Annotated in this window: 50 protein-coding genes and 1 tRNA gene (1 of these 51 cut by a window edge); 25 read left to right on the top strand and 26 right to left on the bottom strand. The window is 70.6% G+C overall.

Going from position 1 to position 55,810, the window contains the following annotated elements; genetic code table 11:
- The 5 genes from lon to MFF58_RS16730 all read right to left on the bottom strand — a co-directional run.
- Window positions 1-638: the 5' portion of an endopeptidase La gene (gene lon / locus MFF58_RS16750; RefSeq protein WP_238289883.1), read on the bottom strand. The gene continues 1,789 nt to the left of window position 1, outside the view; 638 of the gene's 2,427 nt are visible here — the first part of the coding sequence; it begins with the start codon at window positions 636-638; its stop codon lies beyond the left edge, outside the window.
- A 248-nt stretch (window positions 639-886) separates the two neighbouring features.
- Window positions 887-2,158: an ATP-dependent Clp protease ATP-binding subunit ClpX gene (gene clpX, locus MFF58_RS16745; RefSeq protein ID WP_091712519.1), complete on the bottom strand. Its 1,272-nt coding sequence runs from the start codon at window positions 2,156-2,158 to the stop codon at window positions 887-889.
- Window positions 2,159-2,342: 184 nt separating this feature from the next.
- Entirely contained in the window at window positions 2,343-2,969 is a 627-nt protein-coding gene (locus tag MFF58_RS16740) for an ATP-dependent Clp protease proteolytic subunit (RefSeq protein WP_012322036.1), read from the bottom strand.
- 124 nt (window positions 2,970-3,093) lie between these two features.
- Complete coding sequence (gene tig, locus MFF58_RS16735) at window positions 3,094-4,503, bottom strand: trigger factor (protein ID WP_238289882.1); 1,410 nt, start codon at window positions 4,501-4,503, stop codon at window positions 3,094-3,096.
- Between the two features lie 130 nt (window positions 4,504-4,633).
- Window positions 4,634-4,718: transfer RNA gene (locus MFF58_RS16730), tRNA-Leu, on the bottom strand.
- Window positions 4,719-4,866: 148 nt separating this feature from the next.
- Between MFF58_RS16730 and MFF58_RS16725 the strand changes: the two genes are divergently transcribed.
- Complete coding sequence (locus tag MFF58_RS16725) at window positions 4,867-6,381, top strand: multicopper oxidase family protein (protein WP_238289881.1); 1,515 nt, start codon at window positions 4,867-4,869, stop codon at window positions 6,379-6,381.
- Here MFF58_RS16725 and MFF58_RS16720 read toward each other — a convergent pair.
- A complete protein-coding gene (locus MFF58_RS16720) occupies window positions 6,374-7,876 on the bottom strand; it encodes an NAD(P)H-hydrate dehydratase (RefSeq protein WP_238289939.1) in 1,503 nt (500 codons plus the stop codon). The genes MFF58_RS16725 and MFF58_RS16720 overlap by 8 nt on opposite strands.
- A gap of 195 nt (window positions 7,877-8,071) precedes the next feature.
- On the opposite strand from MFF58_RS16720, the gene MFF58_RS16715 reads away from it, so the two are divergent.
- Both MFF58_RS16715 and MFF58_RS16710 read left to right on the top strand, forming a co-directional pair.
- A complete protein-coding gene (locus tag MFF58_RS16715) occupies window positions 8,072-8,410 on the top strand; it encodes a P-II family nitrogen regulator (protein WP_238289880.1) in 339 nt (112 codons plus the stop codon).
- 163 nt (window positions 8,411-8,573) lie between these two features.
- Window positions 8,574-8,753, top strand: coding sequence for a DUF2735 domain-containing protein (locus MFF58_RS16710; RefSeq protein ID WP_238289879.1), 180 nt, complete (start codon window positions 8,574-8,576; stop codon window positions 8,751-8,753).
- A gap of 314 nt (window positions 8,754-9,067) precedes the next feature.
- Here the strand turns inward: MFF58_RS16710 and MFF58_RS16705 are convergent, their stop codons facing one another.
- Window positions 9,068-10,102, bottom strand: a complete 1,035-nt coding sequence (locus tag MFF58_RS16705) for a glutamine synthetase beta-grasp domain-containing protein (protein WP_238289878.1) — start codon at window positions 10,100-10,102, stop codon at window positions 9,068-9,070.
- A 335-nt stretch (window positions 10,103-10,437) separates the two neighbouring features.
- On the opposite strand from MFF58_RS16705, the gene glnA reads away from it, so the two are divergent.
- Both glnA and MFF58_RS16695 read left to right on the top strand, forming a co-directional pair.
- Window positions 10,438-11,847: a type I glutamate--ammonia ligase gene (glnA, locus tag MFF58_RS16700; RefSeq protein ID WP_238289876.1), complete on the top strand. Its 1,410-nt coding sequence runs from the start codon at window positions 10,438-10,440 to the stop codon at window positions 11,845-11,847.
- An 88-nt stretch (window positions 11,848-11,935) separates the two neighbouring features.
- Window positions 11,936-12,574, top strand: a complete 639-nt coding sequence (locus tag MFF58_RS16695; RefSeq protein WP_238289875.1) for a VOC family protein — start codon at window positions 11,936-11,938, stop codon at window positions 12,572-12,574.
- A gap of 156 nt (window positions 12,575-12,730) precedes the next feature.
- Here the strand turns inward: MFF58_RS16695 and MFF58_RS16690 are convergent, their stop codons facing one another.
- Entirely contained in the window at window positions 12,731-13,354 is a 624-nt protein-coding gene (locus MFF58_RS16690; RefSeq protein WP_238289874.1) for a ribonuclease D, read from the bottom strand.
- 98 nt (window positions 13,355-13,452) lie between these two features.
- Here MFF58_RS16690 and MFF58_RS16685 point away from each other — a divergent pair, with 98 nt between their 5' ends.
- Entirely contained in the window at window positions 13,453-13,881 is a 429-nt protein-coding gene (locus MFF58_RS16685; RefSeq protein ID WP_238289873.1) for a cupin domain-containing protein, read from the top strand.
- On the opposite strand, the gene yddG is transcribed toward MFF58_RS16685, so the two are convergent.
- Window positions 13,878-14,789, bottom strand: coding sequence for an aromatic amino acid exporter YddG (gene yddG / locus MFF58_RS16680; RefSeq protein ID WP_238289872.1), 912 nt, complete (start codon window positions 14,787-14,789; stop codon window positions 13,878-13,880). The genes MFF58_RS16685 and yddG overlap by 4 nt on opposite strands.
- Before the next feature lie 96 nt (window positions 14,790-14,885).
- Between yddG and MFF58_RS16675 the strand changes: the two genes are divergently transcribed.
- Window positions 14,886-16,112, top strand: a complete 1,227-nt coding sequence (locus tag MFF58_RS16675) for a glycerophosphodiester phosphodiesterase family protein (RefSeq protein ID WP_238289871.1) — start codon at window positions 14,886-14,888, stop codon at window positions 16,110-16,112.
- Window positions 16,113-16,282: 170 nt separating this feature from the next.
- Here the strand turns inward: MFF58_RS16675 and MFF58_RS16670 are convergent, their stop codons facing one another.
- The 4 genes from MFF58_RS16670 to MFF58_RS16655 form a co-directional block, all read right to left on the bottom strand.
- On the bottom strand, window positions 16,283-16,522 hold the full coding sequence (locus tag MFF58_RS16670) for a hypothetical protein (protein WP_238289870.1): 240 nt from the start codon (window positions 16,520-16,522) through the stop codon (window positions 16,283-16,285).
- A gap of 21 nt (window positions 16,523-16,543) precedes the next feature.
- A complete protein-coding gene (locus MFF58_RS16665) occupies window positions 16,544-17,005 on the bottom strand; it encodes a hypothetical protein (protein WP_238289869.1) in 462 nt (153 codons plus the stop codon).
- 477 nt (window positions 17,006-17,482) lie between these two features.
- On the bottom strand, window positions 17,483-18,211 hold the full coding sequence (phbB, locus tag MFF58_RS16660; RefSeq protein WP_238289867.1) for an acetoacetyl-CoA reductase: 729 nt from the start codon (window positions 18,209-18,211) through the stop codon (window positions 17,483-17,485).
- A 113-nt stretch (window positions 18,212-18,324) separates the two neighbouring features.
- On the bottom strand, window positions 18,325-19,509 hold the full coding sequence (locus MFF58_RS16655; RefSeq protein ID WP_238289866.1) for an acetyl-CoA C-acetyltransferase: 1,185 nt from the start codon (window positions 19,507-19,509) through the stop codon (window positions 18,325-18,327).
- Window positions 19,510-19,836: 327 nt separating this feature from the next.
- On the opposite strand from MFF58_RS16655, the gene phaR reads away from it, so the two are divergent.
- Both phaR and MFF58_RS16645 read left to right on the top strand, forming a co-directional pair.
- Window positions 19,837-20,427 (top strand): polyhydroxyalkanoate synthesis repressor PhaR, encoded by a 591-nt coding sequence (gene phaR, locus MFF58_RS16650; RefSeq protein WP_238289865.1) that lies wholly within the window; start codon window positions 19,837-19,839, stop codon window positions 20,425-20,427.
- A gap of 95 nt (window positions 20,428-20,522) precedes the next feature.
- Entirely contained in the window at window positions 20,523-20,846 is a 324-nt protein-coding gene (locus MFF58_RS16645; protein ID WP_238289864.1) for a hypothetical protein, read from the top strand.
- A 154-nt stretch (window positions 20,847-21,000) separates the two neighbouring features.
- Here the strand turns inward: MFF58_RS16645 and rpmF are convergent, their stop codons facing one another.
- Complete coding sequence (gene rpmF / locus MFF58_RS16640) at window positions 21,001-21,189, bottom strand: 50S ribosomal protein L32 (protein ID WP_003601373.1); 189 nt, start codon at window positions 21,187-21,189, stop codon at window positions 21,001-21,003.
- A gap of 240 nt (window positions 21,190-21,429) precedes the next feature.
- Between rpmF and MFF58_RS16635 the strand changes: the two genes are divergently transcribed.
- Window positions 21,430-21,795: a ComEA family DNA-binding protein gene (locus tag MFF58_RS16635; RefSeq protein WP_238289863.1), complete on the top strand. Its 366-nt coding sequence runs from the start codon at window positions 21,430-21,432 to the stop codon at window positions 21,793-21,795.
- Window positions 21,796-21,799: 4 nt separating this feature from the next.
- Here MFF58_RS16635 and MFF58_RS16630 read toward each other — a convergent pair whose 3' ends face one another.
- The gene (locus MFF58_RS16630) at window positions 21,800-22,459 is read right to left on the bottom strand and encodes a hypothetical protein (protein ID WP_238289941.1); all 660 of its coding nucleotides are present in this window, start codon (window positions 22,457-22,459) and stop codon (window positions 21,800-21,802) included.
- Window positions 22,456-22,758 carry a hypothetical protein gene (locus tag MFF58_RS16625; RefSeq protein WP_238289862.1) on the bottom strand — a complete coding sequence of 101 codons (303 nt, stop codon included), beginning with the start codon at window positions 22,756-22,758 and terminating at the stop codon, window positions 22,456-22,458. The genes MFF58_RS16630 and MFF58_RS16625 overlap by 4 nt, the downstream gene beginning before the upstream one ends.
- Before the next feature lie 127 nt (window positions 22,759-22,885).
- Between MFF58_RS16625 and MFF58_RS16620 the strand changes: the two genes are divergently transcribed.
- The 3 genes from MFF58_RS16620 to MFF58_RS16610 all read left to right on the top strand — a co-directional run bounded on the left by MFF58_RS16620 (window position 22,886) and on the right by MFF58_RS16610 (window position 27,593).
- Entirely contained in the window at window positions 22,886-25,774 is a 2,889-nt protein-coding gene (locus tag MFF58_RS16620; protein WP_238289861.1) for a phosphoenolpyruvate carboxylase, read from the top strand.
- Window positions 25,775-25,912: 138 nt separating this feature from the next.
- Entirely contained in the window at window positions 25,913-27,067 is a 1,155-nt protein-coding gene (locus MFF58_RS16615) for a zinc-dependent alcohol dehydrogenase (protein WP_238289860.1), read from the top strand.
- Between the two features lie 10 nt (window positions 27,068-27,077).
- Window positions 27,078-27,593 carry a hypothetical protein gene (locus MFF58_RS16610; protein ID WP_238289858.1) on the top strand — a complete coding sequence of 172 codons (516 nt, stop codon included), beginning with the start codon at window positions 27,078-27,080 and terminating at the stop codon, window positions 27,591-27,593.
- Between the two features lie 39 nt (window positions 27,594-27,632).
- On the opposite strand, the gene MFF58_RS16605 is transcribed toward MFF58_RS16610, so the two are convergent.
- Window positions 27,633-28,091 carry an NfeD family protein gene (locus MFF58_RS16605; RefSeq protein WP_238289857.1) on the bottom strand — a complete coding sequence of 153 codons (459 nt, stop codon included), beginning with the start codon at window positions 28,089-28,091 and terminating at the stop codon, window positions 27,633-27,635.
- Between the two features lie 5 nt (window positions 28,092-28,096).
- On the bottom strand, window positions 28,097-29,077 hold the full coding sequence (locus tag MFF58_RS16600; RefSeq protein ID WP_238289856.1) for an SPFH domain-containing protein: 981 nt from the start codon (window positions 29,075-29,077) through the stop codon (window positions 28,097-28,099).
- A gap of 313 nt (window positions 29,078-29,390) precedes the next feature.
- Here MFF58_RS16600 and MFF58_RS16595 point away from each other — a divergent pair, with 313 nt between their 5' ends.
- The 3 genes from MFF58_RS16595 to MFF58_RS16585 all read left to right on the top strand — a co-directional run bounded on the left by MFF58_RS16595 (window position 29,391) and on the right by MFF58_RS16585 (window position 32,699).
- On the top strand, window positions 29,391-30,485 hold the full coding sequence (locus MFF58_RS16595; RefSeq protein WP_238289855.1) for a glycosyltransferase family 4 protein: 1,095 nt from the start codon (window positions 29,391-29,393) through the stop codon (window positions 30,483-30,485).
- Window positions 30,486-30,561: 76 nt separating this feature from the next.
- Window positions 30,562-31,656, top strand: coding sequence for a glycosyltransferase family 2 protein (locus MFF58_RS16590; RefSeq protein WP_238289854.1), 1,095 nt, complete (start codon window positions 30,562-30,564; stop codon window positions 31,654-31,656).
- The gene (locus MFF58_RS16585; RefSeq protein WP_238289853.1) at window positions 31,653-32,699 is read left to right on the top strand and encodes a glycosyltransferase; all 1,047 of its coding nucleotides are present in this window, start codon (window positions 31,653-31,655) and stop codon (window positions 32,697-32,699) included. Before MFF58_RS16590 ends, MFF58_RS16585 begins: the two co-directional genes overlap by 4 nt.
- A gap of 61 nt (window positions 32,700-32,760) precedes the next feature.
- On the opposite strand, the gene MFF58_RS16580 is transcribed toward MFF58_RS16585, so the two are convergent.
- A complete protein-coding gene (locus tag MFF58_RS16580; protein WP_238289852.1) occupies window positions 32,761-32,943 on the bottom strand; it encodes a hypothetical protein in 183 nt (60 codons plus the stop codon).
- Window positions 32,944-33,244: 301 nt separating this feature from the next.
- Here MFF58_RS16580 and MFF58_RS16575 point away from each other — a divergent pair, with 301 nt between their 5' ends.
- From MFF58_RS16575 to MFF58_RS16560, 4 genes are all read left to right on the top strand, one after another.
- Complete coding sequence (locus tag MFF58_RS16575; RefSeq protein WP_238289938.1) at window positions 33,245-34,414, top strand: efflux RND transporter periplasmic adaptor subunit; 1,170 nt, start codon at window positions 33,245-33,247, stop codon at window positions 34,412-34,414.
- 9 nt (window positions 34,415-34,423) lie between these two features.
- Window positions 34,424-37,561, top strand: coding sequence for an efflux RND transporter permease subunit (locus MFF58_RS16570; protein WP_238289851.1), 3,138 nt, complete (start codon window positions 34,424-34,426; stop codon window positions 37,559-37,561).
- Between the two features lie 85 nt (window positions 37,562-37,646).
- Entirely contained in the window at window positions 37,647-38,204 is a 558-nt protein-coding gene (locus MFF58_RS16565) for a DUF4337 domain-containing protein (RefSeq protein ID WP_238289850.1), read from the top strand.
- Between the two features lie 123 nt (window positions 38,205-38,327).
- Window positions 38,328-38,855 carry a phosphate-starvation-inducible PsiE family protein gene (locus MFF58_RS16560; RefSeq protein WP_238289849.1) on the top strand — a complete coding sequence of 176 codons (528 nt, stop codon included), beginning with the start codon at window positions 38,328-38,330 and terminating at the stop codon, window positions 38,853-38,855.
- Window positions 38,856-38,881: 26 nt separating this feature from the next.
- Here the strand turns inward: MFF58_RS16560 and MFF58_RS16555 are convergent, their stop codons facing one another.
- The gene (locus MFF58_RS16555) at window positions 38,882-39,400 is read right to left on the bottom strand and encodes a TspO/MBR family protein (protein WP_238289847.1); all 519 of its coding nucleotides are present in this window, start codon (window positions 39,398-39,400) and stop codon (window positions 38,882-38,884) included.
- A gap of 110 nt (window positions 39,401-39,510) precedes the next feature.
- Here MFF58_RS16555 and MFF58_RS16550 point away from each other — a divergent pair, with 110 nt between their 5' ends.
- The 4 genes from MFF58_RS16550 (at window position 39,511) to MFF58_RS16535 (ending at window position 43,650) form a co-directional block, all read left to right on the top strand.
- Window positions 39,511-40,713: a trans-sulfuration enzyme family protein gene (locus MFF58_RS16550; RefSeq protein ID WP_238289846.1), complete on the top strand. Its 1,203-nt coding sequence runs from the start codon at window positions 39,511-39,513 to the stop codon at window positions 40,711-40,713.
- 93 nt (window positions 40,714-40,806) lie between these two features.
- A complete protein-coding gene (locus MFF58_RS16545) occupies window positions 40,807-41,277 on the top strand; it encodes a hypothetical protein (RefSeq protein ID WP_238289845.1) in 471 nt (156 codons plus the stop codon).
- 100 nt (window positions 41,278-41,377) lie between these two features.
- Window positions 41,378-42,307 (top strand): AEC family transporter, encoded by a 930-nt coding sequence (locus MFF58_RS16540; RefSeq protein WP_238289937.1) that lies wholly within the window; start codon window positions 41,378-41,380, stop codon window positions 42,305-42,307.
- A 113-nt stretch (window positions 42,308-42,420) separates the two neighbouring features.
- Window positions 42,421-43,650, top strand: coding sequence for an acyl-CoA dehydrogenase (locus MFF58_RS16535; protein ID WP_238289844.1), 1,230 nt, complete (start codon window positions 42,421-42,423; stop codon window positions 43,648-43,650).
- Between the two features lie 171 nt (window positions 43,651-43,821).
- On the opposite strand, the gene addB is transcribed toward MFF58_RS16535, so the two are convergent.
- Window positions 43,822-46,986 (bottom strand): double-strand break repair protein AddB, encoded by a 3,165-nt coding sequence (gene addB, locus MFF58_RS16530; protein WP_238289843.1) that lies wholly within the window; start codon window positions 46,984-46,986, stop codon window positions 43,822-43,824.
- 127 nt (window positions 46,987-47,113) lie between these two features.
- Window positions 47,114-48,610 (bottom strand): FAD-dependent tricarballylate dehydrogenase TcuA, encoded by a 1,497-nt coding sequence (gene tcuA, locus MFF58_RS16525; protein WP_238289842.1) that lies wholly within the window; start codon window positions 48,608-48,610, stop codon window positions 47,114-47,116.
- Between the two features lie 116 nt (window positions 48,611-48,726).
- Between tcuA and MFF58_RS16520 the strand changes: the two genes are divergently transcribed.
- Window positions 48,727-49,380 (top strand): GntR family transcriptional regulator, encoded by a 654-nt coding sequence (locus MFF58_RS16520; RefSeq protein ID WP_238289841.1) that lies wholly within the window; start codon window positions 48,727-48,729, stop codon window positions 49,378-49,380.
- Between the two features lie 7 nt (window positions 49,381-49,387).
- Here the strand turns inward: MFF58_RS16520 and MFF58_RS16515 are convergent, their stop codons facing one another.
- From MFF58_RS16515 to MFF58_RS16500, 4 genes are all read right to left on the bottom strand, one after another.
- The gene (locus tag MFF58_RS16515; RefSeq protein ID WP_238289839.1) at window positions 49,388-50,695 is read right to left on the bottom strand and encodes an MFS transporter; all 1,308 of its coding nucleotides are present in this window, start codon (window positions 50,693-50,695) and stop codon (window positions 49,388-49,390) included.
- 24 nt (window positions 50,696-50,719) lie between these two features.
- Window positions 50,720-52,102: a 2-hydroxycarboxylate transporter family protein gene (locus MFF58_RS16510; RefSeq protein ID WP_238289838.1), complete on the bottom strand. Its 1,383-nt coding sequence runs from the start codon at window positions 52,100-52,102 to the stop codon at window positions 50,720-50,722.
- A gap of 467 nt (window positions 52,103-52,569) precedes the next feature.
- The gene (locus tag MFF58_RS16505) at window positions 52,570-54,216 is read right to left on the bottom strand and encodes a porin (protein ID WP_238289837.1); all 1,647 of its coding nucleotides are present in this window, start codon (window positions 54,214-54,216) and stop codon (window positions 52,570-52,572) included.
- Between the two features lie 733 nt (window positions 54,217-54,949).
- A partial coding sequence (locus MFF58_RS16500; RefSeq protein ID WP_238289836.1) for a porin occupies window positions 54,950-55,810 on the bottom strand: 861 nt, incomplete at its 5' end.

Genomic DNA, 55,810 nt, shown 5'->3' with positions numbered 1-55,810 from the left:
ACGGAGATCTCGCTCTCCATCAGCGACAGCACGCGCTCCAGGCGCTGCGCCACCGTGGGGGTCTCCAAGATGCCCTGCTTGTCGGAGATTTTGACGAGCAGGTGCGAGCCGATCGTGTCGGCGAGCTTGGACGGCTCGTCGATCTGGGTCACGGCGGAGACGACCTCGGGCGAGATCTTCTTGTTCAACTTGACGTAGTTCTCGAACTCCGAGAGCACCGAGCGCGCGAGCGCCTCGGCCTCGACGCGGTCGCCGAGCTCGTCGTGCAGGGCTTCGGCGGTCGCCTCGTAATACTCGTCCGAGCGGGTGAAGCCCGTGACCTTCGCGCGACCGACGCCCTCCACCAGCACCTTCACGGTGCCGTCGGGAAGCTTCAGAAGTTGAAGCACGGAGGCAAGGGTGCCGATCTTGTAGATCGCGTCGGTCGCCGGATCGTCGTCGCCCGCGTTGATCTGCGTGGCGAGCAGGATATGGCGGTCCGTGCGAACCGCCTCCTCGAGGGCGCGGATCGACTTCTCACGCCCCACGAACAGGGGCACGATCATGTGCGGGAAGACGACGATGTCGCGCAGGGGCAGGACGGCGTAAGTGCCCGTCGAACCCGGGACCACCGGCTGGCGCGATTTCGACTGTGACATGGTGACTTCCTCTCAGGGACGCCCGGGTTCGGCGCCCCATGCATGGAGCGCGCCTACAGCCAGGGGCCGACCGGGCCGCGAGGGTCGGAACTGTAATGGACTTTGCGGCTGGTAACGCGGACCGAACCTCGAAGGAGCGTGCGGCCGCCGCGCTGAGCCTGAGGTGGCTGCGGGGTGCAGCGTTTTCAAGATGTTCCCCGCAGCGCGCCCGGCCGGAGCCGGGCGCCCGACGCAACCCTACCGAGCGCTTACGCGCTGACGCTGGCGGGTGCGTCCTTGTTGCGGTCGCCGTGGATGTAGAGCGGGCGCGACTTGCCCTCGACCACCTCCGGACCGATGACCACCTGTTCCACGGACTCCAGGCCCGGCAGGTCGTACATCGTGTCGAGCAGGATCGTCTCCAGGATGGAGCGCAGGCCGCGGGCACCGGTCTTCCGCTCGATCGCCTTGCGGGCGACGAGGGACAGCGCATCGTCCTGGAAGGTCAGGTCGACGTTCTCCATCTCGAACAGCCGCTGGTACTGCTTGACCAGGGCGTTCTTCGGCTCCTGCAGGATCTTCTTGAGCGCGGCCTCGTCGAGGTCCTCCAGCGTCGCCAGGACCGGCAGACGGCCGACGAACTCGGGGATGAGGCCGAACTTCAGCAGATCCTCGGGCTCGACCGAGCGGAAGATCTCGCCGGTGCGGCGGTCGTCCGGGGCCTGCACGGTCGCGCCGAAGCCGATCGAGGTGCCCTTGCCGCGTTGGGAGATGATCCGCTCCAGCCCCGCGAAGGCGCCGCCGCAGATGAACAGGATGTTGGTGGTGTCGACCTGCAGGAATTCCTGCTGCGGGTGCTTCCGGCCGCCCTGCGGCGGGACGGAGGCGACCGTGCCCTCCATGATCTTCAACAGCGCCTGCTGCACGCCCTCGCCCGACACGTCGCGGGTGATCGACGGGTTGTCGGACTTGCGGGAGATCTTGTCGATCTCGTCGATGTAGACGATGCCGCGCTGGGCCCGCTCGACGTTGTAGTCCGAGGCCTGGAGCAGCTTGAGGATGATGTTCTCGACGTCCTCACCGACGTAGCCGGCCTCGGTGAGCGTCGTGGCGTCCGCCATGGTGAACGGCACGTCGAGGATGCGGGCCAGCGTCTGGGCGAGCAGCGTCTTGCCCGAGCCGGTCGGCCCGATCAGCATGATGTTGGACTTGGCCAGCTCGACGTCGTTGTGCTTCGTCGCGTGCGCGAGCCGCTTGTAGTGGTTGTGCACCGCGACAGACAGGACCTTCTTGGCGAAGTCCTGACCGATGACGTAGTCGTCGAGGACCCGACGGATCTCCTTCGGGGTCGGCACGCCGTCGCGGCTCTTCACCAGCGAGGATTTCGACTCCTCGCGGATGATGTCCATGCACAGCTCGACGCACTCGTCGCAGATGAACACCGTCGGGCCGGCGATCAGCTTGCGGACCTCGTGCTGGCTCTTGCCGCAGAACGAGCAATACAGCGTGCTCTTCGAGTCGTTGCCGCCAGTCTTGCTCATATCGGTCTCCGATTCCTCGCGTCCGCAGCCGGCAAGGGGCGAACGCGCATCGCGTGAATGTAGGGGGCCCGTTTAAAGAAACAGTGTGCTGCGCGCCTTTGCCCGAAGGACCCGATCCCGGATGCAAACACGCTGCCGCGGCGGGATCAAGGCCACGCCGCGGCGGTCAGGCGACGCGTTCCGCTCAGGCTGCGGCCGGCTCGGGACGCTTCTCGATCACCTCGTCGATGAGGCCGAACTCCTTGGCCGCGTCGGCGGTCATGAAGTTGTCGCGCTCCAGCGCCGTGTGGATCGTGTCGTAGTCGCGGCCGGTGTGCTTCACGTAGATCTCGTTCAGGCGCCGCTTCAGCGCCTCGATCTCGCGGGCATGGATCAGGATGTCGGTCGCCTGTCCCTGGAACCCGCCCGACGGCTGGTGGACCATGATCCGCGCGTTCGGCAGGGCGAAGCGGTGGCCGGGCTCGCCGGCGGTCAGTAGCAGGGAGCCCATCGAGGCGGCTTGGCCGACGCAGAGCGTCGTCACGGGGCAGCGGATGAACTGCATCGTGTCGTAGATCGAGAGGCCCGAGGTGACCACGCCGCCGGGGGAGTTGATGTAGAAGGAGATTTCCTTCTTCGGATTCTCCGCCTCGAGGAACAGCAGCTGCGCCACGATCAGCGACGCGCCGTAATCCTCCACGGGACCGGTGAGGAAGATGATGCGCTCGCGCAGCAGGCGGGAGTAGATGTCGAAGGCGCGCTCGCCGCGGCTCGACTGCTCGACGACCATCGGCACGAGCGCGTTGTTGTAGACGTCGATCGGATCTCTCATCTCGTCCTGCCCAAGTGAGGCCCGGAGCTGCCGCGAATCAGAGCAGCTCCGGACATGTCAGCGAACACCGGCGATGCTTAACCATCGCCTAACCCTTGCCCGCCGTCCTGGGACAGAGCGGGACTCAGTCGGCCTTTGCCTCGGTCTCGGCTTCGGCCTTGCCGGCCGGCTTTCCGCCGGTCGTGTCGTCGTCTTCGTCGTCGGCGAAAAGCGCCTCCTTCGAGACGGGTTCCTCGACGAGTTTGACCTGGCCGAGGACGTGGTCAACCACCTTTTCCTCGAACAGCGGCGCCCGCAGTTCGGCGAGCGCCTGGGCATTCTTCCGGTAGAAGTCCCAGACCTGCTGCTCCTGGCCCGGGAACTGCCGGACCCGAGCGATGAGGGCCTGGTTCACCTCGTCGTCCGAGACCTTGATATCGGCGCTCTCGCCGACCTGCGCAAGCACGAGACCGAGACGGACGCGCCGTTCCGCGATCTTCCGGTACTCGCCCTGGGCCTCCTCCTCGGTGGTGTCCTCGTCCGCGAAGGTCTTGCCGCGGGTCTTGAGGTCTTGCTCGACCTGCGCCCAGACGGCCGCGAATTCCTGCGCCACCAGGGAGGGCGGCAGCTCGAAGGCATACTTGCCATCGAGGGCGTCGAGGAGGTCCTTCTTGAGGCGGCGTCGCGTCGCGGCCTCGAAGTCGCGCCCGATCGCCTCCGACACGGCCTCGCGGAGCTTCTCCAGCGACTCCATGCCCATGGACTTGGCGAGCTCGTCGTCCACCTTGGCCTCGCCCGGCGCCTGGATCTTCGCGACCATCACGTCGAACTCGGCATCCTTGCCGGCGAGCTGCTCGGCCCCGTAAGCCTCCGGGAAGGTCACCTTCACGAGCCGCTTGTCGCCGACCTTGGCGCCCACGAGCTGCTCCTCGAAGCCGGGGATGAATGAGCCGGAGCCGAGCTCCAGATCGACGCCCTCGCCCTTGCCGCCCTGGAACTCCTCGCCGTCGATGCGCCCGACGAAGTCGATGGTGACGCGGTCGCCCGTCTGGGCCTCGGCGCCCTCGTCGCGCTCGGCGAACGGACGGCCCTGGCCGGCCATACGCTCCAGCGCCTCGGTCACTTCCTCGTCGGAGGGCTTGGCGACGCGCTTGGTCAGGCTGACGTCCGAGAGGTCGGCGAGCTCGAAGCTCGGCATCACCTCGAGGGCGACCTTGAAGGCCAGGTCGCCCTTGGCGTCGAGGGCCTTCTCCACCTCGGCCTGATCGCTCGGGAACTCGACCTGCGGCTCCAGGGCGAGCTTGAGGCCGTTATCGGTGACGATCTGGCGGTTGGCCTCGTTGACGGCATTCTGCACCACCTCGGCCATCACCGAGCGGCCGTAGACCTTGCGCAGGTGCGCGACCGGCACCTTGCCGGGGCGGAAGCCCTTGAGCTGCACCTTGTCCTTCATGCCGGACAGCTCGTTGGTCAGGCGCTCCTCGAGTTCCTGGGCGGCCAGCAGAACCTGAAACTCGCGCTTCAGCCCCTGGGCGTTGATCTCGGTCACCTGCATCGTCGTCGTCGCTCTTCAAAGAAACCTGGGGTCGCCGGCCGGGCCGGCATCGTGCTCGCGCGGACCGGGTTGCCGAGATGTCGGGTACGGGACGGAGGGTCCGAAGGGACCGCAACCTCAGCGGACGTCCTGGTGCGGGCGGAGGGGCTCGAACCCCCACGTCTTGCGACACTGGAACCTAAATCCAGCGCGTCTACCAGTTCCGCCACGCCCGCGCGCGCCGACATCCGGCGCATCGCCGGCCGCCAGAAGCGGGCCCTATAGCATGGGCCGACGGGCTCGCAGCAAAAAACTTGTCCCTGTGGCGCGAGAGCCCGCGCGCCGCTAAGGAGCGAACCCGTCGCGAGCCGCAGCCGAGATCCCATGCCGCCATCCCGCCCCGTGCCGCCGACCGATTCGCGCGACGGCTCGCCGTCGCGCCGGACCCTGCTCGCCGCGGCCGCCGCCTTCGGCCTCGTGCCGGAGGCCGCGCGGGCTCAGGCTCCGGGCGCCCCGTCGGCCGCGCCCTCCCCCGGTCCGGCCCCCGCGCAAGCGGAGCCCGCCGTGCTCCCGGCGGCGCCCGGCACGGCGCGGCTCAGGACGGAGCCCGCACCCGAGACGCCGGTCTGGTGCTTCGACGGCAAGGCCCTGCCGCCCGTGATCCGGGTGAAGCTCGGGCAGCCGGTGCGGCTGAAGCTCGAGAACCGGACCGACAAGCCCCTGTCGCTGCACTGGCACGGGGTGCGCAACGTCAACGCCATGGACGGCGTCGGCGGGGTCACCCAGGCACCGATCGCACCGGGCGGCGACTTCCTCTACGCCTTCACGCCGCCGGATGCCGGCTCCTACCTGATCCGGCCCCTCGTCGTCGGCGGGGCGAGCGAGCCCTCGGGCCGGGGGCTCGCCGGCATGCTGGTCGTCGAGGAGACGAATCCGCCCGCGGTCGACGCCGATGTCAGCGTCGTCCTGCAGGACTGGCGGCTCCAGGACGACGGCACCCTGATGCCGTTCGGGCAGACGGCGCTCTCCGCCGCGCATGGCCGACTCGGCAACCTCGTCACGGTCAACGGCAAGCCGGTACCGGGCCCATTCGAGGCCCGTCCGGGCGCCCGCGTCCGCCTGCGCCTCGGCAACGCCTGCAATGCCCGGGCGACGCGGCTCCGGTTCGAGGGCGTGAAGGTCTACGTGGCGGCGGTCGACGGTCAGCCCACCGACACGTTCGAGCCCCTGCGGGCGACCCTGCCGTTCCCCCCCGGCACCCGCTACGACCTGATGGTCGACCTGCCGGAGGAGGAAGGCGCCCGGTGCACGATCGAGGCGCTGGTCGGGAAGGGCCTGACGCTGGCGAGCGTCACCACCAAGGGCGCCAGGATCACCGAGAAGCGGCCGCCGATCGGGCCGATCGGCGAGAACAAGCGCCTGCCGGCCGAGATCAAGCTCCAGAACGCCCTGCGCCGCGACGTCGTGATCACCGGCGGCGCCGTCGTGCCGAAGACCAAGGACGGAACCAAGGACGGAACCAAGGACGGGCCGAAGGACGGCCCCGCACCCGATCCGGTCTACACGGGCGACCCGCGGAAGATCTGGTCGGTGAACGGGGCCAGCGGCACCGCCGGCCTCCAGCCGATCTTCACGGTGAAGCGCGGGCAGGTCGTGGTCCTGGCCCTGCGCAACGAGACCGCCTTCCCGCAGGCCCTGCACCTGCACGGCCACTGCTTCCGCCTGCTTCATCCCCTGGACGACGGCTGGGAGCCCTACTGGCTCGACACGTTCCAACTTCTGGAGGGCCGGACCGCGCGGATCGGCTTCCTGGCCGACAATCCGGGGCGCTGGCTGATCAGCGCCACGGTGCTGGAGCGCTTCGATACCGGCCTCTGGACCCTGTTCGAGGTCACCTGAGGTCGGCCGCCACGAGAGCCCGCAGCACCGCGGGCATCAGTTCGGGAATGTCCTCGGCGATCAGGCCGGGACCGTGCCGCAAGCCGGCATCGCCGTGCAGCCAGACGCCGGCGGAGGCCGCCTCGAAGGGCGGCATGCCCTGTGCCATCAGGCCGGCGATCAGGCCGCCCAGCACGTCGCCCGAGCCCGCGGTGCCGAGATAGGGCGTGCCGTGATCGTTGATCGCCGCGCGCCCGTCCGGGCTGGCGATGACCGTATCGGCCCCCTTGAAGACCACCACCGCGCCCGTGAGCGCGGCGGCCGCCCGGGCCCGGGCGACCTTGTCGGCGCCCTCCGCCGTCGCATCCGCCGTCCCGAACAGCCGGGCGAACTCGCCGGCATGCGGCGTCAGCACGGCGGACGCGGCGCCGTCCGCGATGTGCGCGGCGAGGAGCGGTGCTTGCCCGGCAAAGCTCGTCAGCGCGTCGGCATCGAGGACGAGGCCGCGGCCGGCCGCCGCCGCCACGGCGACGCGTTCGCGGGACGGCTCGCCGGTGCCGAGGCCCGGCCCGGCCAGCACGACGTTCAGGCGTTCGTCGGTGAGGAGGTCGTCGAGGTCGTCGGCGCTCTCGCAGGGCCGCAGCATGATCGCCGTGAGGTGCGCGGCGTTCTCGGCCAGCGCGCCGGCCGGCGAGGCGACGGTCACGAGGCCGGCCCCGACCCGCAGGGCACCCAGGGCCGCGAGGCGGGCGGCGCCGGTCTTGGTGGCCGGCCCCGACAGGACCAGAGCGTGCCCGCGGGTGTATTTGTGGCTGGTCCCGGTCAGCCGGGGGAAGGCTTGAGCCCACAGGTCCGGACCGTTCCGGTAGGCCGGCGCGCACGTGGCGAGGCCAGCCTCCAGCGCAGCCGGACCGGTGCCGATATCCGCCACGCTCAACTGCCCGCAGAGGCTCCGGCCGGGCTGGAGCAGATGGCCGGGCTTGAGCGCCACGAAGGTCACGGTCTCGACGGCGCGGATCGCGGTGCCGCGCGCCGCGCCGGTGTCGCCGTCGACCCCGCTGGGCACGTCGACGGCGAGGACCGGTCGGCCGCTGGCATTCACCGCTTCCACGAGCGCGCGGGCGACACCGTCGAGGTCGCGCGCCAGGCCCGCCCCGAACAGGGCGTCGATCACGAGGTCGCAGGCGGGGATCGCGCCCGCATCGGCCGACCGGACCGGCCCGGTCCAGGCCTCTGCGGCCTGGGCCGCATCGCCCTTCAGCGCCCCGCGATCGCCGAGCAGGGACAGGCCGACGGCATAGCCGTCCGCAGCCAGCAGCCGCGCGGCCACGAATCCGTCGCCGCCGTTGTTGCCCGGTCCGCACAGGACCTCGACCCGCCCCGCCGCGGGCAGCCGGGCGCGGGCGCGGGCCGCGACCGCGGCGCCCGCGGCCTCCATGAGGGCCAGGCCCGGCACTCCACCGCCGATCGCCGCGGCATCGACCCGCCTCATCGCCGCGACCGTCAGCAACCGCATGTCCATTCCCGCTCCTGCCCGTGCGCCGATCAAGCCCTGACTAAAAACAAGTCAGAAATCCGCGAAAAGCCCGAAGGATGTGCGTGCATCGCACATCAAACGGGCACTATGGTCCGGCAGGCCGAGAAAACGGCATGGCGAACGCGTCACGAGGATGTTAGAAATGCCAGGCACCGAAGCGCAGGCCCGAGCGGCATGAAGAAGATCGAAGCGATCATCAAGCCTTTCAAGCTCGACGAGGTGAAGGAGGCGCTCCAGGAGGTCGGCCTTCAGGGGATCACCGTCATCGAAGCGAAGGGCTTCGGCCGCCAGAAGGGCCATACGGAGCTCTACCGGGGCGCCGAGTACGTGGTCGACTTTCTGCCGAAGGTGAAGCTGGAGATCGTTCTCTCCGACGCGCTGGTGGAAGGCGCGGTCGACGCGATCCGCAAATCAGCCCAGACCGGCCGCATCGGTGACGGCAAGATTTTCGTCTCGACCATCGAGGAAGCGATCCGCATCCGGACCGGCGAGACCGGAACTGACGCGATCTGACAGGCGGTTCTGGCGCCTCGGCTTGGGTTCTGCCTAAGTTTTCGCTCTGCACGAATGTCCGGCATCGGCGCTTTCCACTATGGAGTGCCGACTTCCGCACCCCACATCATCGGGAACGGCCGGCGCGACCGGCCGCTGAGACCCCGATGCAGGAGGATGTGCGATGGCCGTCACGGACCCGCGCGAGACTGCCAAGATCTACGATCTGTCCGCGTTCCGGCGCGCCCAGTCCACGCCCCGCGTCATCGCGGAGGCGAAACCGGCGCCGGCCGCCAGCATCGGGGGCGGCGCGTGGTATCATGAGGCTGCCATCCGCGAGGATGAGCGTCCGCGCCGGCCCTGAAATCGTCACGGGCGGCGAGGCTCCGCACCTGTAGCGCGTTGTCGGGGTCGGTCCGGCGGGTTCCGCCCCATCCCCCTCCGCGTCGTCGGACGCCCGCACCGGCGTCCCTCGAAGGAGGGCTGCGGCCACCCGCGATCCCGAGGGAGCGTGCCGCGCGGCCTGCGCTGAATGCCGGTGCCGCACGTCGCGGCGGGCCAATCCGCACCCACCGTACGAGCCCGGATCGTCCGTCCGCCCGTCCGGAAAACGGCGAAGCCGGACCCGAGGGCCCGGCTCCGTCGATCCTGCCGGAACGCCGAGGCGTCCCTCGCGTCTTACGCGGCTGCAGCGGCCTCGGTCGGTACGGACGCGATCGTCTTCAGCACCTGCGAGGCGATCTGGTAGGGGTCGCCCTTCGAGTTCGGACGGCGATCCTCAAGGTAGCCCTTGTAGCCGCTGTTGACGAACGAGTGGGGCACGCGGATCGAGGCGCCGCGGTCGGCCACACCGTACGAGAACTCGTGGATCGAGGCGGTCTCGTGCTTGCCGGTCAGCCGCATGTGGTTGTCCGGGCCGTAGACGGCGATGTGCTCCTCGCGGGCGTTCTTGAACGCCTCCATGAGCTTCTCGAAATAGGCCTTGCCGCCATGCTCCCGCATGAACGCGGTCGAGAAGTTGCAGTGCATGCCCGAGCCGTTCCAGTCGGTGTCGCCGAGCGGCTTGCAGTGGTACTCGACGTCGATGCCGTAGCTCTCGCAGAGGCGCTGCAGGAGGTAGCGGGCCATCCACATCTCGTCGGCGGCCTTCTTGGAGCCCTTGCCGAAGATCTGGAACTCCCACTGCCCCTTGGCCACCTCGGCGTTGATGCCCTCGTGGTTGATGCCGGCATCCAGGCAAAGGTCGAGGTGCTCCTCCACGATCTTGCGGGCGACGTCGCCGACGTTCGAGTAGCCGACGCCGGTGTAGTACGGGCCCTGCGGCGCCGGGTAGCCGGAGGTCGGGAAGCCGAGCGGGCGGCCGTCCTTGTACAGGAAGTATTCCTGCTCGAAGCCGAACCAGGCGCCGGCATCGTCCAGGATGGTGGCGCGCTTGTTGGACTCGTGCGGGGTCGTACCGTCCGGCATCATCACTTCGCACATCACCAGGACGCCGTTCTTGCGGGCCGGGTCGGGGAAGTGGCGCACGGGCTTCAGCATGCAGTCGGAGCTGCCGCCCTCGGCCTGCTTGGTGGACGAGCCGTCGAAGCCCCACATCGGGAGCTGCTCGAGGGTCGGGAAGCTGTCGAATTCCTTGATCTGCGTCTTACCGCGGAGATTCGGGGTCGGCGTGTACCCGTCGAGCCATATGTACTCGAGCTTGTATTTGGTCATTCCGGTTCTCTCGTCCGTATCGATGCGCGACCTGGGCAACCCGGGAACACGCGAACGGCTTGCCGCCTCCACGACGGCCGGTGCCGCTGTTGCATGGAGCGTGCCAGGATTGCTATTGCTGCGGGAACACAGTGCCCTAGCTGCGCTCTCTGCCGATCACGGAATCGCGAGCAGTCGGTATCGGCGGCCGATCGTTCCACCGGAACGCCGATTCCCACCCGGCGCGGGTGGCAAGGTACGCCCGCGCCGGATATCAAGCGCCGCTTGCTGACGCGGCCGACATCGCTCGGTTGCGCGACGAGAGATCATTCACAGATCCCTGGAGGATGCCCACGATGACCACTGCGGCCGAGGTGCTGAAGACGATCCGGGACAACGACGTGCGCTACGTGGACTTCCGGTTCACCGACCCGCGCGGCAAGTGGCAGCATGTCACGTTCGACGTGTCGCTCATCGACGAGGAGATCTTCGACGAGGGCACCATGTTCGACGGCTCCTCGATCGCCGGCTGGAAGGCGATCAACGAGTCCGACATGCTCCTGATGCCGGATCCGGCGACCGCCACCCTGGACCCGTTCTTCTCGGCCGCGACCCTCTCGATCGTCTGCGACGTGCTGGAGCCGGCCACCGGCGAGCCCTATGCCCGCGACCCCCGCGGCACCGCCAAGCGCGCCGAGGCCTACCTGCAGCAGACCGGGATCGGCGACACGATCTATGTCGGCCCGGAGGCCGAGTTCTTCGTGTTCGACGACGTGAAGTTCGCCGCCGACCCCTATCGCACCGGCTTCGAACTCGACTCCACCGAGCTGCCGACCAACGGCTTCACCGATTACGAGGGCGGCAACCTCGGCCACCGGGTGCAGACCAAGGGCGGCTACTTCCCCGTCCCGCCGCAGGATTCGGCGCAGGACATGCGCGGCGAGATGCTGGCCGCCATGCAGTCGATGGGCGTGAAGGTGGAGAAGCACCACCACGAGGTCGCTTCGGCCCAGCACGAGCTCGGCATGAAGTTCGACACGCTGACCCTGCTCGCCGACCACATGCAGATCTACAAGTACTGCATCCACAACGTCGCGCAGAGCTACGGCAAGTCGGCGACCTTCATGCCCAAGCCCGTCTACGGCGACAACGGCTCGGGCATGCACGTCCACCAGTCGATCTGGAAGGACGGCAAGCCGGTCTTCGCGGGCGACAAGTATGCCGGCCTCAGCCAGGAATGCCTCTGGTACATCGGCGGCATCATCCGCCACGCCAAGGCGCTCAACGCCTTCACCAACCCGTCGACCAACTCGTACAAGCGGCTGGTGCCGGGCTACGAGGCACCGGTGCTGCTCGCCTACTCGGCGCGCAACCGCTCGGCCTCCTGCCGCATCCCGTGGACCAAGAGCCCGAAGGCCAAGCGCGTCGAGGTCCGCTTCCCCGACCCGATGGCGAATCCCTACCTCGCCTTCTCGGCGCTGCTGATGGCCGGCCTCGACGGCATCCGCAACAAGATCGACCCGGGTCCGGCCATGGACAAGGATCTCTACGAGCTGCCCCCGCGGGAGCTGAAGAAGATCCCGACCGTGTGCGGCTCGCTCCGCGAGGCGCTCACCAGCCTCGACAAGGATCGGGCCTTCCTCAAGGAGGGCGGCGTGTTCTCGGACGACCAGATCGACTCGTTCATCGAGCTGAAGATGGCCGAGGTGCTGCGCTACGAGATGACCCCGCACCCGATCGAGTTCGTGCAGTACTATTCCCTGTAAGGCGACGGGGGCCGGGCGCGATGCCCGGCCCCTGCCGGCGGACGGGGGTGGGCAGGTCCCACCCCCGTTCCGTACGGCGGATACCCGGATGCTCACCCTCGACCACCTCGTCGTCGTCGCGCCGGACCTCGCGGCGGGCGTCGCGCATGTCCGCGACTGCCTCGGCCTCGCCATGCCGGAGGGCGGCCGCCACCGGGAGATGGGCACGCGCAATCACCTGCTGCGCCTCGGCGAGGCCCTGTTCCTCGAGGTGATCGCCGTCGATCCCGAGGCGCCCGCGCCGTCCCGCGCCCGCTGGTTCGGCCTCGGCGACACCGCGCAGGTGCGGGCCGACTGGGAGGCGGGCCGGCGGCTGCGCGGCCTCGTCGCCCGCACGGACGACCTCGACGGCGTGCTCGCCGCCCACCGCGACCTGCTCGGTCAGGCCGCCACGATGACCCGCGGCGCTCTCGCGTGGCGCTTCGGCGTGCGCCCGGACGGGGCTTGGCCGGCGGATGGAGCCGCGCCCCACGTGATGGATTGGGGCCCCCGCGGGAACCCCGCCGCGTCGATGCCGGACCTCGGCGCCCGCCTTGAGGCGCTTCTCCTGACCCATCCGGATCCGGGCGGCGCGGGGCAGCTTCACGCCGCGCTGGGACTCGCCGATTCCCCGAGAATCGTGGACGGCCCCGGCCCGCGCTGGAGCGCACGGATCATGACGCCCACGGGTGCCCGGACGCTGACCTGAGCGATCGACGGACCCTCCTCGCCGGCCTGATCGGGAAAGTGACCGGCGAGGAGGGTCTGGCCGGGACTCGGCGGCCCCGACGTTCGCAACCTAGCAGCGATGCATCGCGGCGCGGTGGCAGGAAAGTCTCACTCCACACCGGATCGGCGCGGATCCTCACGTATGCGCGAAGATGTCGGTCTCGGGCCACCCGTCCAGGTCCAGGCGGGCGCGGGTCGGCAGGAAGGCGAAGCAGGCGGCGGCGAGGTCGGTGCGCCCTTCCCGTGCCAGCATCGCGTCGAGCCGGTCGCGGGCCGCGTGGAGGTGGAGCACGTCGGACGCCGCGTAGTCGAGCTGCGCCTGGGACAGGGTCTCGGCGCCCCAGTCGGACGATTGCTGCTGCTTCGACAGGTCGACGCCGACGAGTTCGCGGACCACGTCCTTCAGACCGTGCCGATCGGTGTAGGTCCGGGCGAGCTTCGAGGCGATCTTGGTGCAGTAGACCGGCTGCGGCATCACGCCGAAGGCCTTGTAGAGGACCGCCACGTCGAACCGCGCGAAGTGGAAGATCTTCTGCACGCCGGCATCCGCGAGGACGCGCTTGAGCACCACCGGTTCGGGTCCGCCCTGCGGGATCTGCACCACGTCGGCGGTGCCGTCGCCGGTGGAGATCTGCACCACGCAGAGCCGGTCCCGGTGCGGGTTGAGGCCCAGCGTCTCGGTGTCGATGGCTACCGCCCGGCCCGCGTCGTAGTCGGCGGGCAGGTCGCCGCGGTGGAGGCGTACGGTGGGGCTCGGCATCTTTCTCGGACCTTGAGGCTTTTCGGCCGGTAGCATCGGTGCCAAGTGCCCGCAAGCCGCGGGATCTTCGCGCCGACGCGGCGGACAGGGAGGCGAGGATGAACGCGGCCGAGGTGATCAGGACGCTGGGGCTGACGCCGCATCCGGAGGGCGGCCACTACCGCGAGACGTTCCGCGACCCGCGCACCGTCGACGGCCGCTCGGTGGGCACCGCGATCTACTTCCTCCTGGACCTCGGCGAGGTCTCCGCCTGGCACCGGGTCGATGCCACGGAGATCTGGCACTGGCACGCGGGCGCGCCGCTGGTGATCACCACGAGCCCGAACGGCCACGACGCCGAAGCCCGGCATCTCGGGCCGGATCTCGCCGCCGGACAGCGTCCGCACTGCGTGGTGCCGGCCGGCCATTGGCAGACCGCCACAAGCCTCGGCGCCTGGACCCTGGTGGGCTGCACGGTGTCGCCCGGGTTCGAGTTCTCGGGTTTCGAGATGGCGCCGCCCGACTGGCGGCCGACGCCCCGGGTTTAGGCCCGCGGCACCGCCCACGAGGCCCGCACCGCCGTGAGCGCCCCGGCCACGATCAGCAGGCAGGCGAGCGCCAGGGCCGGGCTCGGATCGGCGTAGCCCGCCGCCACCAGGATCAGCGTCGAGAGCACCGGCGCCGCGTAGGCCGTCACACCGAGCAGCCGCACGTCGCCGCGCTTGCAGCCGATGTCCCAGAGATAGAAGGCGGCCCCGACGGGCCCGAGGCCGAGCAGGAGCACCGCGCCCCATTGCACCGCGTCCGCCGGCCAGACCGTCGCCTCGAAGGCGACATGGCCGACGAGGCTCAGGGCCGCCGTGACGAGGCAGAACCCGGTGACGGCATCGGTCGGCACCTGCCCGATCCGGGCGGAGAGCACCGAGTAGCCCGCCCAGACGAACGCCGCCGCCAGGGACGCCGCGTAGCCCGGCAACGCACCCGCGGCGAAGCCGAGATCCCCCCGGCCGGCGAACAGGGCCGCGACGCCGGCGAGGCCCAGGACCGCTCCGGCGAGGTGGCCCGGCCGCAACCCCCCGGAGCCCGGGAGGCGGGCGGAGAACAGGACGATGAGCAGCGGCCAGAGATAGTTGATCAGCCCGGCCTCGGCCGGCGGCGCGAGTCGCAGGGCGCTGAAATAGAGGGCGTGGTAGCCGAACAGCCCCCCGACCCCGAGGAGCCAGACCGGCCACGGCTGGATCAGCGCCCGGGCGCGGGCCGGCCGGGCGATCCACGTGATGCAGCCGCAGAGGCCGCCCACCAGGAAGGTCAGGGCGGCGAGCTGGAACGGCGGCACGGCCCCCGACGCTGCGGTGAGGAGGGCGAGCAGCGACCACAGCAGGATCGCGCCGAAGCCCGCGAGCGTGGCGGATGCGCTCCGCGCGGGCGCGGCTGAGATTGATGCGGACTCGTCCATGGCCCGCGGCTATCACGGCGGTACCGAGTCGGCGAGGCGAGGTCACGCCTCCGTCACCGTCTCGCTCTACCGGCGGCCCGAAACGGGAGGTTCGCGATGCGCGGGATCATGATCGGGCTGTGGCTGCTTCTGGCAGCGGGCCCCGGGCTCGCCGGTGAGGCCGCCCAGCTCGGCCCCCGGCCCTTCTACCTCGTCGACCAACTCAAGCCCGGCCCCCTCAAGGACACGCTCGCCGCCTGCGGGGTCGACCGGACCTACACGCCGCGGACCTTCTCGATCTCGCACCGGGGCGCCCCGCTCATGTTCCCCGAGCACACCCGCGAGGGCCTGATCGCCGCCGACCGGATGGGTGCCGGGATCATCGAATGCGACGTGGCCTTCACCAAGGACCGGCAGCTCGTCTGCCGCCACAGCCAGTGCGACCTGCACACGACCACCGACATCCTGGCCCGGCCCCCGCTCGCCGCGCAGTGCACGCAGGGCTTCGAGCCGGCCGATCCGGCCACCGGCCGCAAGGCCTCGGCCAAGTGCTGCACCAGCGACCTGACCCTCGACGAGTTCAAGTCGCTCACCGGCAAGATGGATGCGGCCGACCCGGAGGCCACGACGGTCGCTGCCTACATGAACGCGACGCCGCGCTGGCGCACCGACCTCTACGCCGGCACCGGCACGCTGATGTCCCACAAGGAGTACATCGCGATCGTGAAGGGCATGGGGCGGAAGTTCACCCCCGAGCTGAAGGCACCCCAGGTCGCGATGCCGTTCCAGGGGTCCTACACCCAGGACATGTACGCCCAGCAGATGATCGACGAGTACCGGCAGGCGGGCATCCCGGCCTCCGACGTCTTTCCGCAGAGCTTCCAGCTCCGCGATATCCTGTACTGGCTGGACAAGGACCCCGATTTCGGCCGGCAGGCGATCTTCCTCGACAACCGCGACGAGACCACCAAGGGCTTCGATCCGGAGAACCCGGCGACCTGGACGCCCGGCATGGCCGAGCTGGCGCAGAAGGGCGTGCGGATCCTGGCGCCGCCGCTCTGGATGCTGGTCCGGCCCGGCCCGGACGCGACGATCGAGCCCTCGACCTATGCCCGCGCGGCGAAGGCGGCCGGTCTCGGCCTGATCGCATGGTCGCTGGAGCGCTCGGGGCCGCTCAAGGACGGCGGCGGCTATTACTACCAGTCGATCAAGCCGGTGGTGACCGGAGACGGCGACATCCTCCGGCTCCTCGACGTGCTGCACGGGCAGGTCGGCGTCATGGGGGTGTTCTCCGACTGGCCGGCCACCGCGACCTTCTACGCCAACTGCGTCGGCGTGCCGTAGGGCCGCGGCTCAATCGGCCCACAGGGCAGCGAGGGAGAAGAGGCCGGCCATCGCCAGGGTGACGATGAGGATGCCGGCGATGATCAGGGCGAGCGTCATGGGCGCCTCCTCGGCGGGAAGACTGGGGGAGAAAGGGGCGGGCTACCGAAGCGGCACCGCGGATCGGCGTCTCACGGCACGAGCAGCAGCAGCGCGAGATGGCCCAGGTGGCCGAGATCCAGGGGCTTCCATCCGAGCCACCGCTGGATCGGCATGTAGATCGCGCATTGCAGGACGGCGCTGCCCAGCATCGCCAGGAAGAAAAAGCCCCAATCCTGCGTGATCATCCCGATGGTGGCCGCGAACATCGCCGTCGTGGCGAAGATCAACCTGCTCGCATCGCCCGGGACACGGGCTTCGGTGTCCGACATCGACCTTCTCCGGAAGCGCGGTCAGCGGGCGCGGCAGTTGGCGCCGTACCAAGTCATGGTCCGGCGATCCATGCCGCCGTCGGACGAGGGTCCGCAGACCGGGAAGCGCGGGTCGCCGCTGCGCTGCAGGCTCGCGATCCTGTAGAGGTCCTGCTGCGCCTCGCGGCGGCGGTTGTGCTCGGCGAGCTGGGCCTGCCAGGACAGGCTGCTGGTGGCCTCAGCGATGGCGCGCTGCTGGTGAAGCCCCATCATGCACACGGCGAAGGCGTCGGTCTCGGTCTCGAACCCGAAGGCGTAGCACTGGTTCCGATCCAGCGCGTGCCGCTCCTGCGGGGTCACGCAGGCGGCCAGCCCCGGGACGCAGGCCGCGGCGGGGCCGAGCTTGGCGAGGGCCGGCGGCCGACGACGCGCGGCGGACGAAGAACAAATCCACACTGCGCCGACAGGGTGAACGTCGGATGCACCATCGGACCAGTCTTTCATGATGCCCGCAGCCCCGTTCTTCTGTCCGCGGAAGCATCCGCGACGCGACGGAAGGAGACCTATACGGGATCGCTCGGACTGTTCGTGTTTCAGAGCACGCGGACGGTGGCGCGGAACGCTGCCCGCAATACCCGTTGTCCCGCGTGCCGGGCCAACGCCGGCCCGGGAAGGGAAGTCGTCATGGTTGGCGGAGGCACGGTCCGCGCGTGCCGGTCAGGCCAGGGATGACGCCCGCCGGAGCCTCGTCCTCTCGGGACGCGGGACATGCCGGTCCGGATACGGCGATCCCTTGGCCGGGATCGCGCGACGTGCCGAGATCCGGCACGAACGGTGGCGAGGGCGTGCGAGTTCGCCCGCGGGGCTCCGGAAACGACGGGATGCCGGGCATCCCGCCGGATCGCCGCGCGTCGGGCGCGGCGTCCCTTGCCGCCACGGAGTGGGCGCACCGGGCCCGAGCCCGGCGCGCCCCTTCGGCGATCAGACGAAGTGCTGGCCGCCGTTGATGGTGAGCGTCGAGCCGTTGACGAAGCCCGCCTCGTCGCTGGCGAGATACTCGACCGCGTGCGCGATCTCGTCGGCCTCGCCGAGGCGACCGGTCGGGATCGTCGAGATGATCTTGTTGCGGATATCCTCCGCCACCGCCATCACCATCTCGGTGGCGATGTAGCCGGGCGCGATCACGTTCACCGTGATGCCCTTGGACGCGCTCTCCTGCGCCAGCGCCTTGGCGAAGCCGATCACCCCGGCCTTGGCGGCCGAGTAGTTGGTCTGGCCGGCCTGGCCCTTCTGTCCGTTGATCGACGAGATGATGATGATGCGGCCGAAGTTCCGGTTGCGCATGCCCTCGATCAGCGGACGGGTGCAGGTGAACATCGAGTCGAGGTTGGTCCTGATGACCGCCTGCCACTTCTCGAAATCCATCTTGTGGAAGGCGCCGTCCCGGGTGATCCCGGCGTTGTTGACCAGCACCTCGACCGGTCCGAGCTCGGCCTCGATCGCCTTGATGCCGGCCTCGCAGCTCGCGAGATCGCCCACGTCGAACTTGAAGACGGGGATGCCGGTCTCGGCCTTGAAGGCATTGGCCGCCTCGTCGTTGCCACCGTAATTGGCCGCGACCCGGTAGCCCTTGTCCTTGAGCCGCTTCGAGATTGCAGCCCCGATACCGCGGGTGCCCCCCGTGACGAGGGCGACGCGTCCTTGAGCCATTGTTTCCTCCTGTTCGCATCACGTGATGCCGCGTGCGGATGGCGTCCGCACGCGAATTTTTGTGAACTTGGTCTCAAGTCTAAATTCCCGACCGGGCGGGCGTTACGGAACGATCACGCCCGCTCGATGCACATGGCCACGCCCATGCCGCCGCCGATGCAGAGCGTGGCGAGGCCCTTCTTGGCATCGCGGCGCTTCATCTCGTGGAGCAGCGTGACGAGGACGCGGGCGCCCGAGGCGCCGATCGGGTGGCCGATCGCGATGGCGCCGCCGTTGACGTTCACCTTCGCGTCGTCCCAGCCCATGTCCTTGTTCACCGCGAGCGCCTGGGCCGCGAAGGCCTCGTTGGCCTCGATCAAGTCCAGGTCGGACGGCTTCCAGCCGGCCTTCTCCAAGGCCTTGCGGGAGGCGGGAATGGGACCGGTGCCCATCACCTTCGGATCGACGCCGGCGGTCGCCCAGGACTTGATCTTGGCGAGGGGGGTGAGGCCGCGACGCTCGGCCTCCGAGGCCGACATCAGCACGAGGGCGGCGGCGCCGTCGTTGAGGCCGGAGGCGTTGGCGGCCGTCACCGTGCCCTCCTTGGAGAAGGCGGGCTTCAGCTTGGCCATCGCCTCGATGGTGGCGCCGTCCCGGATGTACTCGTCGGTGTCGACGACGGTGTCACCCTTCTTGCCGGGGATCGTCACCGGGATGATCTCGTCCTTGAACCGGCCCTCCTTGCGGGCGGCCTCGGCCTTGTTCTGCGAGCGGGTCGCGAACTGGTCCTGCTGCTCGCGGGTGAGCTGGAAGGCCTGGGCGACGTTCTCGGCGGTCTGCCCCATGTGGTAGCCGTTGAAGGCGTCCCAGAGCCCGTCCTTGATCATGGTGTCGACGAGCTTGAGGTCGCCCATCTTCTGGCCGCCGCGCAGGTACTGCGCGTGGGGCGAGAGCGACATCGATTCCTGGCCGCCCGCCACGATGACCTTGGCGTCGCCGTTGGCGATCTGCTGCATGCCGATGGCGACCGTGCGCAGGCCCGAGCCGCAGACCTGGTTGAGGCCCCAGGCGGTGGCCTTCTCGGGGATGCCGGCCTTGATCGCCGCCTGACGGGCCGGGTTCTGGCCGGCGCCCGCGGTGAGGACCTGGCCGAAGATCACCTCGTCGACGTCGTCGGGGGAGACCTTGGCGCGCTCCAGCGCGGCCTTGATCGCCGTGGCACCGAGTTCGTGGGCCGGCACCGCGCCGAAGGCGCCGCCGAACGAGCCGACCGGCGTGCGCGCGGCGCCGACGATGACGATCTCTTCGTTGCCTGCCATGTGAACGTTCTCCTCTCACGAGCCGGCGCGCCTTCCACTGTCCGGGCGCGCTCTGATGCCGGACTTCGGATGAAGGGCGCCGCATCGGCGAAGTCAAGGTTGCGCAACAGGACGCGAAAAGGTGGGGATGACGCGATCGCGAGACTGAAATGGCGCAGAGCGGCCGTGATCGCCTGCATTATTCTGCGCTGAACAGTTGCAGTTTGCTGTTTTCTGCGCCCTTGGAAGGCCTTAAGGATCGTGCTGCGGGCGCGAAGACGGCCTCCGCCGTGCCGCATCGCGTGCCCGCAACGCCCCTAGGTCCCGAGTCCAGAAAGGCCGTTCCCGATGGCGGATACCGTCAAGGCCACCCAGACCGTCATCAAGAAGTACGCCAATCGGCGCCTGTACCACACGGGCACGTCGACCTACGTGACGCTGGAGGACCTCGCCACGATGGTCCAGAACGGTGAAGACTTCGTCGTCTACGACGCGCGCACCGGCGACGACATCACCCGGTCGGTGCTCACGCAGATCATCTTCGAGCAGGAGAACAAGGCCGGCGCGGAGAACCTGCTGCCGGTGGCCTTCCTGCGCCAGTTGATCCGCTTCTACGGCGACAGCATGCGCACGATGGTGCCGAGTTTCCTGGAATTCTCCATGGCGAACTTCGCCAAGGATCAGGACGGCCTGCGCGAAAAATTCGCCCACAGCTTCGGCCCGGCCGCGTTCCAGAACGCGATCGAGCAACAGGTGCGCGCCAACATGAACTTCTTCGGCGATGCCATGAAGATGTTCACCGGCTTCACACCGCCGGCTGCGGGGACCAACGCCCCGGTGGTCCCCGCAGCGGCGTCCTACGCCGGCGGGGAGCTGGACGACCTCAAGCGCCAGATGCTGGAGATGCAGCAGCGCCTCGAGGCCCTCGCGAAGAAATAATTTCCGATGGGCACGGCGACATAAAAGGTTGACGATTCGTAAACGCCGGCCCCACCTTTGCACCATCGGCACGGAAACGTGCAGGAGATGCTGCAATGGTGCGGATCGGAACAGGCGGGCGTGTCGGCCCGGCACAGATCAGGCCGGCGCGCGCGGTGCCGGAGGCCACCGAGAGCGCGCCCCAGGCAGGCACGCGCCCGCAGCAGGATGCCGCGCGTGCACTCGTCGTGATCGATGGAGGGCAGTCGGAGGAAGCGGGCGGCACCGCAGCGGCGGAACGCTCGACCGCGGGCAAGCCCCGCGCCGGCTTCGTCGCCCAGTTGCTCACGGCCGGGGACCCGACGCTGCTTCCGTCGCGGCTGGAGCGGACCCGGATGGCCGCCGCCTGCTACACGGAGACCGCGCGGCGCCTCGCGTGATGCGGCGCCTCACCGGCGTCGGGCCGCCCGAGAGCGGGCCACGCCTCGATGGCGAAGCGCCGTCATCCCGGACCGCCTCGGCTATCCCGGAATGACCGGTTGATCGTCGCACCCGTATCGCACGTCCCGGAGGACGGCCGGTGCCGCACCGGGCTCAGGCCTCGGCGGACTTCACCTTGAGGACCTGGCGGCCGCGGTACATGCCGGTCTTCAGGTCGATGTGGTGCGGACGGCGCAGCTCGCCCGAATCCTTGTCCTCCACGTAGGTCGGCGCCTTCAGGGCGTCGGCCGAGCGGCGCATGCCGCGGCGGGAGGGGGAGGTCTTTCGCTTCGGAACGGCCATGGCAGTGATCCTTCGTGACGCCGCGAACAAAGCGGCGCGCGGGCGGCTCCTCGATCGAGGATCGCCACGCACACCGCGGGATACGGATGAGGGCGCGCTTATAGCGCCGGGGTCGGCCCCTGGCTAGAGGCGCCGGAGCACAACCGTCACACGCAGGCGTTAAGCGCGGGTTCAAGCGGGACGGCCCAGTGATGCGGTGCCGGCGCCGCGGCGCGGGCCGTGACCCTCGGGAGTATCACCATGGCTTCCCCCACCAGGACCCTCGCCCTCTTCGCCCTGCTCTCGAGCCTGATCACGGCGCCAGCGCTGGCTCAGGCCCCCGCGCCGCAGGCACCCAGCGCGGCCACGCCGACGGCGCCCGCCAAGCCCACGGCGCCGAGCGCACCGGTGGCCGGGCCGCCGAACGCCGCCAAGGGCGCGCTCATCGATCTCAACAGCGCGAGCCCCCAGGAACTCGACGCCCTGCCGGGCATCGGCGCGGCGCGGGCGGCCGCGATCGTCAAGGGCCGTCCCTATCGCGGCAAGGATGATCTGGTGTCCAAGAAGATCATCCCGGAGAGCGTGTACGACGGCATCAAGGACAAGGTCATCGCCAAGCAGAAGTAGCCACCTACTCGCCGATCACCCCCTGAGGCATGGAGAAGCCGGGGGGCGTCTTCTCGGCCGCCTTCGGCGCGGGAGTTCGCCGGGCGGGGGCCTTCTTGCGGGCCTCCGCCTTCGGCGCCTTCACGGCAGGCGGCGCCTCGCAGGCCTTGAAGGCGAGTTGCGCCAGGGGCGCCCCCTCCTCGGCCACGATGGTGAGTGCGTCGGGCAGCACCGGCAGGGTCGGCTGCCAGCGGATCGGACCGCCCAGCATGGCCTCGATCGCCGCTGCCGCACTGCCGCGCCGCAGCGTGTTGAAGTCCGGCCCGTAGGCGGTTGCGACCTTCCCGGCGATGACGACCTGCAGCACCTCGTTGACCTCGGGTGTCAGCGGCCGGAGCGGGTTGGTGGTCCGGACCTGCCCGGCCCGGGTGATCACCATCTTGAAACCCTTACCGCTCTCGAACCGAGCCGCCTGAGCCCCGCAGGGCTGCTCGATCGCGGGACCGGCCGCCGGAGTCGGCGCGGCCTGCGGTGCCGCCGGCGCGGGGGCCGCAGGCGGCCCGTCGGGCTGGGGCGTGGGCGCCTGGGCTGGCCGAGGCGGTGCTTGCGGGGCGGCCTGCGCGGCCGTCAGGCCGAACGGGGCGGCGAGCATCAGCCCGGCCGCGAGGCGAACCAGCCGCCTCATCGGCCGTCCCCCGGACGACCGCGCCGCGACGCCTCGGCGCGTTCCGCGCAGCCGAGCATTCTGATCGGTTCCAATTCGGTCGCTTCCAGGTCGAGAACGTGCGGATCGATGATTTGCGCCGTGCGGTCGATGGGGCTCCGGCGCGTGCCGACCGAACCGATGACGAGGTGTTCGTCCTCGACGTCGAGTTCGGCGTCCAGACGCAACGGCGCGCGCCGGCCCCTGGCCACCATGGCGACGGCGGCCACCACGGCGACGGCGAAAACCAGTATCGCCAGAAAGATCAGCAGCCGCTCCATGCTGCGCGATGCTCTAACCCGCGCGGAGGGCCGCCGTCACCCCACCGGAGCCCGCCCCGCGCGGAACGCTCCTTGCGTGGCGCGGCGGACCGGGTAGATGCGGGCGGGCCGGAAGCGGGATCGATCGATGCAGCACGAGCCGAGTCGCGAGCCCGACGAGCTGGAGGGCCATCTCCTCGGCCTGATCGAGGCGGCCCGGGATCAGGCCCGGGAGGATCCCTTCCGCAATCCCGTGCTGGCCGTGACCCTGGCCATCACGCGGCGGTTCGACCGGAACGAGATCTCGCTCGGCGACCTCGAGGGCCTGTTCGTCCGGCTGCGCGCCGCCGCCCTGACCGCGCGGGCGGCGCGGCTGCGGGCCTATGTCGGGCTGGAAAACGAGCCGGCCGCATCATCCGATCCGCAGGCGGCCATCCCGGCGCGCCTCGTGGCAGCCGTGCCCGACCGTCCCGAGAGCTTCGAGGCGTTCAGGGGCTTCATCAACCGCATCGCCTTCGCGGTGGTGTTCACGGCACACCCGACCTTCGGCATGCCCCGGGCCGTGGCGACGCTGCTGGCCCAGGCGGCAAGCCTTCCGGACGAGGCCGCCCGGGCCGGCCTGATCGCGCGGGCGGCGGCGCTCTCCACCCGGCCGGACGCGCCGATCACCCTGGACGTCGAGTTCGAGCAGGCCTGCGCGGCCGCCAATAACGGCCGCCTCGCCGTCGACGCCTTCAACGGTGCCCTGCTCGACGCCGCCCGCGCCCGTTGGCCGGAGAGCTGGACCGAGCTGACGCCGCGCCCCTTCGCCATCGCCAGCTGGGTCGGCTGCGACACGGACGGGCGGACCGATATCGGCTGGTGGGACACCCTGCGCTACCGGCTGATCTCGAAGCGGATGCAGTTCGACCGGGTGATGCGCGAGCTGCCCGAGATCGCGGCCTGCCGCGAGGTCCGCGCCCTGGCCGAGGGGGCGCTGGCGGCGGTGAACCGGCAGCTCGCGGTGGCGCCGCGCCTCGGCGAGAAGCCGTCGCTGGAAGCGGTGCATCGGTTCGCCCTGGCGCTGATCATCGAGCGCGAGCGCGCCCAGACCGACGCGAGCGCCCTCATCTCAGGACTGACCAAGGCCCTGGAGGCGGCCGGGGATGCGGCCGACCAGCGCCGGATCGCCGTCCTGCGTTCGGGCGTGGCCACGCACGGCCTGTCGAACGCCCTGCCGCATTTCCGGCTGAACGCCAGCCAGATCCACAATGCGGTCCGCCGGGTGATCGACCTGGAGGGTGAGCCGACCGATGCGGCCCGGCGCCGCTCGCACCTCGCCACGATCCACGCGCTCCTGAACGACGTCCGGCCGGTGGCGGTGGATTTCGGGGCGCTCGCCGCCGAGCGGGCCTCGGCCGCCCGGCTGATGATGACGATCGCCCAGATCCTCAAGCACGTCGACGGCACCCATCCGGTGCGGTTCCTCATCGCCGAGACCGAGACCGGCTACACGCTGCTCGCCGCCCTCTGGCTGGCACGCCACTACGGCATCGCCGACAAGCTGGAGATCACGCCGCTCTTCGAGACGGCGAGCGCCCTGGAGCAGGGCATCCAGGTGCTCGACGATGCCCTGCGCAACCCGCACTGGCGCCAGTACCTGAAGCGCATCGGACGGCTGACCGTGCAGTTCGGCTACTCGGATTCGGGCCGCTACGTCGGCCAGCTCGCCGCCACCTTCTGGATCGAGCGGCTGCGCCTGCGCATCACCGAGATGCTGGTCCAGAACCGCCTGGCCGACATCGAACTCGCCATCTTCGACACACACGGCGAGTCGATCGGGCGCGGCGCCCACCCGACCTCGCTGCGCGACCGCCTCGCCTATCTGGCTCCCGAGGATGCGCGGGACCGCGCCCGCAAGGCCGGGATCAGGGTGCGGCTCGAATCGAGCTTCCAGGGCACCGACGGCTACCTGCTGTACGGCACGGAGGCGCTGGCCCAGGCCAGCGTCGCCCGCATCGCCGAGCACGTCTACGCGCTGGACGTGACGGAGGACGACACCTTCTCGGACTACGCCCTGAATGACCACCCGCGGCGCGCCGAAGCCGGGGAGGATCCGATCTACTCCGAGCCGGACTTCGCCCTGGAATTCTTCACCGCCGCCCGCCAGGACATGGAATCCCTGGTCGACGACCCGGGCTACGCCGCGATGCTCGGCACGTTCGGCCCGAGCCTGATCGACCGCACGGGCTCCCGGCCCGTGGCGCGCCAGAGCGACAGCGGCGGCCCGGCCCGGATCACCCACCCGCGCCAGATGCGGGCGATCCCCAACAACGCGATCCTGCACCAGCTCGGCTTCCTGGCGAACTCGCTGCACGGGATCGGCCGCGCCGCGCAGCGCGGGCCGGACCTGTTCCGCGACATGCGCCGCGACTCGGTGCGCTTCTCCCGCGCCTTCCGCCTGGTGCAGCACGCGGCATCCGTGGGCGACCTCGACGTGCTGCGCGCCTACATCGACACCCTCGACCCGGCCGTGTGGCTGGAGCGGGCGCGGCGCACGCAGAAGGATTTCCGCCGGGACGAACTGGTGGTGATCGCCGGAGCCCTGGAGCGCCTCGACCTCGCCTCCGCGCTCCGGAGCCTGTTCGGCCGGCTGACCCGCGACTGGCTCGCCCTGTCGGCGGCCGCACCCGACCTGCCCGCCATGTCGGCGCGGCTGACGCTGCTGCATGCCCTGCGGCTCGCCCTGATCCATCGGATCTGGTTCCTGGCGGTGCACATCCCGGGTTTCCGGCCGCAGGCCGGCATCTCCCGCGAGCAGCTGCTGGAGCGCTTCCTGCGCCTCGACATCGACGGCTGCCTCAAGCTCCTGGACGAGATCTTCCCGGTCACCCCCGATCCGACGCTGGGCCTCAACTTCGGCGAGCCGGCGGGCCCGCGGGATGTCGGCACCTACGAGGCCGAGCACGCCAACCTGTTCCAGCCGATCCGCCGGATGTTCGACCAGGCGCGCGAGATCTCCGGGATCATCCAGCACGAGGTGGGGGCCTTCGGATGACGCGCGGCCCTGGGCGCCACGCACCGCATCACCGACGCTGAGCCGATCCGGACACGCTCGATCTCCAGCACGCGAGAGGCCCGGGAACTTCGACTCATACGTGCGGTTCCCGCAGTCAAAGGATGTGGGAGCCTCAGCATGCTGGCGATGAACTATCGCGGACCTTACAGGGTCCGGCTCGACCGCAAGCCAGTTCCCGTCTGCGAGCACGTTCAGGATGCCGTAATACGGGTCACGCGGACGTGCATCTGCGGCTCTGATCTTCATCTGTACCATGGCATGGTGCCCGACACGCGTGTCGGCATGACGTTCGGCCACGAATTTATTGGCGTGGTGGAGGAAACAGGGTCCGGGGTGAACAATCTCGCCGTCGGCGACCACGTGATCGTGCCGTTCAACATCGCCTGCGGGAAGTGCCACTTCTGCAAGCAGGGATTGTTCGGGAACTGCCACGAATCGAACGCCCAGGCGACCGCTGTCGGGGCGATCTACGGCTACTCCCACACCGCCGGCGGCTACGACGGCGGCCAGGCCGAGTACGTCCGCGTCCCCTACGCCGATGTGGGTCCGTGCAAGATTCCCCCGACGATGGACCTCGACGACGCGGTGCTCCTCACCGACGTCGTGCCCACCGGCTATCAGGCCGCCGAGATGGGGGGCATCAAGCAGGGCGACACCGTCGTGGTCTTCGGCGCCGGCCCGGTCGGCATCATGGCGGCCCGTTCCGCGTGGCTGTTCGGAGCGGGCCGGGTGATCGTCATCGACCACGTCGAGTACCGGCTCGACTTCGCCAGACGGTACTGCCCCGCCGAGGTGTACAACTTCCGCTCGATCGAAGACCCGGTCGTCTTCCTGAAGAAGACGACCGACTCGCTCGGACCGGATGTCTGCATCGACGCCGTCGGCGGCGACGCGGCGGGCAACGCCCTGCACACGCTCATGGGCACCAAGCTGAAGCTCGAAGGCGGCTCCGCCATCGCGCTCCACTGGGCGATCAACGCGGTCAAGAAGGGCGGCACCGTCTCGATCGTGGGCGTCTACGGCCCCACCGGCAACATGATCCCCATCGGCAACGTCGTGAACAAGGGCATCACCGTGCGGGCCAACCAAGCCTCGGTGAAGCGTCTGCTGCCGAAGCTGATCGACCACATCGAGGCCGGCCGCCTGAACCCGAAGGAACTCATCACCCACAAGGTGCCGCTCGAGGAGATCGCGGACGCCTACCACATCTTCTCGGCAAAGCTCGACGGCTGCATCAAGCCGGTTCTCGTTCCCCCGACAGCGCGCGCGTGAGGAGATGCGGATGAGGAACCTTCCCATCGATCCGTCGACGATCCCCGGCTGGGGCATCGACGCCGACCCGCGCAACGATCCCACCTACCCGATGCGGGATCGGTCGCGCGACGACGACACGGGCATGAGCTGGGAGCGCCCGCCGCTGCAGACGCGGCGTGTCGAGATCCTGGCCTCGATCGAGCACAACAGGCTCCCGGCCGTCCTCGGCACCTCGACGCCGCCGCGCGGGCTCAGCGGCATGATCCGCCGTCAGGCGTTCAAGTACAGCGAGTCCCAGTGGACGCACTGGCTCATGCTGATGGCGGCCGACCGGGTGAACGTCGTCGAGGGCTTGGTCGACGATGTCGGGCGCGGCCGGATCCCCAACGTGCCGGCCGAGATGGGCATCCGCTCCGAACTCGCGCACAACCGGGCGGGCTTCGTCGAGAAGGTCGCCATCGCGGGCGCGGTCGTCGGGCTCGGGATCCTGCTCGCGCGCGTCACCCGCCCGCATCCGCATGGCGGGCGGGGCAGGCGCGTCTGAGGCCGGCGCCGCGCGGGCGCCGGACCGCGCCCGCGCGGCTCAGGCTGCCTCCACCCGCAGGACCGTGCCGCTGATCCCGGTGACCCGCACCCGTCCGCCCGCCGGCAGGTCGGGCCCGGTGACGCGCCACAGGGTGTCGTCGAAGCGGATGTGGCCGGCGCCCTGCACGATCGGTTCGTCGAGCACGCCCTCGCGCCCGATCAGGCCCCGGTCCGCGCGGTTCAGGCTCGCGCCGGCGGCTGCCGCGCCGCGCCGGTGCAGGCGGGTCGCGATCCCCACCAGGGCGACCGCGAGGCCCGAGAACAGCAGGGTCTGACCCTGCCAGGGCATGGGCACCGCCGCGGTCGCGAGCCCCGTGGCGAGGGCGGCGAGGCCGAGCCAGATCAGGAACATCCCGGGCACCAGGATCTCGGCGCCCGCGAGGACGAGGCCGGCGATGACCCAGCTCCAGGCAGCTCCGAGGGCCTCGAAGGTCCCCGCGAGGGTGGCGAGCGTCACCGGCGTCAGGCCCGCGGCGGAGCGACGTTGGGCGGCGTTCCCGTACGCCGGGGCGCCGCCGCCCCGTCGCCGAAGACGCTGCGGGTGAGCTCGCCGATGCCGCCGAGCGTCCCGGCCAGCGCCGCCGCCTCGATCGGCACCACGACGACCCGCTGATTGGGCGCGGTGGCGATGGCCCGGACCGCGTCGACGTACTTCTCCGCCACCAGGAAGTTCGCCGCCGCGATGTCGCCCTCGGCGATCGCCCGGCTGACCATCCCGGTCGCCGCCGCCTCCGCTTCGGCGGAGCGCTCCCGCGCCTCGGCATCGCGGAAGGCGGCCTCGCGCCGGCCCTCCGCCTCCAGGATCGCCGACTGCTTGCGTCCCTCCGCCCGCAGGATCTCGGCGGCACGCTGCCCTTCGGCCTCCAGGATCGAGGCCCGCTTCTCGCGCTCGGCCTTCATCTGGCGCGCCATGGCCCCGGCGAGGTCGGCCGGCAGCACGATGTCCTTGATCTCGATCCGGTTGATCTTGACGCCCCAGGGCGAGGCCGCGGCGTCCATCACCCGGAGCAGCCGCTCGTTGATCTCGTCGCGGTGGGCCAGCAGCTGGTCGAGGTCCATCGCGCCGACCACGGTGCGGATGTTGGTCATCGTCAGCGTCGTGGCCGCGAGATCGAGGTTCGAGACCTCGTAGGAGGCGCGCGCCGCATCGAGCACCTGATAGAACACCACCGCGTCGATGGTGACGCCGGCGTTGTCGCGGGTGAAGGCCTGCTGACTCGGGACGTCGATCACCTGCTCCATGACGTTGACCCGGCGGCCGACGCGCTCGATGAACGGGGTAATCAGGCCGAGGCCGGCCTCGAGGCTGCGGGCGTAGCGACCAAAGCGCTCGACCGTGTAGACGTAGCCCTGCGGAACGATCTTCACGCCCGCGGCCAGGGTGATGATCGCGAGCGCCGCGACGCCGACCGCGAAGACGCTCAAGCCCACCGGAAGACCCATCGACGCCCCCTCCCCTGCCCGCACCGCCTCGGGCGTTCGGCGATGTCTCAGCTTAACAGCTCGCCGCGGGCCCGGCGACCGCGCGGGGCCGGCGCGAGGTGAACGGGCGGCCCCCCATCTCGATCATCTTCGGTTCAGGCCGTCGGGCCTAGAGATCGGGCAAGCGCCACGTTTCCGGTCGCTTCAGGCTCGGGAACGCAACGCTTGTTGAAGAAACAATCGGCATGATATCGGCCGCCCTCGCCGCGGAAAGAAGTCCTTTCGGATCGCAGCGGGCGGCAGAAATCCCCACCCAACCGGATTCGGTGCGCGCGTGAAGATCGCTGTCCTCGCACATCTGAAGTACCCGATCGGCCAGCCCTACGCCGGCGGCCTGGAGATGCACACGCATCTCCTCACCGTCGCGTTGAAGCGGCGCGGGCACGACGTGACGCTGTTCGCCAGCCGCGGCTCGGATCCGGCGCTCGATCCCGTGATGCTGTGCGACCCCACCGGCGATGCGCTGCTGGATCCGGAGCGCGAGGAGGCGATCGACCGCGCGGAGGCGGATGCCTACCGGCGGATGATGGAGATGGTCGCTTCCGGCGGCTTCGATCTCGTCCACAACAACGCCCTGCACGCGCTGCCGCTGCGCGAGAGCGGCCGGCTCGGCCTGCCCTGGATCACGGTGCTGCACACGCCGCCCTTCGAATCCCTCGTCGGCGGCGTCGTGGAGGCCGATCCCGACATGGCCTTCCTGGCCGTGTCCGCGTCCCTGGCCCAGGAATGGGCGGAGATCGTTCCCGGCGCGCAGGTGGTCGATAACGGCGTCGACCTCTCGACCTTCGCGTTCTCCGAGCGGGCCGATGCCCCGGCCTACGCGTTCTGGTCCGGCCGGATCGTGCCCGAGAAGGGACTGCACCTCGCCATCGACGCGGCGCGCGCGGCCGGGCTGCCCCTGACCTTCGCGGGCCCCCGGCTCAATCCAGCCTACTGGGACGCCGAGATCGCCCCGCGGCTCGGGCCGGACCTGACCCATCTCGGCCACCTCTCGCACCGGGACCTGGCGCACCATCTCGGGCGCGCCCGCGTGGCGATCGTCTCGCCGCGCTGGGAGGAACCCTTCGGCCTCGTCGTGGCGGAGGCGCTGGCCTGCGGCACGCCGGTCGCCGCCTTCCGCCGGGGCGCCATGCCCGACATCCTCGACGCCTCCTGCGGCCGGCTCGGTCGTCCGGACGATCCGCAGGACCTGGCGGTGGCTATCCGAGAAGCCGCCGGCCTGTCGCGCCGGGCCTGCCGCGACCGGGCCGAGGCGCTCTACGACGCCACGGCCATGACCGAACGCTACCTGGACGCCTACGATGCCGTGATGGCGCGGTGCGCCGAGCGGGCGCAGCCGACGCTGCGCGTCGCCGGCGGACGGGGCTGAGACCGGACATCCGCGCCCTTCCCGAACGGGCGCCCCTCTCCTTCACCGAACCTGACGGTGCCTCGGGAGACCCGACATGACCACCGATGCCGACATCCCGGCGGCCCGCCCTTGCGTGGTCTGCATCCCCGCCCGGAACGAGGCGGAGCGGCTGCCGCGCCTGCTCGCCTCGCTGGCCGCGCAGGACGGCATCTCGGCCCGGGCGCCGCTGCGCGTCGTGGTGCTCGCCAACAACTGCACGGACGGGACCGTCGCGGCGGTCCGGGACGTGGAGGCTTCGGGCATCCTCGCGGCCCTGGCGCTCCGCCTCATCGACGTGACGCTCGCCGGCCCGGAGGCCCATGTCGGCACCGCGCGGCGCATGGCCCTCGATGCCGGCGCCGACTGGCTCGCCGCCGAGGCGGGACCGGACGGGATCCTGCTCACCACGGACGCCGATGCCCGCCTGCCGGCCGACTGGGTCACCGCCAATCGGCGCGCCCTGCGCTCCGCCGACGTGGTCGGCGGCCGGCTCGTGATCGACGACGAGGGCGCGACGGATCCCGAGCTCGCGGCCCTGCACGGGCGCATCGAGCGCTACTGGTCCGGCGTCCGGCGCCTGGAGGACATCCTCGATCCACCGCCGCACGATCCCGCCCCCCGGCACGGCGACCACACCGGGGCGAGCCTCGCCGTGCCGGCCGCGCTCTACCGGGCGGTGGGCGGCCTGCCGCCGCTGCCCTGCGGGGAGGACAACGCGCTGGTCGGGCTGCTGCGGGCCCAGGGCGCCCGCCTGCGCCATTGCCCGGACGTGCAGGTGATGGTCTCGGCGCGCCATCAGGGCCGGGTCTCCGGCGGCATGGCCACCGAGATGGCCCGCCGCGTCCGCGTCCGCGACGGCGAAGCCTATCTCCTGCCCGAGGCGGCCCATTGGCAGGCCCTGATCCTGCGGCGGGCGGCCCTGCGCCGGGCGTTCCACCTCGCCCCCGCGGCCCGCACCGCCGCCTGCGCGCGACTCGGGCTCGGCGCGGACGATCTCGCCGCCGTCGGTGCCTGCCCCAACGACATCGCCTTCGTGGAGCGGGCCGACCGCATCCTCGAGTCGCGAAGCCCGCCGGCGCCGGAATGCCCCCTCGATCAGGCGCTCGCCGACCTCGACGCACTGGCCTTCGCCCTGCGGGACGCCGCGTGACCCGCGGGATCGGCTGGTACGTCCATCATCAGGGCGCAGGCCACCTCCAGCGCGCCCGCATCGTCGCGTCCGCCCTGCCCCGGCCCTGCACGATCCTCGGCACGCTCACCGGGTTCGACACCGCCGGGCTCGACATCCTCAACCTGCCGGACGACCGCCCGCTGGACGGCTTGGCCGCGTTCGACGGCCTGGACGGCGCGGCCGGGCGGCCGGAAGCCCTGCACTACGCGCCCCTGAACCATCCCGGCGTGCGAACCCGGATGGCGCGCATCGCCGACTGGGTGGCGCGGACGGAACCGGCCCTCATCGTGGTGGATGTCTCGGTGGAGGTGGCGCTGTTCGCGCGCCTCCTGTCGGTGCCGACCGTGGTGGTGCGGCTCGCCGGCACCCGGACCGACCAGCCGCATCTCGAAGCCTTCCGGAGCGCCGCGCGGATCCTCGCCCCCTTCCCGGCAGCCCTCGACGGCGCGGGGGTGCCGGACTGGGTCCGGGCCAAGACGGTCTATGCGGGCTTCCTCGGGGCGGCGGCACAGGCCCCGCCCGAGGCGAGCCGCGACATCGTCGTGGTGTTCGGCCGCGGCGGCGCGGGGGGGCACGTCGCGGACCTCGCGGCGGCGGCCCGGTCCGTGCCGGACCGGCCATGGCACGTCCTGGGGCCGGTCTCGGGTTCCGGCGCGACGCCGGACAACCTGCACCTGCACGGCTGGGTCTCCGACGTCGAGGCGCGGGTCGCCCGGGCGTCGCTGCTGATCGGCGGCGGCGGCGACGGCGTCGTGGCGCTGGCCGCCGGGCAAGCCAAGCGGTTCATCTGCCTGCCGGAGGAGCGGGCCTATGGCGAGCAGACCGAGAAGGCCGAAGCGCTGGCACGGCTTGGCGCCGCGATCGTGCACGAGGGCTGGCCGCCGGCTGCCGCCTGGCCGGCGCTGGTGCGGGCGGGGCTCGCCCTCGACCCCGCCGTGATCGGCGCGCTGCACCGGCCGGACGCCGTGCGGGACTGCGCGGCGACCATCGAGGCGCTCATCGGGCAGCGCGACTGCGGGTGACGGGAACGCCCGTCGCGGACGGAGATCCCGACCGGTTCCGCGCGGCCGGCCGCCGAACCGATCAGGCGTTCAGGTCGAGCTTCGCGGCCTCGATCCCGTCGGCCCGGATGGCGTCCGGCAGCGCCGAGAAGTCGCGGTAGCCGGCCTCGCGCGCCATGGCGTCGAGGGCCGTCTGCTCGTTGTCGGCCGCGCCGGTCCAGAGCACGGCGCCGCTCTTCGTCTGCTTGATCTGAAAGATGCTCATCGATTCTTTCCCGGGCGCGAGAAGACTATCGTCCCGTTAACGTCTCTATTGGAGCGCGGTTGCAGCCTGAAAAAGCTAAACTGCTACGATCCGCGTCGCGCCCTCACCTGCGGCGCGAGGTCCGGCGGACGGCGCGCGCCGACGGCGCTATGCTGGCGGGTGTTCAGGATAACTCGCCATGAAAACGCCGGCCTGCACAGCGAGGGAGAGGCGATACCAGTCACGTACCGCATGTGAGGCTCCCGTCGTGAAGTACGTCCGCTGGCGCGCGCCCCGCCTGGGTCTCCTGTGCGGGCTCGCGATGCTCGCCGCGGCGCCGGTCCGCGCCGTCGAGACCGCCGCCGTCCCCGATGCCGCCGCCATCGCGCCTGCGGTCACCGTGGTCCCGGCGGAGAGCCGCGAGATCGTCGAGCGCGCCGTCGTCACCGGGACGCTGGTGCCCCGCGACGAGATCCTCGTCTCCCCCGAGGTCGAGGGCCTGCGCATCACCGACCTTCTGGTCGAGGAGGGGGATCGCGTCACGAAGGGCCAGGTGCTCGCTAGGCTGTCGCTGGAGATGATCGCCACCCAGGAGGCCTCGAACGCCGCGGCGGTCGCCCGGGCCGAGGCCGCCATCGTCCAGGCGCGGAGTCAGATCGTCCAGGCGGAGGCCGCCAACGTGGAGGCCAAGCAGGCGCTGGAGCGGGCCCAGGCCCTCGCCAAGACCGGCAACGCCACCGCGGCCGTGCTGGAACAGCGCGTCTCTGCGGCGCAGGGGGCCGAGGGGCGCGTCGCCGCCGCCAAGGGCGGGCTGCAATCCGCCCAGGCCGACCTCGCGACCGCGCGGGCCTCGGGATCCGAGATCGCCCTCCGGCGCGCCCGGGCCGACATCCGCGCACCGGAAGCCGGCATCATCAACCGCCGCACCGCCCGGATCGGCGCCACCGCCACCGCCGTGGGCGAGCCGCTGTTCCGCCTGATCGCCCGGGGCGAGATCGAACTGGAGGGTGAGGTGCCCGAGACGTCGCTGGCGCGCCTTCAGGTCGGCAACCCGGCGAGCCTCGATCTCGACGATGGCCGCCGCCTCACCGGCAAGGTGCGCCGCGTCTATCCCGAGGTCGACCGCGCGACGCGGCTGGGCAAGGTCCGGATCCGGCTCGGGGAGGATCCGGCCCTGCGCATCGGCGCCTTCGCCCGCGGCAACGTGGAGGTGGCCCGCCGCACGGGCGTCGCGGTCCCGGTATCCAGCCTGCTCTACGCGGCGGACGGCCGGGCCAGCGTGCTGGTGGCGAAGGACGGGCGCGTCGAGGCGCGGCCGGTCACCACGGGCCTCTCCTCGGAGGGCTACACGGAGATCCGCTCGGGCGTCGCCGCCGGCGAGAGCATCGTGGCCCGCGCCGGCAGCTTCCTGCGCGACGGCGACCGGGTGCGTGCCGTACCGTCGACCGATACGCCGATGGCGGCGCCCATGGCCGACGCGGCCCCGCGGTAGGACAGAAGCATGCGCCTCAACGTCTCCGCCTGGGCGATCCGCAAGCCGCTCCCCTCAGTGGTCCTGTTCCTGGTCCTGATGATCCTGGGGCTGGTGAGCTTCCGCGCCCTGCCGATCACCCGGTTCCCGAACATCGACATCCCGATCGTCTCGGTGACGATCACCCAGTCGGGGGCGGCCCCCTCCGAATTGCAGACCCAGGTCACGAAGTGGGTCGAGGATTCGGTGGCCGGGGTGAAGGGCGTCAAGCACATCCTGTCGACCATCACGGAGGGCACCTCCACCACCACGATCGAGTTCCGCCTGGAGGTGAACCAGGATCGGGCGACCAACGACGTCAAGGACGCCATCGCCAAGATCCGGCAGAACCTGCCGCGCACCATCGACGAGCCGATCGTCTCCCGCGTCGAGATCGCCGGCCTGCCGATCATGGTCTACGGCGCCTCCGCGCCCGCCATGATGCCGGAGGACCTGTCGTGGTTCGTGGACGACGTGGTCGCGCGCGGCCTGCAGAGCGTGAAGGGGGTCGGCGGCGTCGAGCGCCTCGGCGGCGTCGCCCGCGAGATCCGCGTCACCCTGAAGCCCGACCGGCTGCTGGCCCTCGGCATCACCGCCGCGGACGTGAACCGGCAGTTGCGCCTGACCTCGGCCGACATGGCCGGCGGGCGGGCCGAGGTCGGCGGCCAGGAGCAGTCGATCCGGGCGCTCGCCGCCTCGGCGAGCCTCGACACGCTGGCCAAGACCTCCATCGTCGTACCGGGCAACCGCAAGGTCCGCCTCGACGAGCTGGCGACCCTCTCGGACACCGCCGAGGAGCCCCGCACCTTCGCGCGCTTCAACGGCGAGCCGGTGGTGGCCTTCGCGATCTCCCGCGCCAGCGGCGCGAGCGACGCCGACGTCTCGGTCGGGGTCGCCAAGAAGATCGCGGCGCTCCACGCGGCGAACCCCAACGTGCGGTTCGACCTGATCGACACCAGCGTCGACAACACCATCGGCAACTACCACTCGGCCATGATGGGCCTGATCGAGGGCGCGGCCCTCGCCGTGGTTGTGGTGCTGCTGTTCCTGCGCGACTGGCGGGCGACCCTGATCGCCGCCGTGGCGCTGCCTCTCTCGGTGCTGCCGACCTTCTGGGTGATGAGCGCGCTGGGCTTCTCGCTCAATGCGGTCAGCCTGCTGGCGATCACGCTGGTCACCGGCATCCTCGTCGACGACGCGATCGTGGAGATCGAGAACATCGTCCGCCACATGCGGATGGGGAAGTCGCCCTACCGCGCCTCCCTGGAGGCCGCCGACGAGATCGGGCTCGCGGTCATCGCGATCACGGCGACGATCATCGCGATCTTCTCGCCCGTGTCGTTCATGGGCGGGATCGCGGGCCAGTACTTCAAGCAGTTCGGCCTGACCATCGCGGCGGCGGTGTTCATGTCGCTGCTGGTGGCGCGGCTGATCACGCCGCTGCTCGCCGCCTATTTTCTGCGCGACCACGGGCCGGACCACGAGCGCGACGGCGTCGTGATGCGCGGCTACACCCGGCTGGTGGCGTGGTCGGTGCGGCACAAGTTCATCACACTGGTGCTCGGCATCGCGTGCTTCGCCGCGTCCATCGCCTCCACGGGCCTGCTGCCCGCGGGCTTCCTGCCGGCGGAGGATCAGGCCCGCACGCTGTTCGTTGTCGAGCTGCCGCCCGGCGCCCGCCTGCCCGACACGGTCCGGGTCGCGGACCGGATCGTCGGCAAGATCCGCGCGCTCCCCGAGGTGAAGAGCGTGTTCGTGGACGGCGGCCGCCAGCTGCCGGCCAAGAAGGAGGTGCGGCTCGCCAGCCTCACCATCAATCTCACCCCGAAGAACACCCGCGACAAGACCCAGAAGCAGGTCGACGCGGAGGTCGCCGCGATCCTGAGGGAGGAGCCCGACCTGCGCTTCTGGGCCCTGCGCGAGGGCGGCCAGCGCGACCTCGCGCTGATCATCGCCGGCCCCGACAAGGCCGTCGTGGCGGAGACCGCGGCCAAGCTCCAGCGCGAGGCCCAGCAGGTCCCGCACCTCGTCAACGTCATGTCGACCGCGCCCCTCGACCGCACGGAGGTCCGGATCCGGCCGAAGCCAGGCGTGGCGGCCGATCTCGGCGTCTCCACCGACACCATCGCGGAGACGGTTCGGGTCGGTACCATCGGCGACATCGGCATGAACCTCGCCAAGTTCAACGCGGCGGACCGGCAGGTGCCGATCCGCGTGCAGCTCCCCGAGAGCCTGCGCGGCCGGCTCTCCGAACTGGAGACCCTGAAGGTGCCGGTGAAGGGCGGGGCCGCCGTGCCCCTCGCGACGGTGGCCGATATCAGCCTCGGCCAGGGGCCGACCGGCATCGACCGCTACGACCGCGCCGTGCGCGTCGCCCTCGAGGGCGACATGCAGGGCACGGACGCCCTGGCCGAGCTGATCTCGAAGGTCATGAACCTGCCGACCGCCAAGAACCTGCCGCCCGGGGTGACGATCAGCCAGACCGGCGACGCCGAGGTGATGGGCGAGGTGTTCGAGGGCTTCGCGCTGGCCATGGGCGCCGGCCTGATGATGGTGTTCGGCGTGCTGATCCTGCTGTTCGGCAACTTCCTGCAGCCGCTGACCATCCTGTTCTCGCTGCCGCTCTCGATCGGCGGCGCGATCCTGGCGCTCCTGATCTGCCACATGCCGATCTCGATGCCGGTGGTCATCGGCATCCTGATGCTGATGGGCGTGGTCACCAAGAACGCCATCATGCTGGTGGACTTCGCCGTCGAGCAGATCCACGCCGGCGTGGACCGCAACACCGCCATCGTCGATGCGGGCCGCAAGCGCGCCCGGCCGATCGTGATGACGACCATCGCCATGGCGGCCGGCATGGTGCCGTCCGCGATGGCGCTGGGGATCGGCGGCGAGTTCCGCGCGCCCATGGCGGTGGCGGTGATCGGCGGCCTGATCGTCTCGACCGTGCTGTCGCTGGTGTTCGTGCCGGCGATCTTCGTCCTGATGGACGACCTGTCGCGCGTGCTGGGGCGCCTGCTGGGCCGCTTCGTCGGCGAGCGCGACGACCCGCAGGACGAGGTCGCGTTCGATCCGGCCCATCCCGCCAATGACGGCCGCCCGTCGGCGCCGCGGATCGCCGCCGAATAGGCAGGGAGGGCGGCTCGCGCATTGCGCGCGGCGCCGCGATGGGCTGTGACTCGGCCGCATCGAATCACAGGGGATTTGCGGAACGATGTCGGGTGGTCACGGGGCTGTCGAAGGATCGAACAAGCGCGTCGCGCTGCTGATCTCGGTGCTGGCGTTGTTCCTCGCCTTCAGCGAGACGCTGGGCAAGGCGTCCCAGACGGACTCGATCGGCGCCAATGTCGAGGCCGCGAACCAGTGGGCCTACTTCCAGGCGCGCACCATCCGCTCGACGGTGCTCAAGACCGCCGACGAGGCCCTGGCGCTCCTCCCCCCCGGGCCCAATCAGGACGCGATCGCGGCCAAGCGCGCCGAGTGGACCAAGACCCTGGCCCGGTGGGAGTCGGAGCCCGCCACCGGCGAGGGCCGCAAGGAGCTGACCGCGAAGGCGCGGGCGTCGGAGGAGCGGCGCGACCTCGCACTCCTGCGCTACCACCATTACGAGCTGGCCTCGGCAGCCTTCCAGATCGGGATCGTGCTCGCCTCCGCGGAGGTGATCACCGGCATCGCCATGCTGGTCTTCGCGGGGGGCTTCCTCGGGCTCGCCGGCGCGGCGCTCCTCGGCTTCGGCTACCTCGCGCCGCACGCCCTGCCGTTCTTCCACTGAGGGCCGATCTTCCGGGGCAGCGGCCTAACGCCACGATCCATCGCGATCGATCGTCCGAACGGACGGCCGGACTGGACGCGCGCGCTCGAAGCTGATCGTCTCGGCCTGTTCCAGGGGGGAATGATGTCGGACATATCAGAAGAACAGGGACGCTTGACGAAGATCGCCAGCGCGATCTTCCTGCACACCGAGCACGCGATCTACGCGGCCCTCGGCCTCCTGCTGGCGCTCACCGCCTTCATCGCGCTGGTCGATGCCGCGGGGCTGACCTGGGAGGCCATGCGGGCGCTCGGGGGCGCCGCGCAGATCCTGGAGGTGATCGACCGGCTGCTGTTCCTGCTGATGCTGATCGAGATCCTGCACACGGTGCGGGTGTCGATGCGGTCGGGGACGCTGACCTGCGAGCCGTTCCTGATCGTCGGCCTGATCGCGTCGATCCGGCGGGTGCTGGTGATCACCCTGCAATCCTCGGAGATCACCCACGCCAAGGACTGGTCGCCCGAGAAGCAGGCCCTGTTCAACGCCTCGATGATCGAGCTCGGGGTGCTGGCGGGCCTGATCGTCACCATGGTCTTCGCGATCTTCCTCCTCCACCGCGCCCGCGACGACGGCCGACCGGCCGGCGAGGAGAAGGCGGCCGGCGAGTCCTGACGCCGGGATGCGGGCTCGATGCGGGCTCAGTTCATCCGCAGGATCGCGGCGTTGAGGAGCGTCGCGAAGGCGACCCAGGCGGCGTAGGGCACGAGGAGCCAGGCCGCAGTCCGGTCGAACCGCCAGGTCAGGCGGATCGTCCAGAGCACCATCACCAGCAGCATCGCCACGACGATCAGCCCCGCGCCGATGGCGTGGGCCGTGAAGAAGACCGGCGTCCAGGCGGCGTTGAGGATGAGCTGCACGAGGAAGGCGGCCAGGGCGAGCCACCAGACCTGGCGGCCCGGTCCGGTGCCCGGCCTGGCGCCGAGGAGCCGCCAGAGCGCCACCGCGATCATCGTGTAGAGGAGCGTCCAGGCGACCGGGAACACCCAGTTCGGCGGGTTGAAGACCGGCTTGTTCAGGCTCGCGTACCAGCCCGGGATCTCGGCCTGGGTCGCCACCGAGCCGACGACCGCGGTGGCCGCCACCGGCAGGATCGCGGCGGCGAGGCGCAGCCAGCGCGGCAGGGGCATCCCCTCGGGGACGCGTGTGGCGGCAATCATGGTCGTTCGTCTCCACGGGGCGCGGCTTTAGAATGGGGCCGGGGGCGCGCGGCTTGCCGGGCCCCCCGTGCCGTGGCACGCGCCCGTCTCCATCCGCCGAGAATCGCCAGATGTCACAGCCTAACGCGCCGCAGGGGCCGACGGATAGCCAGGGCGACGCCGCGCCGGACTTCACCCGGCGCAGCCGCGCCGCCCAGGCGATGGGCCGGATCGAGCCCGAGACCCGGGCGGTGGTGATGCCGCTGCACGTTTCCACCACCTTCATCCGCGATCCCGACAACGGCTACAGCTCCGGCTACAGCTACGCGCGGCCCGACAACGCCACGGTGCGCGAGGCCGAATCCGTCCTGGCGATGCTGGAGGGCGCCGGGGCCGGAGCCCTGCTGTTCGGCTCCGGGATGGCGGCGGCGACGGCGGTGTTCGGCGCCCTGGAGCCCGGCGACCACGTGGTGGCCGGCACCGTCATGTACTGGGCGCTGAAGCGCTGGCTGCGCGAGGAGGCACCCCGGCGCGGCCTCGCGCTCACCTTCGTGGACACGGACGACCTGGACGCCCTGCGGGCCGCCATCGAGCCCGGCCGGACCAAGCTCGTCTGGATCGAGACCCCCGGCAACCCGCTCTGGACGATCACCGACATCGCCGCCGCGGCCGGGATCGCCCACGCGGCGGGCGCGCGCCTCACCGTCGATTCGACCGCCGCCTCGCCGGTCCACACGCGCCCCCTGGAATGCGGCGCCGACATCGTGATGCACTCGGCCACCAAGATCCTCAACGGCCATTCCGACGTGGTGGCGGGCGTGCTGGCGGGCGCGCGGACGGACGCGTTCTGGGAGCGGATCCGGAGCATCCGGGCGGGCAGCGGCGGCATCCTCGGGCCGTTCGAGGCCTACCTGCTGATGCGCTCGCTCCGGACCCTGCACCTGCGCGCGGCCGCGCAGGCGGCCGGTGCCCTGCGGCTCGCCGAGCGCCTGAGCGGGCATCCGAACGTCGCCCGCGTCCTCTATCCGGGGCTGCCCGACGATCCCGGACACGCGGTCGCCCGCCGGCAGATGCGGGACGGGTTCGGCTTCATGCTGTCGATCCGGGTCGCCGGCGGCGAGGCCGGCGCCATCGCCACCGCGGCGCGGGTGCGGCTGTGGAAGCGGGCGACGTCGCTCGGCGGCGTCGAGAGCCTGATCGAGCACCGCGCCTCGGTGGAAGGTCCGGGCAGCCCCTGCCCGCCGGATCTGCTGCGGCTGTCCACCGGCATCGAGGACACGGACGACCTGTACGAGGACCTCGATCGGGCGCTGCGCGGCGCGCATGGCGGCTGAACCGCGAAAACCCCGTGGTGCCGAACCCGGTTCTGGCGCGTTGTGCCGGCACTTCCGTCGGCGCAGAGCGCCACAGATCGCGAGCCCTACGACATGACGACTCGTTTCCGCGCGATGGTCCCCGGCTGTCTCGCGCTCCTCATTCTGGCGCCGGCCGCCCGGGCCGACGCCGTGCCGACCCTCGACGTCGAGAAGACCTGCCGGTCGTCCCAGGTGGCCAACACCAGCATCAGCGATCAGGCCAACTACGACGGCTGCCTCCGCTCCGAGCGGGAGGCCAGGAAGGAGGCCGAGCGCCACTGGGCCACCTATTCGCCCGCGGCCAAGCGGCAGTGCCAGGACCAGTTCAAGGCGGGGGGCTATCCGTCCTACGTCGAGATGGTGACGTGCCTCGAACTCGCCTCCGGCACGGTGCCGACGCAGAGCGACGCGGGCGGCCGGGCGGTGGGCGGCCCGGGTTCCCCGCAGGACGTGAAGGCGCAGCGCGAGAGCGGCACCAACCTGACCAAGGAGCCGCCCGCGAGCCAGCGGGTCGACCCGATGAAGGTGCTGGACAAGAAGTAAGCGACGCGGCGCGCCGGCGACCCATTCTCCCGGCGCCGGCGCCGGAGGGTTCCGGTGCGTGCTATGGGCGGGCCTCCCGCCCCGCATGCCGACCGGAACCGTGAACGCCCTCGCCATCATCGCTCCGATCTTCGGGATCGTCCTGATCGGCTGGGGCGCGGCGCTCGCGGGGCTGCTCTCCGACAAGGTGAGCGACGGCCTGTCGGAATACGTCTTCGCGGTCGCCGTCCCGGCGCTGATCATCGCGACGCTGACGAAGCCCGGGATGAACGGGACCGTGGCGTGGTCCTACTGGGTCGCGTATTTCGGCGGTGCCGGCATCTCGTGGTTCGTCGGCACGCTGATCGCCCGCCGGCGGGCCGGGATCGAGCGGCGGGGCGCCATCCTGCACGGATTCGCGGCCAGCCAGTCGAACACCGTGTTCGTCGGCGTCCCCATGATCCTCCAGGCCTACGGCGAGGCCGGCGCCTTCCCGCTGTTCATGCTGCTCGCCGTGCATCTGCCGCTGATGATGGGCAGCGCCACCTTCCTGATCGAATCCGATTCCGGCCTGCCGGTCCTGGCGCGGATCCGCGGGCTCGTCCTCGTACTCCTGCGGAACCCGATCTTCCTGGCGCTGCTGATCGGCATGGCCATGAAGGGTCTCGGTCTCGCCCCGGCCGGCATCGCGCGATCGCTGATCGACGCCTTCGCGGGCACGGCCTCGACCTGCGCGCTGGTGGCGCTGGGTGCCGGCCTGAAGCGCTACCGGGTGCTGTTCGACCTCAAGGGCGCGCTGGTGATCGCGCTCCTGAAGAACCTCCTGCACCCGCTGGCCGTGTGGATCCTGGCCTTCCACGTGTTCTCGATGCCGCCGGCCTACGCGGGGGTCGCGACCCTGTTCGCCGCCATGCCGGTCGGGATCAACGCCTACCTGCTGGCCGCGCGCTACCGGACGGAGACCGGCATGGTCGCGGCTTCGGTGCTGGTCTCGACGCTGCTGGCGCCGGTCACGACCGTGGCGTGGCTCATGCTCCTCGGGCGGGCATGACGCCCGGCCCTCCGCGTCACCCGGAGCGTTGGACGCCGCGCCCCGCGGGTCTAGGGTAGGCACAAGCACCGGCTCTCGAAGCCCAACGCACCCCTCTCAGGCGAGGAATCCCCATGAACGCCCCGATGCGCCCCCCGGGCAGCGCCTCCCCGTCGGCCCCGGCCTCCCCGAGCTTCGTCTGGGATGACCCGTTCCTCCTGGAGGACCAGCTCACCGAGGACGAGCGGGCGATCCGCGACGTCGCCCAGAGCTTCGCGCAGGAGCAGCTCCTGCCCGGGATCGTCGAGGCCTACGCCGACGAGAAGACCGATCCGGGCCTGTTCCGGAAGATGGGCGAGCTCGGTCTCCTCGGCGTGACCCTGCCCGAGGAGTACGGCTGCGCCGGCGCCTCCTACGTCGCCTACGGGCTGGTGGCGCGCGCCGTCGAGGCGGTGGATTCCGGCTACCGCTCGATGATGAGCGTGCAATCCTCCCTGGTGATGTACCCGATCCACGCCTACGGCTCGGAGGAGCAGCGCAAGAAATTCCTGCCGAAGCTCGCCTCGGGCGAGTGGATCGGCTGCTTCGGCCTCACCGAGCCGGATGCCGGCTCGGACCCGGCCGGCATGAAGACCAAGGCCGAGAAGATCGACGGCGGCTACCGCATCTCCGGCGCCAAGATGTGGATCTCGAACGCCCCCTTCGCGGACGTGTTCGTGGTCTGGGCGAAGTCGGACGCCCACGAGGGCGCGATCCGCGGCTTCGTGCTCGAGAAGGGCATGAAGGGCCTGTCCGCGCCGACCCTCAAGGGCAAGCTGTCGCTGCGCGCCTCCACCACCGGCGAGATCGTCATGGAGGGGGTCGAGGTCGGCGAGGACGCGCTGCTGCCGAACGTCTCCGGGCTCAAGGGGCCGTTCGGCTGCCTCAACCGGGCGCGCTACGGCATCTCGTGGGGCGCCATGGGCGCCGCCGAGGATTGCTGGCACCGCGCCCGCCGCTACACGCTGGAGCGCAAGCAGTTCGGCCGGCCGCTCGCCCAGACGCAGCTCGTCCAGAAGAAGCTCGCCGACATGCAGACCGAGATCACCCTCGGTCTCCAGGCCTCACTCCGGGTCGGGCGGCTGATGGACGAGGGCAAGATGGCGCCCGAGATGATCTCGCTGATCAAGCGCAACAATTGCGGCAAGGCGCTGGATATCGCCCGCACCGCCCGGGACATGCACGGCGGCAACGGTATCATGGGCGAGTACCACGTGATGCGCCACGCCCAGAACCTCGAGACGGTGAACACCTACGAGGGCACCCACGACGTCCACGCCCTGATCCTGGGCCGGGCGCAGACGGGGCTGCAGGCGTTCTTCTGAGATCTAGCAGCCGCCTCCCACCTGCGCCCTTATCCTGAGGCGCGGCGAGGCCGCCTCGAAGGCGGGCTCCAGGGATCGCAGCGGCATCTGGAAGCCTCCTTCGAGGCCTCCGCTGCGCTCCTCACCTCAGAATGCGGGCGCGGGCGGGATATATCGCAGCAAGGAGGACGGTTACTCCCCGCCCTCCTCCCCGGCCAACGACCATTCGAGCACCCGGGCGAGGTGATCGTAGGCCCCGTACTTGCTCGCGAATTGCGGGTAGGGCCGGGCCGTGTAGGCCGCCTCGCCGGTCATGAACCGGGCGACCAGTCCCCGCAGGCGCTGGGCGTGCTCGGCCACGATCGTCGGGACGTCGCGCGCCTCACCCCGGGGCGGCTTCACGGGGATCGGCAGGAACGGCTTCCGGCCGCCCGAGGCGTGGACGTAGAGCAGGTCCGGCGTCGCCGTCACGGCCGGCAGATCCGCGAAGGCGCCGTGCATCAGCATCGCCGCCTCCAGGGTGAGCTGCGGTGAGAAGCCGGAGAAGATCATCTTCCCCGAGGGCGGCGCGCCGGTCTTGTAGTCGACGATGCAGGCGGTGCCGTCGGGGCGCATCTCGATCCGGTCGGCCCGCGCGCGCAGCGTGAAGGTCTCCCGCCCCATCGGGATCACCCAGCGCCCGGAGACCTCGGGAAACACCCGGGTCAGGCCGGGCCGGCGCTGCGCCTCCCAATCGAGATAGGACGAGGCCATGCGCTCGTAGCGCGGCCACCACTCGGCGTAGAGGTTCGGATACTTGGCCTCGATATCGGCGAAGGCGTTCACCGCGAGGTTGAGCAGCCGCTCCGCCGGATCCCGCGGCAGGCCCCCGGAATGGCGGCCGGCGAATTCCGCGAAGACGTCATGCACCAGCGAGCCGCGGGTGGCGACGCCCGGCGCGGCCGCCAGGGGGTCGAGGGGATCGAGCCCGAGCACGTGGCGGGCGAAGATGCTGTAGGGGTCGCGCACCAGCGTCTCGATCTCGGTGACGCTGAGCGAGCGCGGGAACAGGGCCGGATCCGGCTTCGGCGCGGGGCGCTTCAGCCGAGGCTGCGGCGGGGCCGCGTCGAGCCGGGCCGCGCAGTCGGTGAAGCGGCGCCCCGCCTCCAGCACGGCCTCCCACCGGGTGTCGCCCGAGAGCGCGCGCAGGCGCTGGATCAGGCGTGACGGCACGGTCGGCGCGCCCTCGCGTTTCAGCGCGCGGGTGATCACCGCGTCCCGGCAGCCGAGCGCCTGCACGAAGTCGTGGGCCATCTGGCCGATGCGGCGCTCTGGCGGGTTGAGGCCGACCCGCTCACGCATCGGCCGGTTGAGGAACGCGTCGGTCAGCGTGCGCACCGGCCAGACGCCCTCGTCCAGGCCGCCGAGCACCACCCGGTCCACCGACAGGAGGCGCGCCTCCAGCAGGCCGAGGATCCGCAGCCGCGGATGCGGCGCCTCGCCCGTGCAGGCGACCGTTCGCTCGCGGGCGAGCGCCGTGAAGAAGGTAGCGTAATCGTCGAACCGCCCCGGCATCAGGCCGGGCTCGGCCATCTCCAGGTCGTCGAACAGGGCGTCGAGGCAGGACAGGGACCCGTCCATGTTCTCCTCGGGGGCGTCCTCCGGCCCGGCGATCAGCCGGTCGCAGGCCTCCCGGTGACGCGCGGCCGTGGTGACGAGGTCGCAATCCCCGGCGCCGTCCGGACCTGGGAAGTCCCGGAACACGAGGTCCAGCCGGTCGAGCAGGTCGACGGCCAGCTCCCAGTCGATGTCCTTCAGGCGGCGTTTGGCCCGGGGCCGGTGCTCGGGTGGGCCGGCGCGCTCGGCCGCGAGGGCATCGCGCAGGCCGCCGAAGCCCGCGGCCGGGACCGGACCGCGCAGCAGGCCGATCTCCAGGGCCGCGGCCCCGCGCACCACGTCGGCGCGCGGCAGGCCGAGACGCACCATCGGGTGCGCGAGCAGGGCGATCAGCCGGGCCGGGATCGCGTCCGCCTGATCGCGGGCGAGGTCGGCGGCGAGTTCGGCCGCGAGCCGCGCCAGCCGGCCGGCCGGGCTGCCGGCGAGCGCCAGCCCTGCGGAATCCTCCGCCACGATGCCCCAGCGCAGCAGTTCGACGGCGACCCGGCCGGCGAGTCCGCGGTCGGGCGTGACCAGGGCCGCGGTGGCGCCGGGCGTCTGGAGCGCTTCGCGCAGCGCCACCGCCGCCACCAGCGCCTCCTCGCGCTCGTCGGCGGCCTCGGCGAGCGCCACCCCGTCGAGGCCGTGGCGCGCGGTGGCGTCGCGCGCCTCCGGGTCCAGGGCAGCCCAGGCGTCGGTGGTGTCGGCCGGTCGGAGGGCCTGCGACAGCAGCGCTGCCCGGGCCGCCTGGCCGGGATCGGGCTCGTCGAGGGCGACGATCGCCGCGCGGTCGAGGTTCAGGTTCTCCGGCCCGAGCAACCGGTGCAGCACCGCCTGCGGATGGCCGTGGGCGATCACGCGGGAGAAGCCCTCGCCGGTGTCGATGCCGTCCCAGCCGGCGGCGTCGAGGTCGAGGTCGAGGCCCGGCAGCACCACGGCGCCCCGCGGCAGCTTCGCCACGGCGGCGATCAGGCGGGCGGTGGCGGGAACGGAGCCGAGGGAGCCCGCGACGATCACGGGATCCGGCGTGGCGCTGCGCGACAGGCGCCGCTCCTCGGCGAGGAGGAGGCCGCGGGCGCGGGCGACGGGATCGGCGAGGCCCCGCTCGGCCAGCAGCTTGGGCCAGTTCTCCGCGGCGATCTTCACGAAGTCGAGGGTCAGGCCGAAGTAGCGGGAATACTCGGCCTCGACGGCGGCGCCGATCTCCGACCAGGGCAGGCCCTCGACCGTGAGGGCGTCCATCAACCGCTCGAGATCGCCCGCGAGCCCGACCGCGTCGGCGGGGGAGGACGGCACCAGGAACGGCACCTCGGCGTCCAGCGGCAGCAGGGTCCGGTCGACGGTCTTGGCCCAGGCCTGGACGAGGCGGGCGAGGATCAGGCGGCGCTCCAGCGGCGGCATCGGGACGCTGAGCGGGTCGGCGTTGTCCTCGAGCAGCGGCTCGGCGGCGAGGTCGAGCTCCGCCTCGTCGGCCTCGCCGAGGGGGATCATCCGGGGGAGAAGCGTGGCCTGTCCGGGCGCGTCCCGGCCGAGGCTGTCGGCCAGGATCGCGGCGAGCGCCCGGGCGGCGCGGCGGGTCGGCAGGTAGATGGTGACCGCGGCGAGCGCCAGCGGGTCGTCGGCCACCGGCCCGACGAGCCGCCCGGAGAGGAGCGCGGCGGCGAGCGTCGGCAGGAACGGGACGCCGCGGGAGATGGTGAAGACGGCCTGACGGGCGGGCATGGGGGGCTTCTACGCCCACCGCGGGATCACGGACAGGGGGCGATGGGCCGCCGCGGCATCCGGGACGGCGGCGGCTCGCCTCCCCCAGGCGCCCAGGGCGGCGCGCGCCCGCGATCGACCGCGCCGCTCAGCGGCCCGCCCCGGCCGCGGCGCCGTAGCCCGCGCGCCGGCCGAACACCACGCCGGAGGTCAGCCCCGACCCGCCCGGATAACCGTTGAAGAACACGCCGCCCACCATCTCGCCGCAGGCGTAGAGCCCGGCGATCGCGCTGCCGTCGGCGCGCGTCACGGCGCCGTCGTCGCCGACCTCGACCCCGCCATACGTGAAGGTGATGCCGCCCGTGACCGGGTAGGCCTTGAACGGCCCGGTATCGATCGTCTGCGCCCAGTTCGACTTCGGCAGGGGGAGCCCCCGGGTGCCGCGCCCGTCCTTCACGGTCGGGTCGAACGGGACGGCCTGGTCCACGGCGGCGTTGAACGCCGCGATGGTGTCCTTGGCCGCCGCCGCGTCGAGGCCGTCGAGCGAAGCGAGGAGGCCGTCCAGGGTGTCGGCCTCCACGAAATGCGCGTCGTGGAAGCGGTATTCGCTGTAGAGCAGGTGATCGACCTTGGCGTCGAAGATCTGCCACGCCACGTGGCCGGGCTGCTCCATGATCGAGCGGCCGAACTGCGCGTAGGTGTAGTTGCGGAAGTTCTGGCCCTCGTCGACGAACCGCGCGCCGTTCGCGTTCAGCATCAGCCCGAGGAAGTAGCAGATCTTCCGGTAGTGCTTGCGCTCCCCGTGGGGCAGGTCGAGGTTGCCGTAATCGGGCGTGTGCAGGTCCATCGGCGTCGCGTGGCAGCCGCCGTAGAAGCCGTGCGCCTTCGCGCCCAGCGCCAGGGCCATCTCCAGCCCGTCGCCCTGGTTGTGCGGCGTGCCGCGGACCCGGGCCTTGTCCCAGCCTTCGCCGATGAAGCGCGTCCGCAGGGCGGCGTTCGACTCGAAGCCTCCGCAGGCCAGCACCACGGCCCGGGCGCGGAACGCGCCCTGCGGCGTCTCCACGCCGACGACGCGGTCCTCCTCGACGATCAGCCCGGTGGCCGGACAACCGTAACGGATCTCGCCGCCGGCGCCGGTGAAGGCCTCCAGCTCGGCGCGGGCGAGGCCGAAGCCCTCGTCGTGGGTGGCGAGGGTCAGGCCGCCCCAGAAGACGAAGCGCCCGTCCTTCTCGAAGGATTGCCGGGAATAGATCGGCTCGAACTTCACCCCCTGGGTCGCGAGCCAGCGCAGGGCCGCGCCGCTCTCGTCGATCAGGATGCGCTGCTCGCGCGAGAGGGGCCGCCCGTCGTTGAAGCCGAGGAGGTCCTCCTCGAACTTCTGCGCCGTGTAGGCGCCGAAATCGGTGCGCGGCAGGCGCGGATCCTCGGGGTCGACCAGTAGCGGGATCAGGTCGTCGTTGCCCGCGTAGACGAACCGCATGGCGCCGGCCGTGTAGGCGGTGTTGCCGCCGGCCAGATCCCGCTCCGCCTTCTCGATCATCAGCACCGACGCGCCGCGCTCCAGGGCGGCGAGGCCCGCGCTCATGGCGGCGTTGCCCGACCCGACCACCACGACATCCCACGGCCCTTCGCCCGGACGCTGCATCGCCGCCTCTCCCTCGCTGCCGTTTCGCATCCGGATTGTATACGCCTGTATGCAATATTGCGCAACCGTTCCGGAACGGTCGGTTTCACGCTATGGCCACCGCGAGGAGAGCCGGGATGAAGGCCAGCGACGCGGAGCGCTCCAGCGGCGCCGGCGCCTACGAACGCCTGCTGCGGGCGATCGAGGAGGGCGAACTCGCGCCGGGCAGTCGCCTGCGCGAGGCGGACTTGGCCGAGCGGTTCCAGATCAGCCGCACACCGGTGCGCGAAGCCTTGGGCCGGCTGGAGGCGCAGGGCCTCGTCGCCCACGAGCCCCACCGCGGCGCCAGCGTGGCGCAGCTCGATTACGGGCAGGTCAGCGAGCTCTACGATCTGCGCGAGGTGCTGGAGGGGACGGCGGCGCGCCTCGCGGCGATCCACGCCAGCGCGGTCGAGACGGAGATCCTGGAGGAGATGGTCGCCCGCGACCGGACGCTCCTGGGCGACGCGTCGGCGCTGGCACGGACCAACCGCCTGTTCCACCGCCAGATCCACGGCGCGGCGCGCAACCGCTTCCTCCAGGGCACGCTGGAGACGATGCGCCTCTCTCTGGTGCTGCTGCCGGGGGCCACCACCCTGTCGGCCCCCGACCGCGCCGCGGAGTCACTCGCCGAACACGACGCCATCGTGGCGGCGATCCGCGCGCATGACGGCGACGGCGCCGAGGCCGCGGCCCGGGCGCATATCCGGGCCGCCTTCAAGGCCCGGATCCGGATCTGGCAGGAGAGCTGATCGCGCCTCAGGCGGGGGCGACGACCCGGGCGGGCGCGGCTCCGCCCCGGAACAGGGCCAGGGTCGCGATGATGCCGCAGGCCGCGGCCGCCATCAGCCAGTAGCTCGGCGCCGCCCGGTCGCCGGTCTGATCGATCAGGTAGGTCGAGACCATCGGGGTCGCGGTGCCGAACAGGGCGGTGGCGAGGCTGTAGGCCAGGGAGAAGCCGCTCGCGCGCACGTGGGCCGGCACCACCTCGGAGAGCGAGACCACCATGGCGCCGTTGTAGACGCCGAAGAAGAACGAGAACCACAGCTCGACCGCCAGCATCTTGCCGAAGGTCGGGTCGGCCACGAGCCAGTGCAGCGCCGGGTAGGTCGTCAGCAGCGACAGGGTCGAGATCGTCAGCAGCACCGGCTTGCGCCCGATCGCGTCGGAGATGGCCCCGCCCACGGGCAGCCAGATGAAGTTGGTGATGGCGACGCACAGCGTCACGATCAGGCTGTCGGTCTCGGTGAGCTTGAGGACGTTCTTGCCGAAGGTCGGGGTGTAGACGGTGATCATGTAGAAGGTCACCGTCGTCATCGTGGTCAGCATCATGCCGAGCAGCACGATCCGCCAGTTAGCCGCGACCGTCGCCAGGATCTCGCGGGTGCCGGGATGGTGGGTCCGCTTGGCGAAGGCCTGCGTCTCCTGCAGCGAGCGCCGGATGAAGAAGATGAACGGCACGATCAGGCAGCCGACGAGGAACGGGATCCGCCAGCCGAAATCGCCGATCTGCTGCTTGGTCAGGTAGGCGTTCAGCCCGTAGCCGATGATGGCGGCGAACATGATCGCCACCTGCTGGCTCGCCGACTGGAACGACGTGTAGAAGCCGCGCCGCTGCGGCGTGGCGATCTCGAACAGATAGATCGAGACGCCGCCGATCTCGACGCCGGCCGAGAAGCCCTGGAGCAGGCGGCCCGCCAGCACGATCAGCGGGGCCGCGATGCCGATGGTCCCGTAGCTCGGGCAGAAGGCGATCAGCACCGTGCCGCTCGCCATGATCGCCAGGGTGACGATCAGGCCCTTCCGGCGGCCGATCCGGTCGATATAGGCGCCGAGCACGATCGCCCCGAGCGGCCGCATCAGCGCGCCGAGCCAGAACGTGCCGAAGGTCAGCAGCAGCTCGGTGGTCTCGTTGCCCGCGGGGAAGAACGCCCGCGCGATGTAGGTGGCGTAGAAGCCGAACAGGAAGAAGTCGAACATCTCCAGGAAATTGCCGCTCGTCGAGCGGAGGATCGCGCCGATCCTGGACTTGAGGGTCGCCTCGACGGCACCCGGATCTCCGGCCATGTTGCCATTCTCCCCGTGTGCCGGTCAGGCACCGATCCATTTCATCGCGATGATGGTCCCGGTGACGGTCAGCGCGCCGCCGATGCGGGTGGCGATCTGCGCGAAGGGCATCAGCGCCATGCGGTTGGCCGCCGTGAGGATCGCGACGTCGCCGGTGCCGCCCTGGCCGCTGTGGCAGGCGTTCACGATGGCGGTCTCGATCGGGTACATCCCGAGCCAGCGCCCCACGAAGAAGCCCGTGGTCATCAGGGTCACCACGGTCGACACGATGGTGATCAGGTTCACCAGGGTGAAGGCGGCCATCAGCTCGTGCCAGGGGGTGAGCGCCACGCCGATGGCGAAGAGCAGCGGGTAGGTCATGGAGACCTGCACGAACTTGTAGACGACGAAGCCGCCGGCCTGGAGGTGGGGCGAGACGGCGCTGGCGAGCTTGGCGAAGACCGCCAGGAACAGCATGGCGACGGGGGCCGGCAGGCCGACCAGATGGTGGGCCATCACGCCCAGCAGGTAGAGGGTGATGGCCGTGAGCCCGGCGGCGCCGATCGTGGCCGGATCGATCTGGCCCCGCGCCGCCTCGGACTTGGCCTGCGCGTCGCTCGACTTGATGCCATCCGAATCGGGCTGGAGCCGTCCCTCGCCGGTGAGGTGGGGATATTGCTTCCCGATATAGTTGAGCGTGCCGGACAGGATGATCGCGGTGAGAGACCCGAGCATCACCGGCGGCAGCACCTGCGCGAAGACCACGCCCTGCTGCATCCCCAGGATCGCCGCGTAGCCGATGGAGAGCGGGATCGCGCCCTCGCCGACGCCGCCCGCCATGATCGGCACGACGATGAAGAAGAACGTCTTGTAGGGGCCGAGGCCCAGCAGCGTGCCGACCAGCGTGCCGACGAGGGCCGCCGCCACCGAGCCGATCGCCAGCGGCGCGAAGATCTTGAGGAAGCCCTTGATCAGGACGTCGCGATCCATGCCGAGGATCGAGCCGACGATGATGGTGGCGATGTAGATGTAGAGGAAGTTGGTGAACTTGGTGAAGTCGGTGATCGCCTTCACCATCTGCGGCGGCACCAGGGCGTAGTAGACGAGCGCTGAGGGGATGAAGGTCGCGAAGATCGCGCCGGCGCCGATGTTCCTCAGGATCGGAATCCGCTTGCCGATCTCCGCGCAGGTGAAGCCGCCCATGACCAGCACGGCGATCATGGTCGGCCCGTCGGGCTTGATCTCGCCCTCCTGGACGAGGACGGCGAGGAGGATCGCCAGGATGAGGTAGACCGGGAGCGGGATGATGCCGATCTTGGTGTCGACGAGGCGCCACCAGCGCTCGGGCCAGAACCGGGCCGCGCGTCCCTCGGCCGACCGGCTCTCGGCCGTGGCGGGCGTGGGGCTTGTGGTGGCCGTGCCGGTCATGCGTTCCCCCGAACATCCCCCCACCGCGCACGGGCCGTTACGGGTTCCGGAACGCCATCGCGCTCGCGCCCCGTCGAGGTCCGCATGACCGGCGGAATAAAAGTGACATTCGGCGTATCAGCGCCGCTCAGGGGCGGCAACGCGTTCTGGAACAAAGCGCGCGACCTGTTCCGAAGACGCGGATTAAAGACGCGCCTTCCACCCTCGCACCTTCGCACGCGCGGGCCGCCCGCTCTCCCGTCCGCCGATGCCGGGGCGCCCCCCCGCGAACCGGTCGACCCTCCCCGGCCCCGTCGCAGGCCGCGGCCTGAGGCCGACGGGCGGCTCGGGTCAGGAGGCCGGAACCCCGCACCCGACCGCCCACGAAAAGGCCCGGCGCGGAGCCGGGCCGGGACAGCCGCCCTCTCGCGAGGACGGCGGCACGGGCACCGGCGCGGAGACCCGAATCCCCGCGGCGATGGCTCCGATCAGAAATCGCGCTGGACGCGGACGCGGACCATCGAGGCGGAGTCCTGGGTCGCGGTGCGCGGCACGAAGGTGCCGTTGTTGATGCCGGCGACGTTGGAATAGGCCGTGGGGCTCTTGTCGGTGTCGATCGCCCGGCCGCTCTTCAGGCCGATCTGCGTGTAGAAGGCCTCGACGCCGATATCGAGGTCCTTGACCGGCGACCAGATCACGCTGCCGCCCGCCACGAACTGGTAGGTGTCGCGCAGGGCTTGGCTGAGCTGGTAGAACCGGCTGCCAAGCACGCCCACGGCGTTGGCCCCGAAGGCGTTGGCTCCGTTCGGGTTCACGAGGCTGAAGATCGCGCCCTGGGCCCGGCGCGCGCCCTGCGCGAAGTTCTGCTCGCCGTAGGAGCCGAAGAAGGCCGAGCGCCATTCCGGAGACCAGTAGTGGAGGTAGGCCGCCGTCACGGTGACGCTCTGCGAGGTCTGCAGCTGGCCGGTGAACGGGTTGATCGTGGCATCCGCGAAGTACTGGGCGAACTTCTGCCCCTGAATGGTCGCTGTACTCTGCGTGTACGAGCCGGTGTAGGACGAGTATCCGGTGTAGAGCTGCGCGCCTTCGCCGTAGGCACCCTGCAGGTAGAGGGCATCGCCCGGCGCCACGAAGGGCGTGTTGACCTTCAGGCCGCCCTGAACGGCCCAGCCCAGCACGCTGTTCGTGTGCGGCAGGCTAATGTTGGAGCCGCTGCCGGTCCCGGCGCCGTTGCCGACGTTCAGCTCGTGCGAGGCGGCCGACACCTGGGCGGAGCCCCAGGCCTGGTCGAGGCGCAGGGCGCCGACGAAGTCGGGCAGGCGCTCCCGCTGGATCGCGTCCACGAAGCCGTAGCGTGACGGGAAGCCGTTGGTGTACCCGATGAAGACCGGAACCGGCGAGTTCGACAGGGCGAAGTTCGCGACGTTGGTGTTGACCGTGACGCCCGCCGGATTGACCGTCGGGGAGAAGATCGGGGTGCGGCGGAAGACCGGGTCCTCGACCGAGAGCGTCGCCGACAGGCCGTTTCCAGCCGTCACCGTGTAGGCGAGCAGGTTGGTCGAGGCGCTGTCCGACCCGAGCGTGCCGCCCCCCAGCTCGAAGTCGTGGGCGTAGAAATCGAAGAACGAGGAGGCGCGACCGGCGGTCAGGCCGGCGAACTGGATGAATGCCTTGTCGACGTTGGCGAATTGCTGGTCGCGGCCGTAGCTGTCGATGCCGAGGCCCGGATAGGCCTGTCCGATGCGCTGCTGGGTGCCGGATTGGCCGATGCCGGCGTAGCCCGTGCGGGCGCCGGCGTCGAGGCGCACGAAGGCGCGCAGGGTGCCGTAGCCGGTCTGGGTGCGGGCATCGAGGTTGATGCGCATCCGGCCCTGGTAGCCCGACGTGTCGCCGTTGCCCGTGCCGTTCTGGCGCGAGTAGCTGGCTTGGTAGCCGCCCTCGAACCGGGCGCGGCCGGAGAGGCGCAGGCAGGTGTCGGTGCTGGGAATGTAGAAGAAGCCGGCGCCGTAGGTGGAGCAGACGCGGACGTACTCGATCGGAACCGCCTTCTTGACCGGCAGGTCGGCGGCGTGCGCGGCGCCGACCGCCGCGAAGGCAGCGGCGGACCCGAGCAGTGAGCTCTTCAAGAGCTTCATTGACATCTCCAAGTTCACGAGACCCGAACGCGGACAATCATCTTCATGACCGAAGTGTCAGTCCGCCAAAAAATTCGTTTTTTGTTCGATCCGAGTCGAAATCCGGACAGGTTTGCCTTCGGACATCCGCCTCGCGGATCGCACCGTGTCCATTCAGGACTGATTCCTCAACGTCCTGCTCTTTCTTCATTGAAGAGCGTTGCCGCACGTTGTCTTTATGCAACAAAACTCTCTTGTTTATCTTGCGTATTGGCGTGCATTTGCAATACAAGCGCTTCAATCTCGGAGTATTTAAGCAGGTCAATAGTACAAATTAGATCTCGATTTCGATCGTCGCGGCGAATGATTTCAAGTCGTCGAAAATCCCCCGCGGAATACCTCGGGGAGCCGGAGGGGCTTCCACCCGCGGGGCAATCGACGCCAGCGGGCGGGGCCTGGGCGTTTGGAGCCGGACGGAAGGCGTGGCTGGCCAGGACCGTGACGCGCGGCGGCCCCGCGCAGCCGGGCGCGGCGGGGACGAGGCCGGGCGGGACGGCAGGGGACCCGATCGATCCGGCGACGGGGCGCCTGCCGGGTGCCGCATCACAGCGGCGCGGCCCCGCATGCGAGGCGCGGGCTCAGCTCGACCGGGCCGGGGCGCGCAACGAAAAAGGCCCGGCGCAATGCCGGGCCTTGGAAGACGTGGTGCACAGGGTCCGAAGCCGGGAGACGATCCCGGCTCCGGGAATTTGGATCAGAAGTCGCGCTGGACGCGGATACGGATCTGGGAGACGCCGTCCGAGGTCGTGGTGCGGACGAGGCCACCGGCGTTGATCGCGGCGACGCGCGAGTAGGCGGTCGGATCCTTGTCGACGTCGATGACGCGGCCGTTCTTCACGCCGATCTGCGTGTAGAGACCCTCAAGACCGATATCCAGATCCTTGACGGGCGACCAGATGATGTTGGCGCCGGCGACGAACTGGTAGGTGTCGCGGAGCGCCTGGCTGAGCGCGTAGAAGCGCGTGCCGGGCGTGCCCACGCCGTTGGCACCGAACGAGTTGTTCGGGTTGATGATGTTGAAGATCTGACCCTGGGCCAGCCGCGAGCCGCGGGCGAAGTTCTGCTCGCCGTAGGAGCCGAAGAAGGCCGAGCGCCACTCCGGCGACCAGTAGTGCAGGTAGGCCGCCGACACCGTGACGTTGTCGTTCAACTCGAGCTGGCCCGTGAACGGGTTCACCTGCGCGTCGCTGAAGTACTGCGAGAACTTCTGACCCTGGATGGTCGCGGGGTTCTGCGCGTAGGTTCCCGAGTACGAGGAGTAGCCCGAGTAGATCTGCGCACCGTTGGAGTAGGCGGCCTGGACGTACAGCGCGTCGCCCGGAGCGATGAACGGCGCGTTGACCTTGATGCCGCCCTGCACGGCGAAGCCGTAGGCCGTGTTGGTGTGCGGGATGCTCACGTTCGAGCCGCCCGTGGTCGCCGTTGCGGCGGTGCCGAGGCCCGCGCCCGGGATGAAGCCGAGGGTGTTCTGGACGTTGTTGGCATTCAGCTCGTGCACGGCGGCCGAGACCTGAGCCGAACCCCAGGCCTGATCGAGGCGGAGCACGCCGACGAA

Origin of the sequence: Methylobacterium longum, from assembly GCF_022179385.1 — a bacterium.
Taxonomy (GTDB): Bacteria; Pseudomonadota; Alphaproteobacteria; order Rhizobiales; family Beijerinckiaceae; genus Methylobacterium; species Methylobacterium longum.
This window is presented reverse-complemented; position numbering and strand designations above follow the sequence as displayed.

Excerpts from the sequence above, each read along its gene's own strand:
- clpX (WP_091712519.1), bottom strand. The coding sequence starts at position 2,158 with ATGAGCAAGACTGGCGGCAACGACTCGAAGAGCACGCTGTATTGCTCG.
- MFF58_RS16725 (WP_238289881.1), top strand. The coding sequence starts at position 4,867 with ATGCCGCCATCCCGCCCCGTGCCGCCGACCGATTCGCGCGACGGCTCG.
- MFF58_RS16705 (WP_238289878.1), bottom strand. The coding sequence starts at position 10,102 with ATGACCAAATACAAGCTCGAGTACATATGGCTCGACGGGTACACGCCG.
- MFF58_RS16560 (WP_238289849.1), top strand. The coding sequence starts at position 38,328 with ATGTCGGACATATCAGAAGAACAGGGACGCTTGACGAAGATCGCCAGC.
- tcuA (WP_238289842.1), bottom strand. The coding sequence starts at position 48,610 with ATGCAGCGTCCGGGCGAAGGGCCGTGGGATGTCGTGGTGGTCGGGTCG.
- MFF58_RS16625 (WP_238289862.1), bottom strand. The coding sequence starts at position 22,758 with ATGGAGCGGCTGCTGATCTTTCTGGCGATACTGGTTTTCGCCGTCGCC.
- glnA (WP_238289876.1), top strand. The coding sequence starts at position 10,438 with ATGACCACTGCGGCCGAGGTGCTGAAGACGATCCGGGACAACGACGTG.
- MFF58_RS16545 (WP_238289845.1), top strand. The coding sequence starts at position 40,807 with ATGACGACTCGTTTCCGCGCGATGGTCCCCGGCTGTCTCGCGCTCCTC.
- MFF58_RS16670 (WP_238289870.1), bottom strand. The coding sequence starts at position 16,522 with ATGTCGGACACCGAAGCCCGTGTCCCGGGCGATGCGAGCAGGTTGATC.
- MFF58_RS16690 (WP_238289874.1), bottom strand. The coding sequence starts at position 13,354 with ATGCCGAGCCCCACCGTACGCCTCCACCGCGGCGACCTGCCCGCCGAC.
- MFF58_RS16665 (WP_238289869.1), bottom strand. The coding sequence starts at position 17,005 with ATGAAAGACTGGTCCGATGGTGCATCCGACGTTCACCCTGTCGGCGCA.
- MFF58_RS16510 (WP_238289838.1), bottom strand. The coding sequence starts at position 52,102 with ATGACCGGCACGGCCACCACAAGCCCCACGCCCGCCACGGCCGAGAGC.
- MFF58_RS16555 (WP_238289847.1), bottom strand. The coding sequence starts at position 39,400 with ATGATTGCCGCCACACGCGTCCCCGAGGGGATGCCCCTGCCGCGCTGG.
- MFF58_RS16600 (WP_238289856.1), bottom strand. The coding sequence starts at position 29,077 with ATGGGTCTTCCGGTGGGCTTGAGCGTCTTCGCGGTCGGCGTCGCGGCG.
- MFF58_RS16685 (WP_238289873.1), top strand. The coding sequence starts at position 13,453 with ATGAACGCGGCCGAGGTGATCAGGACGCTGGGGCTGACGCCGCATCCG.
- MFF58_RS16515 (WP_238289839.1), bottom strand. The coding sequence starts at position 50,695 with ATGGCCGGAGATCCGGGTGCCGTCGAGGCGACCCTCAAGTCCAGGATC.
- MFF58_RS16715 (WP_238289880.1), top strand. The coding sequence starts at position 8,072 with ATGAAGAAGATCGAAGCGATCATCAAGCCTTTCAAGCTCGACGAGGTG.
- tig (WP_238289882.1), bottom strand. The coding sequence starts at position 4,503 with ATGCAGGTGACCGAGATCAACGCCCAGGGGCTGAAGCGCGAGTTTCAG.
- MFF58_RS16580 (WP_238289852.1), bottom strand. The coding sequence starts at position 32,943 with ATGAGCATCTTTCAGATCAAGCAGACGAAGAGCGGCGCCGTGCTCTGG.
- phbB (WP_238289867.1), bottom strand. The coding sequence starts at position 18,211 with ATGGCTCAAGGACGCGTCGCCCTCGTCACGGGGGGCACCCGCGGTATC.
- MFF58_RS16565 (WP_238289850.1), top strand. The coding sequence starts at position 37,647 with ATGTCGGGTGGTCACGGGGCTGTCGAAGGATCGAACAAGCGCGTCGCG.
- MFF58_RS16520 (WP_238289841.1), top strand. The coding sequence starts at position 48,727 with ATGAAGGCCAGCGACGCGGAGCGCTCCAGCGGCGCCGGCGCCTACGAA.
- MFF58_RS16710 (WP_238289879.1), top strand. The coding sequence starts at position 8,574 with ATGGCCGTCACGGACCCGCGCGAGACTGCCAAGATCTACGATCTGTCC.
- MFF58_RS16535 (WP_238289844.1), top strand. The coding sequence starts at position 42,421 with ATGAACGCCCCGATGCGCCCCCCGGGCAGCGCCTCCCCGTCGGCCCCG.
- MFF58_RS16590 (WP_238289854.1), top strand. The coding sequence starts at position 30,562 with ATGACCACCGATGCCGACATCCCGGCGGCCCGCCCTTGCGTGGTCTGC.
- MFF58_RS16505 (WP_238289837.1), bottom strand. The coding sequence starts at position 54,216 with ATGAAGCTCTTGAAGAGCTCACTGCTCGGGTCCGCCGCTGCCTTCGCG.
- MFF58_RS16720 (WP_238289939.1), bottom strand. The coding sequence starts at position 7,876 with ATGCGGTTGCTGACGGTCGCGGCGATGAGGCGGGTCGATGCCGCGGCG.
- MFF58_RS16615 (WP_238289860.1), top strand. The coding sequence starts at position 25,913 with ATGCTGGCGATGAACTATCGCGGACCTTACAGGGTCCGGCTCGACCGC.
- MFF58_RS16655 (WP_238289866.1), bottom strand. The coding sequence starts at position 19,509 with ATGGCAGGCAACGAAGAGATCGTCATCGTCGGCGCCGCGCGCACGCCG.
- MFF58_RS16645 (WP_238289864.1), top strand. The coding sequence starts at position 20,523 with ATGGTGCGGATCGGAACAGGCGGGCGTGTCGGCCCGGCACAGATCAGG.
- MFF58_RS16635 (WP_238289863.1), top strand. The coding sequence starts at position 21,430 with ATGGCTTCCCCCACCAGGACCCTCGCCCTCTTCGCCCTGCTCTCGAGC.
- MFF58_RS16630 (WP_238289941.1), bottom strand. The coding sequence starts at position 22,459 with ATGAGGCGGCTGGTTCGCCTCGCGGCCGGGCTGATGCTCGCCGCCCCG.
- MFF58_RS16675 (WP_238289871.1), top strand. The coding sequence starts at position 14,886 with ATGCGCGGGATCATGATCGGGCTGTGGCTGCTTCTGGCAGCGGGCCCC.
- MFF58_RS16610 (WP_238289858.1), top strand. The coding sequence starts at position 27,078 with ATGAGGAACCTTCCCATCGATCCGTCGACGATCCCCGGCTGGGGCATC.
- rpmF (WP_003601373.1), bottom strand. The coding sequence starts at position 21,189 with ATGGCCGTTCCGAAGCGAAAGACCTCCCCCTCCCGCCGCGGCATGCGC.
- MFF58_RS16550 (WP_238289846.1), top strand. The coding sequence starts at position 39,511 with ATGTCACAGCCTAACGCGCCGCAGGGGCCGACGGATAGCCAGGGCGAC.
- yddG (WP_238289872.1), bottom strand. The coding sequence starts at position 14,789 with ATGGACGAGTCCGCATCAATCTCAGCCGCGCCCGCGCGGAGCGCATCC.
- addB (WP_238289843.1), bottom strand. The coding sequence starts at position 46,986 with ATGCCCGCCCGTCAGGCCGTCTTCACCATCTCCCGCGGCGTCCCGTTC.
- MFF58_RS16570 (WP_238289851.1), top strand. The coding sequence starts at position 34,424 with ATGCGCCTCAACGTCTCCGCCTGGGCGATCCGCAAGCCGCTCCCCTCA.
- phaR (WP_238289865.1), top strand. The coding sequence starts at position 19,837 with ATGGCGGATACCGTCAAGGCCACCCAGACCGTCATCAAGAAGTACGCC.
- MFF58_RS16620 (WP_238289861.1), top strand. The coding sequence starts at position 22,886 with ATGCAGCACGAGCCGAGTCGCGAGCCCGACGAGCTGGAGGGCCATCTC.
- MFF58_RS16575 (WP_238289938.1), top strand. The coding sequence starts at position 33,245 with ATGCTCGCCGCGGCGCCGGTCCGCGCCGTCGAGACCGCCGCCGTCCCC.
- MFF58_RS16695 (WP_238289875.1), top strand. The coding sequence starts at position 11,936 with ATGCTCACCCTCGACCACCTCGTCGTCGTCGCGCCGGACCTCGCGGCG.
- MFF58_RS16740 (WP_012322036.1), bottom strand. The coding sequence starts at position 2,969 with ATGAGAGATCCGATCGACGTCTACAACAACGCGCTCGTGCCGATGGTC.